At 59.6% G+C, this 46,103-nt stretch carries 45 protein-coding genes; 18 read left to right on the top strand and 27 right to left on the bottom strand.

Annotated features, from left to right (window positions below; all coding sequences use genetic code 11):
• From E3O56_RS26005 to E3O56_RS25935, 15 genes are all read right to left on the bottom strand, one after another.
• A partial coding sequence (locus E3O56_RS26005; protein ID WP_282446931.1) for a YbgF trimerization domain-containing protein occupies window positions 1-397 on the bottom strand: 397 nt, incomplete at its 3' end.
• Between the two features lie 6 nt (window positions 398-403).
• A complete protein-coding gene (gene pal / locus E3O56_RS26000) occupies window positions 404-904 on the bottom strand; it encodes a peptidoglycan-associated lipoprotein Pal (RefSeq protein WP_003193861.1) in 501 nt (166 codons plus the stop codon).
• Window positions 905-959: 55 nt separating this feature from the next.
• A complete protein-coding gene (tolB, locus tag E3O56_RS25995) occupies window positions 960-2,240 on the bottom strand; it encodes a Tol-Pal system beta propeller repeat protein TolB (RefSeq protein ID WP_248129175.1) in 1,281 nt (426 codons plus the stop codon).
• 17 nt (window positions 2,241-2,257) lie between these two features.
• Window positions 2,258-3,331: a cell envelope integrity protein TolA gene (gene tolA / locus E3O56_RS25990; protein WP_005790902.1), complete on the bottom strand. Its 1,074-nt coding sequence runs from the start codon at window positions 3,329-3,331 to the stop codon at window positions 2,258-2,260.
• Window positions 3,331-3,783 (bottom strand): protein TolR, encoded by a 453-nt coding sequence (gene tolR, locus E3O56_RS25985; RefSeq protein WP_161793227.1) that lies wholly within the window; start codon window positions 3,781-3,783, stop codon window positions 3,331-3,333. The genes tolA and tolR overlap by 1 nt, the downstream gene beginning before the upstream one ends.
• 23 nt (window positions 3,784-3,806) lie before the next feature.
• On the bottom strand, window positions 3,807-4,502 hold the full coding sequence (gene tolQ, locus E3O56_RS25980; protein ID WP_003193865.1) for a protein TolQ: 696 nt from the start codon (window positions 4,500-4,502) through the stop codon (window positions 3,807-3,809).
• Window position 4,503: 1 nt separating this feature from the next.
• Entirely contained in the window at window positions 4,504-4,959 is a 456-nt protein-coding gene (ybgC, locus tag E3O56_RS25975; RefSeq protein ID WP_003175800.1) for a tol-pal system-associated acyl-CoA thioesterase, read from the bottom strand.
• A 140-nt stretch (window positions 4,960-5,099) separates the two neighbouring features.
• Window positions 5,100-6,158, bottom strand: coding sequence for a Holliday junction branch migration DNA helicase RuvB (gene ruvB, locus E3O56_RS25970; RefSeq protein ID WP_005790907.1), 1,059 nt, complete (start codon window positions 6,156-6,158; stop codon window positions 5,100-5,102).
• Window positions 6,159-6,770, bottom strand: coding sequence for a Holliday junction branch migration protein RuvA (gene ruvA / locus E3O56_RS25965; protein ID WP_003193868.1), 612 nt, complete (start codon window positions 6,768-6,770; stop codon window positions 6,159-6,161).
• Window positions 6,771-6,838: 68 nt separating this feature from the next.
• Window positions 6,839-7,363 carry a crossover junction endodeoxyribonuclease RuvC gene (gene ruvC / locus E3O56_RS25960; RefSeq protein ID WP_005790910.1) on the bottom strand — a complete coding sequence of 175 codons (525 nt, stop codon included), beginning with the start codon at window positions 7,361-7,363 and terminating at the stop codon, window positions 6,839-6,841.
• A gap of 171 nt (window positions 7,364-7,534) precedes the next feature.
• On the bottom strand, window positions 7,535-8,281 hold the full coding sequence (locus E3O56_RS25955) for a YebC/PmpR family DNA-binding transcriptional regulator (protein WP_032879699.1): 747 nt from the start codon (window positions 8,279-8,281) through the stop codon (window positions 7,535-7,537).
• Between the two features lie 136 nt (window positions 8,282-8,417).
• A complete protein-coding gene (aspS, locus tag E3O56_RS25950; RefSeq protein WP_005790914.1) occupies window positions 8,418-10,193 on the bottom strand; it encodes an aspartate--tRNA ligase in 1,776 nt (591 codons plus the stop codon).
• A gap of 108 nt (window positions 10,194-10,301) precedes the next feature.
• Window positions 10,302-10,523 (bottom strand): zinc ribbon domain-containing protein, encoded by a 222-nt coding sequence (locus E3O56_RS25945; protein ID WP_003193872.1) that lies wholly within the window; start codon window positions 10,521-10,523, stop codon window positions 10,302-10,304.
• Between the two features lie 170 nt (window positions 10,524-10,693).
• The gene (locus E3O56_RS25940; RefSeq protein ID WP_032803701.1) at window positions 10,694-11,047 is read right to left on the bottom strand and encodes a ribbon-helix-helix domain-containing protein; all 354 of its coding nucleotides are present in this window, start codon (window positions 11,045-11,047) and stop codon (window positions 10,694-10,696) included.
• A gap of 181 nt (window positions 11,048-11,228) precedes the next feature.
• The gene (locus tag E3O56_RS25935) at window positions 11,229-11,702 is read right to left on the bottom strand and encodes a Dps family protein (protein ID WP_003193874.1); all 474 of its coding nucleotides are present in this window, start codon (window positions 11,700-11,702) and stop codon (window positions 11,229-11,231) included.
• Between the two features lie 428 nt (window positions 11,703-12,130).
• On the opposite strand from E3O56_RS25935, the gene E3O56_RS26840 reads away from it, so the two are divergent.
• Window positions 12,131-12,733, top strand: coding sequence for a cold-shock protein (locus E3O56_RS26840; RefSeq protein WP_005790922.1), 603 nt, complete (start codon window positions 12,131-12,133; stop codon window positions 12,731-12,733).
• A 73-nt stretch (window positions 12,734-12,806) separates the two neighbouring features.
• Here the strand turns inward: E3O56_RS26840 and E3O56_RS25925 are convergent, their stop codons facing one another.
• A complete protein-coding gene (locus E3O56_RS25925) occupies window positions 12,807-13,013 on the bottom strand; it encodes a SlyX family protein (RefSeq protein WP_005790924.1) in 207 nt (68 codons plus the stop codon).
• Between the two features lie 3 nt (window positions 13,014-13,016).
• The gene (locus E3O56_RS25920; RefSeq protein ID WP_032879698.1) at window positions 13,017-13,442 is read right to left on the bottom strand and encodes an HIT domain-containing protein; all 426 of its coding nucleotides are present in this window, start codon (window positions 13,440-13,442) and stop codon (window positions 13,017-13,019) included.
• Between the two features lie 741 nt (window positions 13,443-14,183).
• On the opposite strand from E3O56_RS25920, the gene E3O56_RS25915 reads away from it, so the two are divergent.
• The gene (locus E3O56_RS25915) at window positions 14,184-15,479 is read left to right on the top strand and encodes an OprD family porin (RefSeq protein WP_032879697.1); all 1,296 of its coding nucleotides are present in this window, start codon (window positions 14,184-14,186) and stop codon (window positions 15,477-15,479) included.
• A gap of 181 nt (window positions 15,480-15,660) precedes the next feature.
• Here E3O56_RS25915 and E3O56_RS25910 read toward each other — a convergent pair whose 3' ends face one another.
• Window positions 15,661-16,503 carry a mechanosensitive ion channel family protein gene (locus tag E3O56_RS25910; protein ID WP_032879695.1) on the bottom strand — a complete coding sequence of 281 codons (843 nt, stop codon included), beginning with the start codon at window positions 16,501-16,503 and terminating at the stop codon, window positions 15,661-15,663.
• A 136-nt stretch (window positions 16,504-16,639) separates the two neighbouring features.
• Window positions 16,640-17,125, bottom strand: coding sequence for a YajQ family cyclic di-GMP-binding protein (locus E3O56_RS25905; protein ID WP_003193880.1), 486 nt, complete (start codon window positions 17,123-17,125; stop codon window positions 16,640-16,642).
• Window positions 17,126-17,248: 123 nt separating this feature from the next.
• Between E3O56_RS25905 and E3O56_RS25900 the strand changes: the two genes are divergently transcribed.
• Genes E3O56_RS25900 through E3O56_RS25890 form a run of 3 tightly spaced genes read left to right on the top strand, consistent with a single transcriptional unit; the run spans window position 17,249 to window position 20,830 of the window.
• Complete coding sequence (locus tag E3O56_RS25900; protein ID WP_248092601.1) at window positions 17,249-18,166, top strand: putative 2-dehydropantoate 2-reductase; 918 nt, start codon at window positions 17,249-17,251, stop codon at window positions 18,164-18,166.
• 46 nt (window positions 18,167-18,212) lie between these two features.
• Window positions 18,213-20,249, top strand: coding sequence for an ATP-binding protein (locus tag E3O56_RS25895; RefSeq protein ID WP_148852627.1), 2,037 nt, complete (start codon window positions 18,213-18,215; stop codon window positions 20,247-20,249).
• A 2-nt stretch (window positions 20,250-20,251) separates the two neighbouring features.
• Window positions 20,252-20,830, top strand: coding sequence for a cob(I)yrinic acid a,c-diamide adenosyltransferase (locus E3O56_RS25890; RefSeq protein WP_005790941.1), 579 nt, complete (start codon window positions 20,252-20,254; stop codon window positions 20,828-20,830).
• Window positions 20,831-20,948: 118 nt separating this feature from the next.
• On the opposite strand, the gene E3O56_RS25885 is transcribed toward E3O56_RS25890, so the two are convergent.
• From E3O56_RS25885 to secA, 3 genes are all read right to left on the bottom strand, one after another.
• Entirely contained in the window at window positions 20,949-21,893 is a 945-nt protein-coding gene (locus E3O56_RS25885) for a Nudix family hydrolase (protein WP_248129174.1), read from the bottom strand.
• Window positions 21,894-21,912: 19 nt separating this feature from the next.
• The gene (gene argJ, locus E3O56_RS25880) at window positions 21,913-23,130 is read right to left on the bottom strand and encodes a bifunctional glutamate N-acetyltransferase/amino-acid acetyltransferase ArgJ (RefSeq protein ID WP_005790945.1); all 1,218 of its coding nucleotides are present in this window, start codon (window positions 23,128-23,130) and stop codon (window positions 21,913-21,915) included.
• Window positions 23,131-23,254: 124 nt separating this feature from the next.
• Window positions 23,255-25,990 (bottom strand): preprotein translocase subunit SecA, encoded by a 2,736-nt coding sequence (secA, locus tag E3O56_RS25875; protein WP_005790947.1) that lies wholly within the window; start codon window positions 25,988-25,990, stop codon window positions 23,255-23,257.
• Window positions 25,991-26,296: 306 nt separating this feature from the next.
• On the opposite strand from secA, the gene E3O56_RS25870 reads away from it, so the two are divergent.
• Entirely contained in the window at window positions 26,297-26,752 is a 456-nt protein-coding gene (locus tag E3O56_RS25870) for a DciA family protein (protein WP_005790949.1), read from the top strand.
• 3 nt (window positions 26,753-26,755) lie between these two features.
• On the opposite strand, the gene E3O56_RS25865 is transcribed toward E3O56_RS25870, so the two are convergent.
• Window positions 26,756-28,234: a helicase HerA-like domain-containing protein gene (locus tag E3O56_RS25865; RefSeq protein ID WP_103734709.1), complete on the bottom strand. Its 1,479-nt coding sequence runs from the start codon at window positions 28,232-28,234 to the stop codon at window positions 26,756-26,758.
• Between the two features lie 205 nt (window positions 28,235-28,439).
• Between E3O56_RS25865 and E3O56_RS25860 the strand changes: the two genes are divergently transcribed.
• The 4 genes from E3O56_RS25860 (at window position 28,440) to E3O56_RS25845 (ending at window position 33,441) form a co-directional block, all read left to right on the top strand.
• Window positions 28,440-30,329 (top strand): methyl-accepting chemotaxis protein, encoded by a 1,890-nt coding sequence (locus E3O56_RS25860; protein ID WP_103734708.1) that lies wholly within the window; start codon window positions 28,440-28,442, stop codon window positions 30,327-30,329.
• Window positions 30,330-30,477: 148 nt separating this feature from the next.
• Window positions 30,478-31,599 (top strand): glycosyltransferase family 1 protein, encoded by a 1,122-nt coding sequence (locus E3O56_RS25855; protein ID WP_248129173.1) that lies wholly within the window; start codon window positions 30,478-30,480, stop codon window positions 31,597-31,599.
• Window positions 31,592-32,335 carry a polysaccharide deacetylase family protein gene (locus E3O56_RS25850; RefSeq protein ID WP_103734706.1) on the top strand — a complete coding sequence of 248 codons (744 nt, stop codon included), beginning with the start codon at window positions 31,592-31,594 and terminating at the stop codon, window positions 32,333-32,335. The genes E3O56_RS25855 and E3O56_RS25850 overlap by 8 nt, the downstream gene beginning before the upstream one ends.
• Window positions 32,332-33,441: a lysylphosphatidylglycerol synthase transmembrane domain-containing protein gene (locus E3O56_RS25845; protein ID WP_248129172.1), complete on the top strand. Its 1,110-nt coding sequence runs from the start codon at window positions 32,332-32,334 to the stop codon at window positions 33,439-33,441. The genes E3O56_RS25850 and E3O56_RS25845 overlap by 4 nt, the downstream gene beginning before the upstream one ends.
• 124 nt (window positions 33,442-33,565) lie before the next feature.
• Here the strand turns inward: E3O56_RS25845 and purU are convergent, their stop codons facing one another.
• Window positions 33,566-34,414: a formyltetrahydrofolate deformylase gene (gene purU / locus E3O56_RS25840; RefSeq protein WP_005790961.1), complete on the bottom strand. Its 849-nt coding sequence runs from the start codon at window positions 34,412-34,414 to the stop codon at window positions 33,566-33,568.
• A 350-nt stretch (window positions 34,415-34,764) separates the two neighbouring features.
• Between purU and mvaT the strand changes: the two genes are divergently transcribed.
• Complete coding sequence (mvaT, locus tag E3O56_RS25835) at window positions 34,765-35,139, top strand: histone-like nucleoid-structuring protein MvaT (RefSeq protein ID WP_005790963.1); 375 nt, start codon at window positions 34,765-34,767, stop codon at window positions 35,137-35,139.
• A gap of 90 nt (window positions 35,140-35,229) precedes the next feature.
• Here mvaT and sbcB read toward each other — a convergent pair whose 3' ends face one another.
• Window positions 35,230-36,657, bottom strand: coding sequence for an exodeoxyribonuclease I (gene sbcB, locus E3O56_RS25830; protein WP_103734703.1), 1,428 nt, complete (start codon window positions 36,655-36,657; stop codon window positions 35,230-35,232).
• Window positions 36,658-36,824: 167 nt separating this feature from the next.
• Between sbcB and E3O56_RS25825 the strand changes: the two genes are divergently transcribed.
• The 6 genes from E3O56_RS25825 to E3O56_RS25800 are packed head-to-tail and all read left to right on the top strand — an operon-like array spanning window position 36,825 to window position 43,495.
• Window positions 36,825-37,517, top strand: a complete 693-nt coding sequence (locus tag E3O56_RS25825) for an RDD family protein (protein ID WP_032879683.1) — start codon at window positions 36,825-36,827, stop codon at window positions 37,515-37,517.
• Window positions 37,514-38,494 (top strand): stage II sporulation protein M, encoded by a 981-nt coding sequence (locus E3O56_RS25820; RefSeq protein WP_032879682.1) that lies wholly within the window; start codon window positions 37,514-37,516, stop codon window positions 38,492-38,494. The genes E3O56_RS25825 and E3O56_RS25820 overlap by 4 nt, the downstream gene beginning before the upstream one ends.
• Window positions 38,481-40,010 carry a DUF4129 domain-containing protein gene (locus E3O56_RS25815; RefSeq protein WP_248129171.1) on the top strand — a complete coding sequence of 510 codons (1,530 nt, stop codon included), beginning with the start codon at window positions 38,481-38,483 and terminating at the stop codon, window positions 40,008-40,010. The genes E3O56_RS25820 and E3O56_RS25815 overlap by 14 nt, the downstream gene beginning before the upstream one ends.
• Window positions 40,007-41,164 carry a DUF4350 domain-containing protein gene (locus E3O56_RS25810; RefSeq protein ID WP_248129170.1) on the top strand — a complete coding sequence of 386 codons (1,158 nt, stop codon included), beginning with the start codon at window positions 40,007-40,009 and terminating at the stop codon, window positions 41,162-41,164. The genes E3O56_RS25815 and E3O56_RS25810 overlap by 4 nt, the downstream gene beginning before the upstream one ends.
• A complete protein-coding gene (locus E3O56_RS25805; RefSeq protein WP_078822203.1) occupies window positions 41,161-42,156 on the top strand; it encodes a MoxR family ATPase in 996 nt (331 codons plus the stop codon). Before E3O56_RS25810 ends, E3O56_RS25805 begins: the two co-directional genes overlap by 4 nt.
• Before the next feature lie 7 nt (window positions 42,157-42,163).
• Window positions 42,164-43,495: a DUF58 domain-containing protein gene (locus E3O56_RS25800; RefSeq protein WP_248129169.1), complete on the top strand. Its 1,332-nt coding sequence runs from the start codon at window positions 42,164-42,166 to the stop codon at window positions 43,493-43,495.
• Window positions 43,496-43,504: 9 nt separating this feature from the next.
• Here the strand turns inward: E3O56_RS25800 and E3O56_RS25795 are convergent, their stop codons facing one another.
• Window positions 43,505-43,864: a PilZ domain-containing protein gene (locus E3O56_RS25795; protein WP_032881230.1), complete on the bottom strand. Its 360-nt coding sequence runs from the start codon at window positions 43,862-43,864 to the stop codon at window positions 43,505-43,507.
• Window positions 43,865-44,087: 223 nt separating this feature from the next.
• Window positions 44,088-44,462, bottom strand: a complete 375-nt coding sequence (locus tag E3O56_RS25790) for a hypothetical protein (RefSeq protein WP_103734699.1) — start codon at window positions 44,460-44,462, stop codon at window positions 44,088-44,090.
• A 176-nt stretch (window positions 44,463-44,638) separates the two neighbouring features.
• On the opposite strand from E3O56_RS25790, the gene pyk reads away from it, so the two are divergent.
• Window positions 44,639-46,090, top strand: coding sequence for a pyruvate kinase (gene pyk / locus E3O56_RS25785; protein WP_005790976.1), 1,452 nt, complete (start codon window positions 44,639-44,641; stop codon window positions 46,088-46,090).
• Window positions 46,091-46,103: the final 13 nt, after the last annotated feature.

The following is a 46,103-nucleotide window of genomic DNA, read 5'->3' as shown; positions in this document are numbered from 1 at the left end:
CGGCAGCAGCGCTTGGCGCGCCACCGGCAGCAGAATTATCAGGAGTAGCGGCAGGTGCAACGCCGGCTCCAATACGACGATCAAGATCCTGGTATCGCTCCAGGCCTTCTTGCTTGAGCTGGTTCACCTGGTTCTGCAGCACTTCAATGGCGCCTTGTTGCTGCGACAATTGATCCTGCATGCGTTGCAGTTGGTTGAACAGCTCGCCCTGTGCCGAGGGAGCGGACGTAGCCGCTCCCCCCGCATAGGCGCCGTTCGTGCCATAACCCGCTGGCGGATAACTGCTCCCGCTATTGTTATAGCCTGAGTTGCTATCCGTTACAGGAACCGCAGCCCACACCGCAAGCGGTGCGAGGCTGAGAGCCAATACAGTCAGAGCACGACGGCACGTTCGCATGACGAATTACTTACGCAGTTCGACGCGACGGTTCTGAGCCCACGACTGCTCGTCGTTGCCAGTTGCAACTGGACGCTCTTTACCGTAGGAAACCAGTTCCAGTTGGCCTGGAGCAACACCTTGCAGTACCAGGTAGCGCTGAACGGCTTTCGCACGACGCTCGCCCAGTGCCATGTTGTACTCACGAGTACCACGGGCGTCAGTGTTACCTTCCAGAACAACGCGAGCGCCGTTAGCTTTCAGGTCCTTGGCGTGAACGTCCAGAGCGCGCATGGCTTCTGGCTTCAGGTCCGAACTGTCGTATTCGAAGTAGAAAGTGGTGATAGCGCGCAGAGCAGCTTCTTCGCTCAGGGAGCCGTCGACCGCACCAGTGTTAGCGCCGTAACCAGCGTTTGGATCAACAGCTGCGCCTTCACCGGCATTGTCGCCGCCTTTAGAGGAGCAACCAACGGCTACGGACAGAGCCAGAGCCAGAGCAGCAAACTTACCAAACTTCAGCATTTCCATCGTGAAACTCCTAATGAACCCCAGTGTGTTAAGTACTTCTTTTTGTAGCGCCGCGTCAGTTCAGGTAAGGGGACCAGGATGGTTCTCTGACTTCGCCTTGTGCGGTAGGAAGTGGGAGCCTTACGCGTCCATTGATGGACACGAGCATCAAGACTCCCCGGCCCTGCTGGCGGGTGGCGTAGATTACCATGGTGCCGTTGGGCGCAACAGTGGCTGACTCATCAAGGTTGGTATCTGTAAGGATTTTAACGGTTCCGCGCTGCAAATCCTGGGCCGCAACCCGGAAATTAGTGAAACCATCCTGACGGTGAATCATCACCAACGTCTTTTCATCGGCCGAAAGCTTGGGGTTGGCGTTGTAGTTACCGATAAAGGTCACACGCTCAGCACCACCACCGTTCACGTTTGCCTTGTAGACCTGAGGCTTGCCGCCACGGTCGGAGGTGAAGTAGATGGTCGAACCATCCTTACCCCAGAACGGTTCGGTGTTGATACCCGGGCCGCTGGTCACGCGACTCAGTTGGCGCGAGGCCATGTTCATCACGTAGATATCCGGGTTGCCGTCCTTGGAGAGCACGAAAGCCAGGCGCGAACCATCCGGCGACCAGGCTGGCGCACCGTTGAGGCCTTCAAAGTTGGTGATCTGCTCGCGACGACCCGTATCAATGTGCTGCACGAAGATGCGCGGGCGACGCTGTTCGAACGATACGTAGGCAATACGCTTGCCGTCCGGCGCGAAGCGCGGCGACAGGATTGGCTCGCGGGACTGCAGCAAGGTCACTGCACGTGCGCCGTCGTAGTCCGAACGTTGCAGGGTGTAGCGGGTGTTGTCTACCGAGAAACGCTCAGCCGTGACATACAGCAGGCGCGTCGAGAACGCTCCTTTGATACCGGTGAGCTTTTCAAACGACTGGTCCGAGATGTAGTGGGCCATGTCGCGCAGTTGCTCGGCGGTACCCGATACGCTGCCGGTCAGGACCTGCTGCTCGGTGGCCACGTTGAACAACGTGTACTGGATCTGCAGGCGACCACCGGCCGGCGTGATGTTGCCGACCATCACGTACTGCGCGCCCACGGCTTTCCAGTCACGGAACACGACTTCGCTGACCTGGTTGGGCTGGCTGATCATGTTGCCTTTGGGAATCGGCGCGTAGTAACCGGAGTTACGCAGGTCGTCGCTGACGATCTGGGCCATGTCGTCCGGCAGCACGCTGCCGCCCTGCCAACCGAAGGGTACGACTGCAATCGGAGTAGCCCGATCGCTGCCGCTGGTTACCAGGATGTTCTTTTCATCCGCCGCCGCTATCCCTGCCATACAGCAAATAACGACAAGCATTCCTCGAAGAAGGTTTCTCACAAGGCTAGATCCTCAGGTGTGAATGTCATCTTGAATGAACGATAGGGAGCGAAGTCACTTGGTTTCATTCCCTGCATCTCGGTCAACCGGCCAATATTCTTGACCGCGGCAACCGCTGAACTGTCGAACGTACCGTCACCACTGGACTTGGCCACGCTGACCGAAGTCACCGTACCGTCCGGCAACATGCCGATCTGCAGCACTACTGTCATGCCTTTGCGTGCCGAAGGTGGACGCGTCCAACCTTCCGCTGCCCGCGCCCGAATCAGGTCGTCGAAACTGCCCGCGACTTCATCACCACGTTCATCGGCCAGGGCTTGCTGACGCTGCGGCGTGTCGGAAAGCAAATCTGCCAGGGCCTGGGCCTTTTTCTCTTCGGCGGATTTGCGTGCTGCTTCCTGGGCCTTTTTCTTGGAGGCGTCGGCGGCAGCTTTCTTCTTCGCTTCGTCGGCGACTTTCTTCTTCGCCTCGTCTGCTTCAGCTTTTTTCTTGGCGTCTTCGGCGGCTTTCTTCTTCGCGTCTTCGACTATCTTTTTCTTGGCTTCTTCAGCGGCCTTTTTCTTGGCCTCTTCCTCGGCAGCCTTCTTGGCTTCTTCTTCAGATTTCTTCTTGGCTATATCAGCCAATTGTTTCTCTTCAGCCTTTTTGGCTTCGGCAGCTTTCTCGGCTTTCTTGGCTTCATCAGCCTTTTTCGCCTCGTCGGCTTTCTTGGCTTCGTCGGCCTTTTTCGATTCCTCGGCCTTTTGAGCCGCCTCTTCTTTCTTTTGTTCCGCAGCAGCCTTCACCGCTTCCTGCTCGACCTTCTTCTGTTCCATCTGCTCGACTTCAGTCTGGCGCGCAGCCGACTTCTGGGCCTCACCTGCAATCTTCTGATTGGTCTGGGTGGTGGCCTGGCTTTTCGATTTCAGCTGATACAGGGTCGCCTGCACGATCGGCTTGGCTGGCGGCAGGTCCGGGGTCATGGCAAAGCTGACAAACAGCATGCCGAACACCAGGACGTGCAGGGCTATCGCCCACACGCCAGGCCAGAAGTAGCTTTCCGAGGCGGACGGCTCTCGCTGTTGCTGCATCAGGGCGCCTCGGTAATCAAGCCAACGTTACCGACGCCGGCTTTCTGCAGCCCGCCCATGGCACCCATGACGGAGCCGTAGTCGACCGATTTGTCGCCGCGGATAAATACCTGAGTGTGCTTGCCGCCTTCGTTGCCGGAGCGAATGATCTTGGTCACCGCATCGGTCATCGCCGGCAAAGTCAGGGCCTTGTCCTGCTGCTTCTGGGTGTCGACTTCGCTGCCAAGGTTCCAGTAATAGGTCTTGTCAGCCTTGATCGAAATGGTCAGGACCTGCGTGTTGTTGTCCTGCGGCAAGGCTTCACTGGAAACCTTGGGCAGATCAACCTTCACGCCCTGGTTGAGCATCGGCGCGGTCACCATGAAGATCACCAGCAGCACCAGCATCACGTCGATGTAGGGCACTACGTTCATCTCGGCGACCGGCTTGCGCTTTTTGCGAGCTCGAGCGATTAAAGCCATTGGGAATTACCTGCTTATTCTTCGCTGGTGTGCACTTTACGGTGCAGGATCGCCTGGAATTCATCGGCGAAGGTGTAGTAACGGCCGATCAAGGTTTCGCTGGTTGCGGCAAAACGGTTGTAGGCGATTACTGCGGGGATAGCGGCAAACAGGCCGATCGCGGTGGCGATCAGGGCTTCGGCAATACCCGGGGCCACGGTGGCCAGCGTGGCTTGCTGGGCCTGGGCCAGGCCGCGGAAGGAGTTCATGATCCCCCATACGGTACCGAACAGGCCGATGTACGGGCTGACGGAACCGACGGTGGCGAGGAACGGCAGGCCCTGCTCGAGTTTCTCTTCTTCGCGGGAGATGGCCACGCGCATGGCACGGGCCACGCCTTCCATCACCGCTTCAGGGTCGACACCCGGCTGCTGGCGCAGGCGCGAGAATTCCTTGAAACCGGCACGGAAGATCTGCTCGACGCCCGAATCCGGGTCCGGGTTGCTGCCGGCCTGGCGGTACAGTTTGGACAGGTCGATACCCGACCAGAAGCGCTCTTCGAAGCTCTCCAGGGCACGTCGACCGGCGCGCAGCATGTTGCTGCGCTGAAAAATCATGACCCAAGAGGTAACCGATGCGGCTACCAGGGTCAGCATGACCAGTTGAACCACGACACTGGCATTGCTGACCAGGCTCCACATGGAGGAATGGTCGACGACGGTAGGTTCCACGCTAAATCTCCTGCTTTGATTGTTTACCCGCGCCGCTCACGGCGGCAAAGGCCGCGCGTAGAGTTTCGGGAATGGCCCGAGGTTTCAAACTGTTGGTGCGTACACATGCCACCAGGAACTGCCCCTCACAGAGCAGCGTTGCATCCGTTGCCCGCCTGACCTGCTGTTTGAATCGCAGGCTGGCACGGTTCAATTCGATGACCTCAGCGCTGACCAGCAATTCATCGTCCAGTCGCGCCGGTGCGTGATAACGCGCCTCGCTGGAATGCACGACGAATAACAGGTCCTCCCCTGCCAGCGTGGATTGGGCAAAGCCCAGCTCCCGTAGCCGCTCGGTTCGAGCCCGCTCCATGAATTTCAGGTAGTTGACGTAATACACGATGCCGCCGGCATCGGTGTCCTCGTAATAAACGCGACAGCGATGTGCGAACGACTGATCCCCGTTTTGCGCGCGCATACTCTAGTGCTTACTCCTCAGGTTGCCAATCCGGCTGGACAACTGTTTTTTCATTCCTGAACGCTTTTGCAGTGACTCAAATGACGACGCCAGACACTGGGACAGCACAAAGCTCAGATAAATCGTCCGGCGTTAGCTTTTTAATCGTCCACTGCATCAAGGAATTCGTCTACCGCAGGCATCTCGCCCAATCGTGACGGAATGTTTAGCCCAAAGTGCAAATAGGCATGGCGCGTCACCACCCGGCCCCTCGGTGTACGCATGATATAGCCTTGCTGGATCAGGTACGGCTCCAGCACATCCTCAATGGTATGGCGCTCTTCACTGATAGCCGCCGCCAGGCTGTCCACGCCGACCGGGCCACCGTCGAACTTCTCGATCATGGTCAAGAGTAGACGTCGATCCTGGTGATCGAAGCCGTGCTCGTCCACGTCCAGCAGGTTCAAGGCCAGGTCCGCGACCGCCTTGGTGATGTGCCCTTTGGCACGCACTTCGGCAAAATCGCGCACGCGGCGCAGCAAACGGTTGGCGATACGTGGCGTGCCGCGCGCGCGCCGGGCGATTTCAAAGGCGCCTTCCGGGTCCAGGGGCAAGCCAAGGATGCTCGCCGAACGGCTGACGATGGTCGCCAGATCAGCGGTGCTATAGAACTCCAGACGTTGAACAATGCCGAAACGGTCTCGCAACGGGTTGGTCAGCATACCCGCACGCGTGGTCGCGCCCACCAGGGTGAAAGGTGGCAGGTCGAGCTTGATCGAACGGGCTGCCGGGCCTTCGCCGATCATGATGTCGAGCTGGAAGTCTTCCATCGCCGGGTACAGCACTTCTTCGACAATCGGTGATAACCGATGGATTTCGTCGATAAACAGCACGTCATGGGGTTCAAGATTGGTCAGCAGTGCCGCCAGGTCTCCAGGACGCTCCAGCACCGGGCCGGAGGTGGACTTGATCGACACGCCCATTTCCTGGGCGATGATATTGGCCAGGGTAGTCTTGCCCAAACCCGGCGGGCCGAAGATCAGGGTGTGGTCCAGGGACTCACTGCGCCCGCGTGCGGCCTGGATAAACAGCTCCATCTGCTCGCGCACGGTGGGCTGGCCGATGTATTCGGCCAGGCTCAGGGGGCGGATGGCCCGGTCCTGGACTTCTTCACGGTCACGCGGGCCGGTGGCCGCGATCAGACGATCGGCTTCAATCACTTAAATCATTCCCTTCAGGGCACGGCGAATCATGTCTTCAGCGCTCAGGTTCTTGTCCTTGATGGCCGATACGGCCTTGCTGGCTTCCTGGGGCTTGTAGCCCAGGGAGATCAGCGCATTGACGGCATCGCTCTCGGCACTGGCGACCTGGGCGGCCGGCATATCCGGCTGGTTCGGTACCAGGGCGAACATGCTCGGCACCACCTCCCAGGCTTTGAAGCGGTCCTTGAGCTCGACCAACAAGCGCTCGGCGGTCTTCTTGCCCACCCCCGGCACCTTGGTCAATGCCGAGGTGTCTTGGGCCGATACAGCACGCACCAATTCATCCACTTCCAGGCTCGACATCAAGGCCAGGGCCAATTTTGGCCCTACACCATTGAGACGAATCAGCTCGCGAAAGAAATCGCGGTCGCGCTTGCCGATGAAACCATAGAGCAGTTGCGCGTCTTCACGCACCACTAAATGCGTGTGCAAGGTTATCGGCTCGCCGACCGACGGCAGGCGATACAAGGTGGTCATGGGCACTTCCAGCTCATAACCCAATCCATTCACATCCAGAATCAGGTGCGGCGGCTGTTTCTCAGCCAGGGTGCCGCGCAAGCGTCCAATCACGGTTCAGATCCTTAAGGCTTGAGGGTCAGGTCAGGGCCTGACCGTAAATAACGATTGCGCTGATGCTATCAGAGACGCAGCCGCCCGCCACGACTACGTGCGGTGCCCAAGCCGTGAGGCAACAGGCTGGAGCGGGTGTGTGCATGGCAAATGGCGATGGCCAGGGCGTCGGAGGCGTCGATCTGCGGTTTTGAAGTGAGCTTGAGCATGTGCATGACCATCATCTGCACCTGCTCCTTGTTGGCTGCACCGGTGCCGACCACGGCCTGTTTGACCTGGGTCGCGGTGTATTCAGCGATCTCCATGCCCTCCTCGGCACCCGCCACGATGGCAGCGCCACGGGCCTGGCCGAGCTTGAGAGCCGAATCGGCGTTCTTGGCCATGAAGACCTTTTCGATGCCCATGGTGACCGGGCCGTAGGTCTGGATGACTTCACGTACGCCGCGATAGACGATCTGCAGCCGCTCGGCCAATTCCCCTGCGCCGGTGCGGATGCAGCCCGAGGCAACATAGATGCAGCCACGCGGGGTCTGCTGCACCACGCCAAAACCGGTGATGCGCGAACCGGGGTCGATACCTAGGATTAAAGTCATAACGCCTGCGGGTTGGATAAACACATTTTTTGATACACAGAGACTCTAATGTGGGAGGGGGCTTGCTCCCGATGAGAGAGTGTCAGTAAGTACATTTGTGACTGACCCACCGCCATCGGGAGCAAGCCCCCTCCCACACAAGCCCCTCCCACATTGGGATATTCATCGTTCTTAAGTGAGCTGTTCGGCCACAGACTCAGGGATGTCGGCATTCGAATACACATTCTGCACATCATCCAGGTCTTCAAGCATATCCAGCATCTTCAACACCTTCTGCGCCCCCTCCAGGTCCAGCTCGGCACTGGTGGTCGGCAGCATCACGATTTCCGCGTCGGTGCCGCTGAAACCAGCAGCTTGCAGGGCATTACGCACGGCGTAGAAGCTGGCGAACGAGGTAAACACATCGATAGAGCCGTCTTCGTTGGTGACCACGTCGTCGGCGTCCGCTTCCATCGCGGCTTCCATCAGCGCGTCTTCATCGGTGCCAGGAGCGAAGGTGATCTGCCCTTTGCGTTCGAACAGGTAGGCCACCGAACCATCCGTGCCGAGGTTGCCACCGCATTTGCTGAACGCGTGGCGCACGGCTGCGGCGGTGCGGTTGCGGTTATCGGTCATGCACTCGACCATCACCGCCACGCCGCCCGGGCCGTAGCCTTCATAGGTCAGTTCGACCATATCGTCGGTGTCGGCCGCACCGGCACCACGAGCCACGGCGCGGTCAATGATGTCGCGGCTCATGTTGGCACCCAGCGCCTTGTCCAGCGCCAGGCGCAGACGCGGGTTAGAGCCCGGGTCACCGCCGCCCTGACGGGCTGCGACGGTCAGTTCGCGAATCCACTTGGTGAAGATCTTGCCCTTCTTGGCATCCTGACGCTCTTTGCGGTGCTTGATGTTCGCCCACTTGGAATGGCCAGCCATAACACAACTCCGAAATTCTCTAGAAACCTTATCAATCCCGCCCCCGGCGGGATTTCCCTCTTTTAAACGCAAAGGCGCATCCGAAGATGCGCCTTTTTGACTGCGTACAACCTTATCGCGCTTTCACGCTGCAGCCTTACTCAGCCTTCGGCGTCTCGCGCAGACGGATGTGCAGTTCGCGCAACGCCTTGGCATCCACCACACCCGGGGCCTGGGTCATGACGTCCGCAGCGCTCTGGGTTTTCGGGAAGGCGATCACTTCACGGATCGACTGGGCGCCGGTCATCAGCATCACCAGACGGTCCAGGCCGAACGCCAAACCACCGTGCGGTGGCGCGCCGTATTTCAGGGCGTCGAGCAGGAAGCCGAACTTCTCTTCCTGTTCCGCTTCGTTGATGCCCAGCAGGCGGAACACCGCTTGTTGCATCTCTTTGCGGTGGATACGGATCGAACCGCCACCCAGCTCAGTACCGTTGAGCACCATGTCGTAGGCACGGGACAGTGCGCCTGCCGGGTTGGCTTCCAACTCCTGCGGGGAGCACTTCGGCGCGGTGAACGGGTGGTGCAACGCGCTGAAGCTGCCGTCGTCGTTCTCTTCGAACATCGGGAAGTCGACGACCCACATCGGTGCCCATTCGCAGGTCAGCAGGTTCAGGTCGTGACCGAGCTTGATACGCAGCGCGCCCAGGGCTTCGCTGACGATCTTGGCCTTGTCGGCGCCGAAGAACACGATGTCGCCGTCAACGGCACCGACACGATCGAGGATCGTGTTCAGGTTGGCTTCAGGGATGTTTTTCACGATCGGCGATTGCAGGCCGTCAACGCCGTTGGCGCGCTCGTTGACCTTGATGTACGCCAGGCCCTTGGCACCATAGATGCCGACAAACTTGGTGTAGTCGTCGATCTGCTTGCGCGGCATGCTCGCGCCGCCAGGTACGCGCAGGGCAGCAATGCGGCATTTAGGGTCGTTGGCCGGGCCGCTGAACACCTTGAAGTCGACATCCTTGAGCTGGTCGGCCACGTCCACCAGTTCCAGCGGGTTACGCAGGTCTGGCTTGTCGGAACCGTAGCGGCGCATGGCTTCTTCGAAGGTCATGTGCGGGAATTCGCCGAACTCCAGGTCCAGCACTTCCTTGAACAGGTTGCGGATCATCTGCTCGGTCAGGCCCATGATCTCTTTTTCATCGAGGAAGCTGGTCTCGATGTCGATCTGGGTGAATTCCGGCTGGCGGTCAGCGCGCAGGTCTTCGTCACGGAAGCACTTGGCGATCTGGTAGTAACGGTCGAAGCCAGCCACCATCAGCAGTTGCTTGAACAGCTGCGGCGATTGCGGCAAGGCGAAGAAGCTGCCGGCGTGGGTACGGCTAGGCACCAGGTAGTCACGTGCGCCTTCCGGGGTAGCCCGGGTGAGGATCGGCGTCTCGACATCAAGGAAGCCGTTCTCATCCAGGAAACGGCGAATGCTGGTGGTCATGCGCGAACGCAGGCGCAGCTTCTCGGCCATTTCCGGACGACGCAGGTCCAGGAAGCGGTAGCGCAGGCGGGTTTCTTCGCCAACGTCGGAGTATTCGTTGAGTGGGAACGGCGGGGTTTCCGACTCGTTCAGCACTTCCAGCTCATAGCCCAGCACTTCAATGCCGCCGGACGCCATGTTCTTGTTCACGGCACCGGCCGGACGCAGGCGTACCTTGCCGGTGATCTTGACGACGTATTCGCTGCGCACGCGGTCGGCGGCGGCGAAGCTCTCGGCGCGGTCCGGGTCGAACACTACCTGGGCCAGACCATCGCGATCACGGATATCGAGGAAGATCACCCCGCCGTGGTCGCGGCGACGGTGAACCCATCCGCAAAGGGTGATTTCCTGACCTTCCAGGGTCTCGTTCAGTTGGCCGCAATAGTGGCTGCGCATCATGGTCGTGGTTTCACTTCTCGTAATTCGAAATTCGGTGGCAGGCCCGCCTCGTCACCGTACATTAAAGCAGGGGACGGATAATGCAGGAGCCTGCGCGTAGAGTTCAACTCAGTCTGCTTTGTCGCCGCCGGCCAGGTTCTTCTTGGCACCGGTCTTGAAATCAGTCTCGTACCAGCCGCTGCCGCTCAGGCGGAAGCCCGGCATGGACAACATCTTCTTCAACTCAGGTGCCTGGCAGGCAGGGCAATCGACCAGCGGCGCTGCGCTGATCTTCTGAATGGCTTCCAACTGGTGACCACAGGAAGCGCATTGATAGTCGTACATGGGCATGGAGATGTCTCGGCGATCAGATCGTTACAGCGCCACGCCCTGCCCTGTGCATAAAGCCCCGGCATGCGCAGCAAAGCGCGGGATTATATCTGGTAAATCGACACAGCGCAGCCGGCTTTCTGCCCCGGGGCCGGCCCACAAGGATGAAGGCCGGGCCCAGGGCCGCCGGGCTACGACGCGAAGGTGCCCTCAGCGGCGGGAGCAACCCGGCCCTTGAGCACGTGAACCACGCACACCACCCTCACCAGCCCACTGAAGTTCTTCACGCCTCCGTAACGCAAATGCACTTCCCGATCGACATAGGACAACAAGGCACTGACCGAACAGGCATTGATCCTGGCGATCTCCGTCAGGATGTTCCAGTAGATCTGCTCAAGCCGCAGGCAGGTCGAAAACCCATTGAGCCTGACCGACCGCGACAACGGCTTGGCCAGTCCCATATCGAACCCTTTTGCAAAAGGGTCGACCTTTATCTTGTGAAAACCACAGGTTTCCATCACTCCTTTACCCATTCCACGTGACATACACCCGACACTCCATTGCCAAACAGCAGCCAATGGGCTTCTCCCATTGAACGATGGGCCTATAAAACAGCACCCAGCGTGCAGCAGCCAGAAGACGGGGAGTCGTTAGTCGTAGGACAACGCCAGGAAGCGCAGGGAAACAAGCAGGCAGCGCTGAAACAGCGCCGCCCGGGTTTGACGGTTACTGGTTTTCGAGCAGCGAACGCAGCATCCACGCGGTTTTCTCGTGTACCTGCATACGCTGGGTCAACAGGTCGGCCGTCGGCTCATCGCTGACCTTGTCCAGCAGCGGGAAGATGCCTCGGGCGGTACGCGTAACCGCTTCCTGACCGGCCACCAGTTGCTTGATCATCTCTTCGGCGCTCGGCACACCCTCCTCTTCCTTGATCGAAGACAGGCGGGCGTAGATTGAATAGGCGCCCGGCGCCGGGAAGCCCAGGGCACGGATGCGCTCGGCAATGGAGTCCACCGCCAGCGCCAATTCGTTGTACTGCTCCTCGAACATCAAGTGCAGCGTACGAAACATGGGGCCTGTGACGTTCCAATGGAAGTTGTGGGTCTTCAGATACAGAACATAGGTATCGGACAGCAGTCGTGAAAGTCCGTCGACGATGGACTTACGGTCTTCTTCACTGATACCAATATCGATTGCCATGTTTTTCCCCTTCAATTGACGAGTATTCATTGATCAGGTGCAGGACCACTCTAGCAAGAGAGCGAGCCGCATGCAGCCCGTCACACCCAGGCGACCTGCGGCAAATCGCCCCGCATCGCTTGCAACTCGCGAATTGGCAAGCCTTTTTAGCCGTAGGAACGGTCTCGCAACGCCCGCCAAAAAATCCTGCACCTGTCTAGGACAAGCGTTTGCTGCACAAATGCCGTTGCCGTCGCAACACCCCGAAATGCTTGATTTGAGTAGGCACAGCCTTTGCTGTTAAATAGACGCCGTGTGGCTGCCGTTTATTCCTGCGGCACTTCACATAGGCTGATACCCGCGCACGTGCTCAACGCCTCCCATTGTTCAGAAGCGAACCGTGCCAGTCAGCTCTTCCTTGTGATCCGTCTTAACGTGAGTTAATCAAAATGTTGAAAATCGTCCACCTGCTAACGGGCGTTGCAGCTTTGCTGCTGTCCTTTATCCCGAGCCTGCAGCCTGAAAGCCTGCCCTACCTGCAACAACATGACGCTCTGTACCTGGCCTTGTTCGGCCTTCTTAACCTGACGCTCGCACCGGTAATCCCTTACTGGAACAAAGGCACGCGTCATCAACTGCAAAACCTGGTCAGTGCGCTGCTGGTGCTGACTGTTGTTGTTCAAACCCTCACCCTTTTGGCGCCTATGCCTGAAGTGGGTGGCCATCCGGCTATCCTGCTCAGCCTGGTGATTGCTGTGGTTGCCATTGTTCTTCACCTGGCCATCAGCTTCTACCGTTCGTCTCCGGCGGCCGCGTCGCAAAACTACGACATGACCAACCGGGATACCGGTACCGTCAAGTGGTTCAACACCTCCAAAGGCTTCGGCTTCATTTCCCGCGATTCGGGCGACGATATCTTCGTCCACTTCCGGGCTATCCGTGGCGAAGGCCATCGCGTGCTGGTCGAAGGCCAGCGCGTGGAGTTCTCGGTGATGAACCGTGACAAGGGCCTGCAAGCCGAAGACGTCATAGCTGCCCTGCCGCGTCGCTGATCCCAAGCCTTCGCAGCAAAAAAAACCGCGATCCGGCGTTGGCTGGATCGCGGTTTTTTATGGCCTGTGCATTTCAATAGTGCGGCGGCGGCGCTTCTTCTTCAGATGACTCGAACTGGCCGCCCATTTCTTCCTGGCGCTTGAGCAATGCCGTCATTTGCAATTGCAGGCGTTCAACCGCCCGCTGCTGTGTGACCAGGATGTCGTTGAGGGTCTCGATGGTGTCGTCCTGGAAGGCCAGGCGGCTTTCCAGGTCGGTAACGCGCTCTTGCAGGTCCATGATTCAGTCCTGGGTAAAGATGAAGTCGGCAGGCAACAGCGCACGCAATCGAGCGCGAATCGCCGCCACTTGCTCTTGGGTATAGGGCCGGGCCGGATGCTTGCCCCACACCGGCGCCGGCCAGGCCGCGTCATCGCGTTTGCGCACGATCACATGCACATGCAATTGGCTGACGACGTTACCCAGCGCACCGATGTTCATCTTGTCAGCGGCCAGCCCCTCGTTAAGCAGTTGCGCCAGGGCCGTCGTTTCTTGCCACAAGGTTTGTTGATCTGCGACATCCAGTTGAAACACTTCGCTGATACCGTCGATGCGTGGCACCAGAATGAACCAGGGGTAATTGGCGTCATTGGACAGCAGCAGGCGACAGAGCGGGAAGTCCCCAATGGCCAAGGTATCTTGTTGCAGGCGTTGATCTAAGGCGAACACGTGGGCACTCCGTTCGGCAGGTCGGGACAGGCGCCCAGCATACCTTTGAACGCCTGAGGCTTCACGGCCAATCCTGGCACTGTTGAGGCAGGCGGGTAAAAAATGCACCTTTTGGAGGCAGAAAAACAGTTGATCTACGCTAGACCGGGCCTTTAGGGCACGCACCAAAATGACCCATTCGTGCGTCAAAGGGATCCGCCAATTACCCACTGATGGGGGTGAACCGGTAACGTTTTACCCAAGTGAAGGTTTTGCGGGGCACCCGACAGTGGTAACACCCTGGACGTCAAGCCCAAACCAAACGGCGTAAGAGGCCCGTGCTTATGCGGTTTTTACATTCCCATCACGTTTTTCACGAAAAAATGACATTCGGTCGCCCGTTTGAGCACGCTTGTTGCATTCACCCCCGTATCGTCGGCAACGGCACCCGTCTGGAAGCAGGTGTTTCGCGATAAAAGTAGCGGCGTTTCAGTGTGTATCAAGGAAGTGTTCAAACTTTGAAAGAAGTCTGAAAAACAGCATTGAAGTTGTCAGCCTGGATACATTTCTGGCTGTGAATTTGCGACATGGATCTAGCGATTTACGACAGCCTCGTAAAGAAGCTGAAAGGATAGTTGAGTAAGTATCGTCAATAGGGTCTGCGTGAGATAACTTTGCGCCGACACAAAAAGAAAGAGCCGCCCAGATAAAAATACAGGTGGGACGGCAGTACTCTTCCTAAAACCAAAGGAGCAAATCACGATGCGCGTGATGAAGTGGAGCATGATCGCCCTGGCTGTTTCAGCAGGCACCTCGCAGTTCGCAATGGCGTCCGCCCAGGACGATTCCAAGGGCTTTATTGAGGACAGTACGGCCAGCATTCTGACTCGTACCCTTTATTTCAGCCGTGACTTCCGTAACAACGATTCCGGCCAGAGCCGTCGTGAAGAGACCGGCCTAGGTTTCCACGGCCTATTCAGCTCGGGCTACACCCAAGGCACCATCGGTGTCGGTGTCGATGTCATCGGCTTGATGGGCATCAAACTGGACAGCGGCAAGGGCCGCGCGAACACTGGACTGTTCCCTAACGGCTCCGATGGCCGCGCGCAGGATGAATACTCTAAAGGTGGCGCCGCAGTAAAATTTCGCATTTCTAACACAGTGCTGAAAGTCGGCGATCAATACACTACCGCCCCCGTCTTTGCCTCGGATGACAGCCGCTTGCTGCCGGAACTGCCGCAAGGCATCTCCATCACCAGCAACGAAATCAAAGACCTGAAACTGGAAGCCGGTCACTTCACGTCGATTGTTGCTCAGGACCAAACCTACAGGGACAGTATCTCCAGCTCCGAGCCAGGCTCAAGCCGCGGCCTGCGAGACGCCAATTTCGTGGGTGGCGTTTACGCCTGGACTCCAGAGTTCACCACCAGCCTCTACTACTCGAAGGTCGAAGACTACTGGAAGAAGCTCTACGCCAACGTGAACTGGACTCATGCGCTTAGCGATGACCAGTCCGTGGCGGTCGATTTCAACATCTACGACACCAAGAGCGACGGCGCAGGCCTGGTACGTGCTGATAAAGACGGTACTACCAAACTCGACAACCGTGCGTTCAGCTTGCAAGGTGCGTACACCATTGGCGCTCACACCTTTACCCTCGCAGCCCAAAAGGTCAGCGGCGACGGCCAGTATGGCTACGGCGTAGACGGCGGCGGCACGGTTTTCCTGGCCAACTCCATCGCCCGTTCCGACTTCAACGCTGAAGGCGAGAAGTCGTTTCAAGCTCGCTACGACATCAACATGGCGACCTTTGGTATTCCTGGCCTGAGCTTCATGACTCGTTACGTAACAGGTAGCGGCGCCAACACCAACCTCACTAGCAACGGCAAAGAGTGGGAGCGCGATATCGAGGCTAAATATGTGATCCAAAGCGGTGCGGCCAAAGATCTGAGCCTACGTCTACGTCAAGCGACTTATCGCTCCTCGGATAACGTCTACGGATCGCCGTCTCTGGACGAACTGCGTCTGATCGCACAGTACCCGCTGAACATCTTGTAATTGCCGGTTTAATTACAACGATGACTTGAGGCCTCGGCCTTAAACAAAAAGCCGCTCCTCTGTTTAAACAGGGAGCGGCTTTTTTATTGCAGTTTTATTTCATCCCGAAAACAACTAGCAAGCTAAGTAACTAGCTTGTCAAAGCTGACCTTTCGGCCAACTTCGATAGCAGTACGCCAAGTTATTTCGGCGCACTTTCCTGCATCACGCGAATAACCCGTTGTGGAAACGGAATATCAATCCCTGCCGCTTTCAAACGGTCACGTGCCAGTTCATTAAACATAAACATCACGTCCCAATAATCCGGGGTATTGGTCCAGCAACGCAGGGAAACGGTGATGGAGCTATCACCCAGGGTCGAGACCACCGCTACAGGCGCAGGATCAGCCAGCACGCGTGGATCTTTGGCCAACTCCAGCAACACCTCACGGGCTTTTTGCAGGTCGGCTTCATAGTCCACGCCCACATCAAACACTACTTTGCGGGTCGGCTGGCGGTTGGTGTTGGTGATGATCCCATTGGACAGGATGCCGTTCGGCACGATCACTGTCTTGTTGTCACCGGTACGGATCACCGTGTGGAAGATCTGGATGCTGTCGACGGTACCCGAGGTGCCCTGCGCTTCGATCCAGTCACCGATGCGGAACGGACGAAACAGCAGAATCAGCACACCACCAGCGAAGTTCGCCAGGCTGCCCTGCAATGCCAGGCCGATCGCCAGGGTTGCCGCACCGATGGCGGCGACGAACGAGGTGGTTGCCACGCCGATCATCGAGGCCACGCTGACGATCAGCATGACTTTCAGCGCAATGTTCGCCAGGCTGGTGACGAAGTGCTGCAGCGCCAGGTCGGCGTTGCGCACGGCCAGCAAACGGCCTACACGATGGGTAAAGACATTGATCAGCCACCAGCCAATGGCCAGGGTGATCACTGCCAGTAATACCCGGCTGCCATATTCCATGATCATGGGGATCCAAGACTGAGAGGTCTTGATCAGGTGATCCATTTCAGCGTTCAAATCCATCTACTTTCTCCTGTGGTGCGGCGATAGGGCTCTATTGACTGCCTGAAAACGCAATTGAGCCCCGAAGGGCTCAATTGTAGGCACTGATTCTGGGGCGTGGGACGTCAAAAACACCCACAGGTTCCCCAAAGTGCCATCAGTCGCGGAAGTTATTGAACTGCAGCGGCATATCGAAAGTCTTGGCACGCAGGGCCGCAATAGCCTCTTGCAGATCATCGCGCTTCTTGCCGGTGACACGCACCTGCTCGCCCTGAATGGCGGCCTGGACTTTCAGCTTGGCATCCTTGATATGCGCGACGATCTTCTTCGCCAGCTCCTTGTCGATGCCTTCCTTGAGCACGGCTTCCTGCTTCATCAGCTTGCCGGAGGCGTAGGCGTCCTTGACTTCAAGGCACTGCACGTCGATCTTGCGCTTGACCAGGGCCAGCTTGAGGATCTCGATCATCGCTTCCAGCTGGAAATCGGCTTCAGCGGTCAGGTTGACGGTCAGTTCCTTTTCCTTGAATTCGAAGCTGCCCTTGCCTTTCAGGTCATAGCGACGGTCCAGTTCCTTGACGGCGTTCTCGACGGCGTTGGTGACTTCGTGTTTGTCCAGTTCAGATACCACGTCGAACGAAGGCATGTGATTTCTCCAATATAAGGGGCGGGCTCAGTAGAGATGGAGCGCGCCCGAGCTAAAATTCCGGGGCATTATAGCGGTTCTTTCGCGCCGTTCACCGCTGGCGACCTTATGGAGCACACACTGATGTCGACCCCCTGGCATATTCTTGGCGCCGGCAGCCTGGGCACCCTCTGGGCCACGCGACTGGCGCGCGCCGGCGTGCCCGTCAGGCTGATTCTTCGTAACCAGGCGCGCCTGGCCAGCTATCGCGCCGGCCAAGGGCTGACCCTGGTGGAACGCGGTGTGGAACACACTTATCCGGTCATCGGCGAAACGCCTGACAGCCCAGAGCCGATTCGGCGTCTGCTAGTAGCATGCAAAGCCTACGACGCTCAAAGCGCCATCGCCCAGTTGCAGCATCGACTGGCACCGGACGCCGAATTGATCCTGCTGCAAAACGGCCTCGGCAGCCAGGACGCGGTGGCTGCGCAATGGCCGTCGGCGCGCTGCATCTTTGCCTCCAGCACTGAAGGTGCATTTCGCGATGGCGATTGGCGCGTGGTATTCGCCGGCCATGGCTACACTTGGCTGGGTGACGCGAGCCATCCCGCCCCACCGCTGTGGCTGGATGATCTGCAAGCGGCGGGCATTCCCCATGAATGGGCCACTGATATCCTGACGCGCCTGTGGCGCAAGCTCGCGCTCAATTGCGCCATCAACCCACTGACCGTGCTGTACCACTGCCGCAACGGCGGTTTAAGCGCCCACCACTGCGAGGTCGCCACGCTCTGCGCCGAGCTGGCCGAACTGCTGGAGCGCTGCGGCCAGCCTGCGGCTGCACAGGACTTGCACAGCGAAGTCGAGCGAGTAATCCAGGCCACCGCCGCCAACTATTCCTCCATGTACCAGGACGTCGCCAACGCCCGACGTACCGAGATCAGCTACCTGCTGGGCTACGCTTGCCAGGCCGCGGCCCGCCATCAGTTGGCAGTGCCGCATCTGCAACAGGTGCACACGCGCCTGGTGACGCATTTGCTCGCACGCGGATTGGCCAGCGACTGAGGCACGCGCTACCCTGCCTACCTGTCTATCACCTGGGAAAACCCTGATGCCACTGCGCCAGCGTCTTGAAAATCTACCGGTAGGGCAGAAACTGCTGGCGGCCCTGCTAGTACTGTTGACCACCGTATTGCTGGTGGCCAACCTGACGTTTATCAGCGCTGCTTACTGGATCTCCCAGGAAAGCATGGCCCCCCAGGCCCTGCAGGCCATCGGTCGGCTGGTGTCCAACCCGTCGCTCGCCGCACAGGCGCTTGAATCCCCGGCCAAGGCCGAGGCACTGCTCAACGAACTGACCAGCTATTCACCGTTGCGCGCCGCCGCCCTGTATGACGGCGAAGGCAACCGCCTGGCGCAGATGCAACACGGCGACCGCCTGCACCTGCCGGACCACTACCGGCATATTGAAGCGTGGCGTGTTACCGAGTTTCGCAGCAACCAGGTCATCACCCTGCCCCGTGGCAACCAGCCTTCCGGGCATTTGTTGCTGGTGGCCACAAGTGAGCTGCCGGTGGCCTTCTATACCGGCACGCTGACCGCGAGCCTGGGCATCCTGATCTTCAGTGTGTTGCTGTGGCTGGTCATCGCCCGGCAGATCAAACGCCTGATTACCCGCCCCATCCATGAACTGGAAGAGCTTTCGCGCCAGGTCACCCGCGAAGAGAACTACGCCCTGCGCGCAGGGCCTGGCAACCATGATGAAATCGGCAGCCTGGCCGAAGCCTTCAACACCATGCTGTCGCGTATCGAAGCCCGCGAGCAGCAACTCAAGCGCGCCCGTGACGACTCCCAGGCCGCCTACGACCAGGCCCAGGGTTTGGCCGAAGAAACCCGGCATACCAACCGCAAGCTCGAACTGGAAGTTCAGGTGCGCAGCAAGATCGAGAAAAAACTCACCGGTTTCCAGAACTACCTCAACAGCATCATCGACTCGATGCCCTCGGCGCTGATCGCACTGGATGAACAGCTCTACGTCACTCAGTGGAACCAGGAAGCCACTGCTCTCTCCGGCACGCGCCTGGACGAAGCCCTGAACCAGCCGATCTTTCTGGCCTTCCAGCCGCTCAAGCCGTACCTGCCACAAATCAAGGCAACGGTGGAGCAACACTCGGTGGAGCGGATAGAACGGGTCACCTGGATCAAGGACGACGAGCCCAAGCATTACGCCCTGACGTTCTACCCATTGATGGGCGGTGCCGGGCGCGGCGTGGTGATCCGGATCGACGACATCACCCAGCGCCTGTCCCTGGAAGAAATGATGGTGCAATCTGAGAAGATGCTCTCGGTCGGCGGCCTCGCGGCCGGTATGGCCCATGAGATCAACAACCCTCTGGGCGCCATCCTGCATAACGTGCAGAACATTCGCCGCCGCCTGTCCCCCGACCTGCCCAAGAACCTGGAGCTCGCCGAACAAGTGGGGATTGAACTGGACACGGTCAATCGCTACCTGCAAGGCCGCGAAGTCCCGCAGTTGCTCGACGGCATCCAGCAAGCTGGCGCCCGCGCCGCGAAAATCGTCACCCACATGCTCAGCTTCAGCCGGCGCAGTAATCGCCAGATGGCCCCCTGCGACTTGCCGGCCTTGATCGACCAGGCCGTGGAAATTGCCGGCAACGATTTCGACCTCACCATCGGCTTCGACTTCAAGGGCCAAGCGATCATCCGCCAGTTCGACCCGCAACTGGGCCCCGTGCCCGGCACCGCCAACGAGCTGGAACAAGTGCTGCTCAATTTGCTGAAGAACGCCGCCCAGGCCATTCACCTGCGTGAAGACGACAGCGAACCGGGGCGCATTATCCTGCGCACCCGCCTCAACCCGCCGTGGGCAGAAATCCAGGTGGAAGACAACGGCATCGGCATGAGCGAAAACGTGCGCAAACGCACGTTCGAGCCGTTCTTCACCACCAAGGAAATCGGCCAGGGCACCGGGCTTGGGCTGTCGGTGTCGTATTTCATCATTACCAACAACCACAAGGGCCAGATGGAAGTGCATTCCACCCTGGGCCAGGGCACGTGCTTTACCTTGCGCCTGCCGCTTGCCGGCAGCCAATTGCCCCCCACTGAACTTACCCAACTGGAGCACTGACCATGGGCTTTCGCCTGTCGAAGATCTACACCCGTACCGGCGACAAGGGCGAGACCGGCCTCGGCGACGGCCGCCGCGTGCCCAAGGACCACCCACGCGTGGAGGCGATTGGCGAGGTGGATACGCTGAACAGCCAGTTGGGCTTGCTGCTGGCCAACCTTGAAGAGCAAAGCGGCAAGCATCCGGCGCTAATGGATGTGATTGAGGTGCTCACACCTTGCCAACATCGCCTTTTCGACCTGGGCGGCGAGCTGGCGATGCCGGTGTACAAGGCATTGAATGCGGCGGAAGTGGATCGGCTGGAAGCGGCGATTGATCGCTGGAATGAGGAGGTTGGGCCGCTGGAGAACTTCATCCTGCCTGGCGGCTCGGCGTTGATCGCCCAAGCCCATGTGTGTCGTAGCCTGGCGCGCAGTGCGGAGCGGCGGTGTCAGCACCTGAATGCGCTGGAGCCGCTGGAGGGGGTGGGATTGGCGTATATCAATCGGTTGTCGGACTTGCTGTTTGTGGCGGCCAGGGTGATTGCCCGGCGCCAAGGTGTTGCTGAAGTGTTGTGGCAGGCGGCTGCCAAGCCACACTGAGATTTATCGGGTGACTGGCAAGACCTCATCGGGAGCAAGCCCCCTCCCACATTTTGAATTGTGAATACATTCAAGTGTGGGAGGGGGCTTGCTCCCGATAGGGCCCGTCAGCGCAACATCAAACCTGCGGCCAGAAGGCCCGAATCCCAGCCACGCCTTGCGCCCCGGCTTCCCAGGCCTGCTCCCGCTGCGCAGGCCCAACCCCGCCCAGCAGAAACACCGGCTTACTGAACCCGGCGATCAACTGCGCCGCCTGCTCCCAACCTAAAGGCTGCGCATCCGGATGCGTCTGGGTCGGCTGTACCGGCGACAGGGTGACAAAGTCCACGTCCATCATCTCTGCCAGTGCCAGCTCTTCGGCGTTGTGGCAAGAAGCCGCCAACCAGCGATCCTTCGGCAGCGGTCGGCCTTTGCTCGCATACTTACGCAGTTGCGCCGAGGTCATGTGCCAGCCGGCGGCAGGGAAATCCCCCAGCCATTCGAACGGCCCTTTAAGCATCAGTTGTGCCTTGCCGGCACACAAGCCAACCGCATCCACCGCCAGATCGCGGTATTTGGGGTCATAGCCGTTGGGCGCACGCAGTTGAACCAGCTTGATGCCACCAGCGATGGCCTTCTGGATACCACGCAACAACATCGGGGTTTCCAGCTCACCGGGGGTGACCAGGTACTCGGCGGGCAGGCGCGCAGCAGCAACAATCGGCGCATTCGCCGCCGGGAACTCATAGTTGAGCAAGTCCCGCGGCGACACCCATTCCAACGGCTGCCCTTCGGCCCCATGAGGCTCGCCGGTAAAAGCCGAGACTTCCCAGACATCCAGCAATACCTGCTTGTCCGGGTAGTCGTGCTGCACCTTGATCAGCGGCCGCGCCGTGGTGACCTGGATACCCAGTTCTTCCTGCAATTCACGGGACAAGGCCGTGGCGACCGACTCATCGGCCTCCACCTTGCCGCCGGGAAATTCCCAGAGGCCGCCTTGATGCTGTGTATCGGCACGGCGCGCCAACAGGATCCTGCCGTCGACACCGCGGATCACCGCTGCTGCTACATGCACTCGTTTCACCACCAGTTTCCTCTTGGTATCAGGTACGGTATTCCGCGTTGATCTTCACGTACTCGTGGGACAGGTCGGTAGTCCAGATGGTTTCGCTGCACTCGCCGCGGCCCAGTTCGATGCGGATGGTGATTTCTTCCTGCTGCATCACCGCCGAGCCCTGGGCTTCGGTGTAGGTTTCGGCACGGGCACCGCGGCTGGCGATGCATACGTCGCCCAAGAACACGTCGATCTTGCTCACGTCCAGGTCCGGCACGCCGGCACGGCCAACGGCGGCCAGGATACGCCCCCAGTTAGGGTCCGATGCAAACAGTGCGGTCTTGATCAGCGGCGAGTGAGCCACGGTGTAACCCACATCCAGGCATTCCTGATGGTTGCCGCCGCCATTGACTTCAACCGTAACGAACTTGGTCGCGCCCTCGCCGTCGCGCACGATGGCCTGGGCCACCTCCATGCACACTTCAAACACGGCCTGCTTCAACGCCGCGAACAGCGGGCCTTCGGTGGACGTGATTTCCGGCAAGTTGGCCTGGCCAGTGGCGATCAGCATGCAGCAGTCGTTGGTGGAAGTGTCGCCGTCGATGGTGATGCGGTTGAACGACTTGTTGGCGCCATCGAGCATCAGGCGCTGCAGCACATCGCGGGAGACTTTGGCGTCGGTGGCGATATAACCGAGCATGGTGGCCATGTTCGGACGGATCATGCCTGCGCCCTTGCTGATACCGGTCACGGTGACGGTCACGCCGTCATGCACGAACTGGCGGCTCGCGCCTTTTGGCAAGGTGTCCGTGGTCATGATGCCGGTGGCCGCAGCCGCCCAGTTATCCACAGACAGGTCATCCAGCGCAGCCTGAAGGGCGCCTTCGATTTTTTCCACTGGCAGCGGCTCACCGATCACGCCGGTGGAGTACGGCAGCACTTGGCTGGCGTCCACGCCGGCCAGTTGCGCCAGCTTGGCGCAGGTGCGCGCAGCCGCCACCAGGCCAGGCTCGCCGGTGCCGGCGTTGGCGTTGCCGGTATTGGTCAGCAGGTAGCGAATCGACCCGGCCACCCGCTGCTTGGCCAGGATCACTGGCGCGGCGCAAAAAGCGTTGAGGGTGAATACACCTGCCACGGTCGAGCCTTCGGCACAGCGCATCACTACCACATCCTTGCGCCCCGGGCGCTTGATGCCGGCCGAAGCGATACCGAGTTCAAAACCGGCGACCGGGTGCAATGTGGGCAAAGGACCAAGACCAACAGCCATGTATGCGCTCCTTGAAATAGATGATGTCTGTGCCGTCGCTATCGACGGTGGGAATTAATGGCAAAACGCCGCGACGGCTGGTGCCGGTCGCGGCGCGGGGGTGTTGCAGCGTCAGGCGAAAATCTTATTCGATCTGGCCGTGGCAGTGTTTGTATTTCTTGCCCGAACCGCAGAAGCACAGCTCGTTGCGGCCCAGTTTCTGATCATTGCGAACCGGGCTTTGAGCCAGGGCCACGTCGACCTCTTCACCCAACGCTTCAGGCGCTTCCAGGCCCGGAGCCTCGTCATGCTGGAACTGCATGCGCGCAGCCAGCGCCTCGGCTTCCTGACGCAGGCGTGCCTCTTCCTCGATCGGGTCTTCGCGACGCACCTGAACGTGGGACAGCACGCGAATCGAATCGCGCTTGATCGAATCCAGCAGCTCGGAGAACAGCGTGAACGACTCGCGCTTGTACTCCTGCTTCGGGTTCTTCTGGGCGTAACCGCGCAGGTGGATGCCGTGACGCAGGTGGTCCATGGTCGACAGGTGGTCTTTCCACAGGTCGTCCAGCACGCGCAGCACGATTTGCTTCTCGAAGGTGCGCAGTGCTTCGGCACTCGCCTGCTCTTCTTTCTCGTTGTACGCGGCCAGCAGTTCGGCCATCAGTTTTTCGCGCAGGGTTTCTTCGTACAGGTGGTCGTCTTCGTCCAGCCATTGCTGAACCGGCAAGTCGACACCGAAGTCGCTCTTCAACGCGGCTTCCAGGCCGGCAACATCCCACTGTTCAGGCAGGGACTGTGGCGGGATATGGGCGCTGACGGTAGCGTTGAGCACGTCCTGACGGAAGTCAGCGATGGTCTCGCCAATATTGTCGGCGGCCAGCAACGTGTTACGCATGTGATAGATCACTTTACGCTGTTCGTTGTTGACGTCATCGAACTCGAGCAGTTGCTTGCGAATGTCGAAGTTGCGGCCTTCGACCTTGCGCTGGGCTTTCTCGATGGCGTTGGTCACCATGCGGTGCTCGATCGCTTCACCGGACTGCATGCCCAGGGCCTTCATGAAGTTCTTCACCCGATCAGAGGCGAAGATGCGCATCAGGCTGTCTTCCAGCGACAGGTAGAAACGGCTGGAACCGGCGTCCCCCTGACGGCCGGCACGGCCACGCAGCTGATTGTCGATACGGCGCGATTCGTGACGCTCGGAGGCGATCACCTGCAAGCCACCGGATTCCAGCACGGCCTGGTGGCGCTTCTGCCAGTCAGCCTTGATCTGGGCGATCTGCTCAGGGGTCGGGTTGTCGAGCGAGGCCACTTCCACTTCCCAGTTGCCGCCCAACAGGATGTCGGTACCACGACCGGCCATGTTGGTAGCGATGGTCAGCGCGCCAGGGCGACCGGCCTGGGCAATGATCTCGGCTTCCTTTTCGTGGAACTTGGCGTTGAGTACCTTGTGCTCGATGCCTTCCTTGTTAAGCAGGTTGGACACGTGCTCGGAAGTTTCGATAGTGGCGGTACCCACCAGGATCGGGCGGCCCTTGGCCATGCCGTCCTTGATATCGTTGATGATCGCCGCGTATTTCTCTTCGGCAGTCAGGAACACCAGGTCGTTGTAGTCTTTACGCGCCAACGGTTTGTTCGGCGGAATGACCATCACGGCCAGGTTGTAGATCTGGTGGAACTCGAACGCTTCAGTGTCGGCCGTACCGGTCATGCCGGACAGTTTGTTGTACAGACGGAAGTAGTTCTGGAAGGTGGTGGACGCCAACGTCTGGCTTTCGGCCTGGATGTTGAGGTGTTCCTTCGCTTCGATGGCCTGGTGCAGGCCTTCGGACAGACGGCGACCGGGCATGGTACGACCGGTGTGTTCGTCAACCAGCACGACCTGGCCGTCCTGCACGATGTATTCGACGTTGCGATGGAACAGCTTGTGGGCGCGCAGGCCGGCATACACGTGGGTCAACAGGCCCAGATTGTGCGCCGAGTACAGGCTTTCACCCTCGGCCAGTTCGCCGATCTGGGTCAGCATCTCTTCGACGAACTGGTGACCGGCTTCGTTGAGTTCGACCTGGCGGGTCTTCTCGTCGATGGTGAAGTGACCTTCTTTGGTCACCACGCCTTCGACTTCCTCGATGTGCTGCTCCAGGCGCGGGATCAACTTGTTGATCTCGGTGTACAGGCGCGAGCTGTCTTCGGCCTGACCGGAGATGATCAGCGGCGTACGGGCTTCGTCGATGAGGATGGAGTCGACTTCGTCGATCACGGCAAAGTTGAGTTCACGCTGGAATTTTTCTTCCATGCTGAACGCCATGTTGTCGCGCAGGTAGTCGAAACCGAATTCGTTGTTGGTGCCGTAGGTGATATCGGCGGCGTAGGCAGCGCGCTTCTCTTCCGGCGGCTGGAACGGCGTTACCACGCCGACGGTCAGGCCGAGGAATTCATACAGCGGGCGCATCCAGTTGGCGTCCCGGCGGGCCAGGTAGTCGTTCACCGTCACAACGTGCACGCCCTTGCCGGACAGTGCGTTGAGGTAAACGCCCAGGGTTGCCACCAGGGTCTTGCCTTCACCGGTACGCATTTCGGCAATCATGCCTTCATGCAAGGTCATGCCGCCGATCAACTGGACGTCGAAGTGGCGCATGCCCATAACGCGCTTACCGGCTTCGCGGGCGACCGCGAAGGCTTCGGGCAGCAGCTTGTCGAGGGTTTCACCTTTGGCTATGCGGGCCTTGAACTCTTGGGTCTTGGCGCGCAATTGCTCGTCCGACAGAGCAACCATCTGCTCCTCGAAGGCATTGACCAGCTGCACCGTCTTGAGCATGCGTTTGACTTCGCGCTCATTCTTGCTTCCAAAAAGTTTCTTTAACAAAGGCGCAAACATATCGGCAGGTTCTTCCACACATAGGGATGGAGGGCGCACCGTGAGTGGCCCGAGCAGCCCTCACGGCCGCATTGCGAACGCGCATTCTACCCGGAATCGTGGGTGAGGAAAGTAACGTTGTTTCCCGATGCAGGCGCGGCGCTATGAGAGGGCTTGTTTAAAATAAGGGCTTTTGCGCGAACTTCAACCCATAGAGCGCAGAAGTTACTTATTGATTTCATGGGTAAAGCCCAGCCAAGGCATGGCTGCGGGGCATACCGGCGCTTTCTGGTAAGATAACCGCTCTGTTACCTAAGGTGTCTAAACATGGCATTTCGCCCTCTTACAGCCCGCGCTCCCGGCGTGTTGCTTCGCGAAGCCAAGCCGTTGAAAGCCATCTTTGGCCATGCGCAACGCTTGGGCCGTTTGCAGCGCCTGCTTGAAAGCCAGTTGCAACCGGCCGCACGTGAGCATTGTCATGTGGCGTCCTGGCGAGAAGGCAATCTGCTATTAATTGTCACTGATGGCCATTGGGCCACACGCTTGCGCTATCAGCAAAAACGCTTGCAGCGCCAGTTGATGGTCTTTGACGAGTTCGCCGGTTTGACGCGCATTCAGTTCAAGGTACAGCCGCCCACCGTGCCGCAAGGCGCAGTGGGGCATACAATGGACCTGTCGGAAAATGCGGCCGAAACCCTCCAGGCAACCGCCGAAGGGATCAGCGACCCAGGCTTGCGCGCAGCCCTGGAACGGCTGGCCGCTCATGCCCGGCCCAAAGCCTGAACACTACTTGCGTTTGCTGCCGCCCAGCAACGAGCCCAACAGGCCACGTACCAACTGGCGCCCCATTTGATTGGCCGCCTGCTGCATGGCTGACTTCAGCGCCTTGCCGGCAGTAGTCCCCAGGAATGCACCGGCCTTGTCGGTAAAGCTCGGTTCTTCGGCGGTCGGTGCGGTTTCCTCGGTGGGCCCAAGTTCCTTGCGAGCCATCAGCACTTCATAGGCCGACTCCCGGTCAACCGGCTTGTCATAGCGGCCCAACAGCGGCGAACTGGCGACCAACGCCGCACGCTCTGCTGCGCTGAGCGGCCCGATCCGCGATTGCGGGGGAGCAACCAGTACGCGCTGGACGACTTCCGGGGTGCCCTTTTCCTGCAAGGTTCCCACCAACGCCTCACCCGTCCCCAACTCTGTGAGCACCGACAAGGTATCGAAGGTCGGGTTGGGCCGGAAACCGTCGGCCACCGCCCGCAGGGATTTCTGCTCTTTGGCGGTGAACGCACGCAAACCATGCTGAATGCGCAAACCCAGTTGCGCCAGCACCGTATCCGGCAAGTCGCCCGGCGATTGGGTGACAAAGTACACGCCGACGCCTTTGGAGCGGATCAAGCGTACGACTTGCTCCAGACGTTCCTGCAAGGCTTTTGGCGTATCCGCGAACAGCAAATGCGCCTCGTCGAAAAACAGCGCCAGCAGCGGTTTGTCGGCATCGCCACGCTCCGGCAATTGCTCGAACAACTCTGCCAGCAGCCACAACAGGAAGGTCGCGTAGACCTTCGGCGCTTCATGCACCAGCCGGCTGGCATCGAGCAGATGAATGCGCCCGCGGCCATCGCTGGCCGGTTGCAGAATATCTTCAAGTTGCAGGGCCGGCTCGCCAAACAAGGCTTCGGCGCCCTGCTGCTCCAGCACAGCCAGGCGTCGCAACAGCGCCTGGCTGGAACCGGTGGTCATCAACGCCGCGTCTTCACCCAGCAGCTCCGGGTGATAGCGCAGGTGATTGAGCAGTGCCTTGAGATCCTTGAGGTCCAGCAGCAACAGACCTTCGCGGTCGGCCACCTTGAAGGTCGCATAGAGCGCCGATTGCTGGCTGTCAGTCAGCTCCAACAAGCTGCCGAGCAACAACGGGCCCATTTCGCTGATGGTGGTGCGCAGCGGATGACCGGACTGCCCGTGGATATCCCACAGGGTGACCGGATACGCCTGGGCCGTGTAATCCAGGAACGGCATACCGGCAATGCGCTCGGCCACTTTGCCCTGAGGGTTGGCGGCGGCGCCCAGGCCACAGAGGTCGCCCTTGATGTCAGCGGCGAACACCGCCACGCCCGCATCACTGAAGGCTTCGGCCAGGCGCTGCAAGGTGACGGTCTTGCCGGTGCCGGTGGCGCCGGCGATCAACCCGTGACGGTTGGCCAGGCGCATGGACTGGGCGATGGGCTGGCCGTCAAGGCCGGCACCGATAAGCAGTTGTGTGGAGTCAGGCATTTCGTCACCTATGGTTAATCTTTAGTGCCGCGAGGTCGATATAGACGGATGTAAGCCCGACAAAGACTAAAAAATGGTCAGATAATTCCGATATGGACCAACGGAGCTATCACCAGAAATACCACACCTTTTTTAACGCTGCCATTTTGCGCCTCCCCTATAGGACGCGCCTCGGATATTAAGACCTTAGCGGACCCTACAAGCCATGAATAAAAATCTGCGCTTCAGCCACAAGATCCTGCTTGCAGCCTCCCTTATCGTCATCGCCGCCTTCGCGTTGTTTACCCTTTACAACGACTACCTGCAGCGCAATGCGATTCGTGACGACCTCAATAACTACCTGCACGAAATGGGCGACGTTACCGCCAGCAATATCCAGACCTGGCTCACCGGGCGTATCGCCCTGGTGGAAAACGCTGCGCAAAACATTGCCATCAATCCTGAACCGTCCGTGGTTGCCAGCCTGCTGGAACAGAAAGCGCTGACGTCTTCGTTCATGGCGACCTACGTGGGTGACAGCCAGGGCACCTTCACCATTCGCCCTGACACCAAGATGCCCGACGGCTTCGACCCGCGTGTTCGCCCCTGGTACAAGGGCGCCCAGGCCAGCAATGGCTCAACCCTGACCGAACCTTATATAGACGCGGCCACCGGGCAACTGATCATCTCCGTGGCCACCCCCAGCGCCAAGGGGGGCCAAAGTATCGGTGTGGTAGGCGGCGACCTGAGCCTGCAAACCCTGGTGGATAACATTGGCGCGCTGGATTTCGGCGGCATGGGTTATGCCTTCCTGGTCAGTGCCGACGGCAAGGTGCTGGTGCACCCGGACAAAACCCTGGTGATGAAGACCCTGGCTGACGTGTATCCAAAGGACACGCCGAAGATCAGCAGCGACTTCAGCGAAGTACAAGCCAACGGCAAAACCAACATCGTGACCTTCACCCCGATCAAGGGCCTGCCATCGGTGAACTGGTACCTGGGTGTGTCGGTGGATAAAGCCAAATCGTTCGCCATGCTCAGTGAGTTCCGTACATCAGCCGTGATCGCCACGATCATCGCGGTGGTGATCATCATCGCCTTGCTGGGCATGTTGATCCGCGTGCTGCTGCAACCGCTGCACCTGATGACCCGGGCCATGCAGGACATCGCCGACGGCGAGGGTGACCTGACACGGCGCCTGATCATCCAGAACAACGATGAGTTCGGCACCCTGGGTACGGCCTTCAACCGCTTCGTCGAGCGCATCCACACCTCGATTCGCGAAGTGTCGTCAGCCACCGAGCAGGTCAATGAAGTGGCGCTGCGCGTGGTTAGCGCCTCCAATTCGTCGATGGTCAACTCCGACGAACAGGCCAACCGCACCAACAGCGTCGCCGCCGCCATCAACCAACTGGGTGCCGCCGCCCAAGAGATCGCGCGCAACGCTGCGCAAGCCTCCAATCAGGCCAGCGACGCCCGGCATTTGGCTGAAGACGGCCAGCAAGTGGTTGAGCGCAATATCAAGGCAATGACGCAGTTATCGAGCATGATCAGCGCCTCCAGCAGCAATATCGAAGCACTTAACAACAAAACAGTGAATATCGGCCAGATCCTGGAAGTGATCACCAGCATTTCCCAGCAAACCAACCTGCTGGCGCTCAACGCCGCCATCGAAGCGGCGCGCGCCGGGGAAGCCGGGCGTGGCTTTGCGGTGGTGGCCGATGAAGTGCGCAACCTGGCCCATCGCACTCAGGAATCGGCGCAACAGGTGCAAACGATGATCGAGGAGCTACAAGTGGGCGCGCGCGATTCGGTCAGTACCATGAGTGAAAGCCAGCGTCACAGCCTGGACAGCGTTGAAATCGCCAACCTGGCCGGTGAGCGCTTGAACAGCGTGACCCAGCGCATTGGCGAGATCGACGGCATGAACCAGTCGGTCGCCACCGCCACTGAAGAACAGACCTCGGTAGTGGAGTCGATCAACATGGACATCACCGAGATCAACACCCTCAATCAGGAAGGGGTGGAAAACCTGCAATCGACGCTGCGCGCCTGCTCGGACCTGGAACAACAGGCCTCGCGTCTGAAGCAATTGGTGGGTAGCTTCCGGATCTGAGGTCCCCCACCTTAATCCACCTGTAGGAGCGAGCAAGCTCGCTCCTACACAGTGCATTTGTCCGCTCCCGCCACCTTCATCCTGCGAATCTAAACCGAACATCTATCCTTACCTCAGGTCCATCTAGGGAGAGCAATGGATCGGAGGGATGTTCATCGTGCATATCGCTGACATAACCATGTTCTACGCCCCGGCAAGCGGTGGCGTACGCACTTACCTCGATGCCAAGCATCGACGTCTGGCGCTCAAGCCCGGGATTCGCCATAGCCTGTTGATCCCCGGCGCGCACTTGAGCGAACAGGACGGGGTCTTCAAAGTGCCGGCCCCTGCCCTGCCCTTTGGCAAGGGTTACCGCTTCCCCCTTCGCCTGGCGCCCTGGCGAAATGTCCTGCACGATTTACAGCCCGATCTGATCGAAGTCGGCGATCCATACCTGACTGCCTGGGCAGCGCTGGATGCCCGGCGTCAGTTGGATGTGCCGGTCATCGGCTTCTACCACTCCGACCTGCCGCTGCTGGTGAGCAACCGCATGGGTCCCTGGTTTACTCCCAACGTTGAAGCCTATGTCAGCAAACTCTATGGGAATTTTGACCGGGTGCTCGCCCCCAGCCAGGTAATGGCCGACAAACTCAGTGGACTCGGGGTAAAAAACGTCTTCGTCCAACCCCTGGGGGTTGACCTGCACACCTTCACCCCGGATGTGCGCGACCCCGGCCTGCGCGCCGAACTGGGGATTGGCGAGGATACGCGGCTGTTGATCTTCGCCGGACGCGGTTCCAAGGAGAAGAACCTGCCGGTACTGCTCAACTGCATGAAGCGCCTGGGCGAGGGCTACCACTTGTTGCTGGTGGGCTCCGGTATGCCAGCCAGCGTGCCGGACAATGTCACTGTGATAGATGGTTTCCGCCCCGCTCACCATGTCGCCCGGCTGATGGCCAGCGCCGACGCCTTGTTGCATGGCGGCGACCAGGAAACCTTCGGCCTGGTGATTCTGGAAGCCATGGCCAGTGGCATCCCGGTCGTCGCCGTCGCGGCCGGGGCCTTTACCGAGATTGTCGATGAGCGCTGTGGCCTGCTGTGTGCCCCCAACGACCCCAAGGCGATGGCCGATTCGGTGCGCGAACTGTTCAGCACCGACAGCCGGCGTTTGGGCGCCCAGGCTCGGCGCCATGTCGAGCAGCATTACGCGTGGGACACGGTGGTCGACAGCCTGCTGGGGCATTACCACTCGGTGCTGGGCAGTCACAAGCCGATGCTCGCCCATGGCTGAACCTGCGCTGATGCTGGTGCTGCACGACGTGGCACCGAGCACCTGGGCCGACTACCGGCCCTTTGTCGAGGCCGTCGATGCCTTGGGCAACGTGCCCATCACCTGGCTGGTGGTGCCGGACTTCCATCACCATGATGCCCTGGCAGCCCACCGCGATTTTCGCCAGCTGCTCGACAGCCGCATCGCCAAGGGCGACGAATTGGCCTTGCACGGCTATTACCACTGCGACGACCAACCTGCGCCGCGTTCGCTGAAAGAGTGGTTCATGCGGCGCATCTACACCCATGAAGGCGAGTTTTACCAGTTGTCCGAGGCCGAGGCGTTACGGCGTCTTACTGCCGGCATCGAAATATTCCAGCGCAATGACTGGCCGTTGCACGGCTTTGTCGCCCCGGCCTGGTTGATGAGCGAAGGCACCCGCCAGGCGTTGCGCCAGTTACCGCTTTGCTACACCAGCGACCCGCAGCATCTTTATCGCCTGCCTGACTTCACTCCTATCGATGCCCCGGGTCTGGTCTGGAGCGCCCGCAGCGCCTGGCGCCGCGGGCTGTCCAAAGTGCTCAGCGACCGGCGCGAACAGCGCTGGCGCGAGGCCCCGCTGATCCGATTGGGATTGCACCCGGTGGACATGCGCCACGAGTTTTCCCGTCGTTATTGGCTGCAAACCCTGCAACGCCTGCTCAACGCGGGTCGTCGCCCCCACACCAAGGCCGCCTGGCTGAAGACGCTGTCATGAGCCGACTGATCTGGCTGCTGTTGGCCCTCTTGGTCGCGCTGTTGATACCCGTATGGCTGGGCGGCGGCGAAACGGTTGCGCGCCTGCGGCAGTTTCCCTTGCCCCAACTAGTGGGGATGTTTGCCATGATTATCGGCTGCTGGCTGATCAACAGCCTGCGTCTGCGCCTGTTGCTGGGCGAGCAAGGCAGCCAACTGGGACGGCTCAAAAGCCTGGGGGCAGTGATATCGACCGAGTTCGCCATGTGCGCCACGCCCGGCGGCAGCGGCGGACCGCTGACCCTGATGGCGTTGTTGGCGCGCAATGGCATACGCCCTGCCCGTGCGAGCGCGGTATTCGCCATGGACCAGTTGAGCGATTTGCTGTTTTTTCTGTGCGCCTTGGCGGGAATCGTTTTGTATGCGCTGTTCCATAGCCTCAACCCGCGCCTGGAATGGTTGCTGGGGCTCAGTGTCATATCGATGATCGGCGGGATCATCAGTGGCCTGGCGGTGGTGCGTTTTCATCGTCGGCTGATTCGCCTGGCCGGCGCGATGCTCAAGGCCATTAGGGTAAGGGCCCCCACCCGTCGGCGCTGGGCTCGCAGGTTGCTGCGTTTTCTCGCGGCGTTCACTGCCACACTGAAATTACCCTGGCCCTTGTTGCTCGGAGTGTTCGCGCTGACCAGCCTGCATTGGTTGTTGCGCTACAGCGTGTTGTACCTGGCGCTGCGCGGTTTGGGCGGGGATGTGCAGTGGGCCTTGAGCTTCCTGATCCAGATGCTGTCCCTGACGGCGGGGCAGTTCAGTCTGTTGCCGGGCGGGGCGGGAGCAGCAGAGCTGACATCAGCGGCCTTACTGGCCCCCATGGTCGGCAAGTCCACTGCGGCAGCGGCAATCCTGATCTGGCGGGCGGTCACCTATTACTTCTATCTGCTGGCCGGCGCCCCAGTCTTTGTGCTGCTGGTCGGCAAACCGCTGTTCAAGCGTCTTTTACAGGGTCGACAGGCGGCTCGTCCTGCGCCTGCAGCTGTTCCCACAAACGGGCCGCATCGGGAAACTCAGTACCATCCTCGGCGCCCAGTGCCTGCGGGTCGTAGCGACTCAGACAACCCTCGCCCACCGTAGCGGGCGCCCTGGAGGTGGCTTTATCGAGTGGATCGGTCATAGAGGCCTCCTTGATAGCAGGAATAAAAAAGGGCCTGAGGAGTTTTACTCCCAGGCCCCTGCTTATTCAACCAAACCCGAACGATCAGAACACCACGGTCTTGTTGCCGTGTACCAATACCCGATCTTCCAGGTGGTAACGCAGGCCACGGGCCAGCACCATCTTCTCGACGTCCCGGCCAAACCGCACCATGTCTTCGATGCTGTCACTGTGGCTGACACGCACCACGTCCTGTTCGATGATCGGGCCGGCGTCCAGCTCTTCGGTGACGTAGTGGCACGTCGCGCCAATCAATTTCACGCCGCGCAGGGAAGCCTGGTGATACGGCTTGGCCCCAACAAACGATGGCAAGAAACTGTGATGGATATTGATCACCTTGCCGGCGTATTCGCGGCACAGTTCAGGTGGCAGGATCTGCATATAGCGCGCCAGCACCACCACATCCGCTTCGTGCTGCTTGACCAGGCGCGACACCTCGGCGAATGCCGGCTCCTTGTCTTGCGGGTTGACCGGTACGTGGTAATACGGGATGCCATGCCACTCGACCATGCTGCGCAGGTCGTCATGGTTGGAGATCACGCAGGCGATCTCGCAGTCCAGCTCGTCGCTGTGCCAACGGTGCAGTAGATCTGCCAGGCAGTGGGATTCGCGGCTGGCCATCAGCACCACGCGTTTTTTCTGTTCCGTGTCGGTGATGTGCCAGGTCATCGAAAACTCTTCAGCGATGGGCGCAAACGCCTCGCGGAAAGCTTCCAGGCCAAAGGGCAGCGTATCGGCACGAATTTCGTGACGCATGAAAAACCAACCGCTGAGATCGTCCGAGTGATGGCTCGCCTCGGTGATCCAACCATTGTGGGAAGCCAGAAAGTTACTGACCTTGGCAACGATGCCAACCCGGTCCGGGCAAGCAATCACCAGCCGAAAAGTGCGCATTAGGGGGAAACTCCAGAACTTCGCAAAGGCCGCTATTCTAGCGATTGCGCAGAAAAACTGCAGTATTCCTTGCGCCTTATTCTGCAGCCGCCTGGTGGCAACAGCCCTTAATAGCGTAAGGCTTTACCATCGCTATATGACCGTACAACGGTACGCCCAGACAGTTAGCGAAAAATTAAGGTATTTATCTTTCGGCGTAACGGCTGCCAATTAACACTTTTGCATCGCTTTGCCACAAACATTCAATCTGCTTCACATAAATATCTTCTTAAATGTTTACTTGGTGAAATTGCCTGACTATTATTAGGCCACTCACCCTGTCAATCAGCGTTCTACATAAGGTAGTCCACATGTCCCTGATCAACGAATACCGCGCCACCGAAGAAGCAATCAAAGAGCTGCAAGCCCGTTTGAAGAACCTGTCCCAAGACGACAAGCTGCAAACCGAGCTGGAATTCGAAGGCAAACTGCGCACCCTGATGGGTGAATACTCCAAATCCCTGCGTGACATCATCGCGCTGCTGGATCCAGAGTCGAAAGTTAAAGCGCCGCGCGGCGCTGTAAAAACTACCGGCACCAAGCGTGCTCGCAAAGTCAAGCAATACAAAAACCCGCACAACGGCGAAGTGATTGAAACCAAAGGTGGCAACCACAAAACTCTGAAAGAGTGGAAAGCCAAGTGGGGCGGCGACGTAGTTGAAGGTTGGGCGACTCTGCTGGGCTAAGCCTGGTCGGACGTTCACCCGATACGCTACACATTAAAAACGCCAGCTTGCTGGCGTTTTTTATTGTCTGAATACTCAGCAATTACCGGCCTACAGGCTCAGGCGGGCTGCTAAAGAATCGGCATAGTCCTGCCATTGATCCAGCACCTGGCACTGAAATGAGGTGGCACTAAGCGCCAACTCCTCGCGCGCCTGCTTAAATGCCATCAGGGTATTCGGTGCTCCCCACTGCGGATCTGACAAACGTTGCCGACAGAAAAGTCTCCAGCGTTGTTGCTCCTCTGTATTCAAGGTTTCAGGGAAGTTACGTGCGCGATAGCGAAATAATAATTCCGGCAAACGATGATCATCGAACGGCCACGATTGATGTGCTAATTGGGCGGGCTCTGCCATGCGAACTTGTTCACATAACCGGCGATCCCGATCGCCAATAAAACCATCGTAGAGCTGCTGCTCCGGGTCTGCATTCGAGGCAAAGTCTTCCTCGGCGTAAATGGCCGCCAACTTGTCGCGCCAAACTTCCTGTGCGTCAGTTAGCCGCAGCGCCCGCGCCTGATAGGTGCTCATATCCAATTGCAGACGCTCGCGGTCTTGCGCACGCAACACCTTCAACGGTGCTACCACCGGGCAGCGGTTGATATGCAACAACTTGAGGGGCACTGGCAGTTCACCGTCCGCCAACTCATCACGGCGTGTATAGAGGCGCTCGCGCAAGGTCTGTGCATCCAGGTCCAGCAACCCCTGTGGGTCGAGCCCAAGGTCGCAGACGATCAACGCATTGCGGTTGCGCGGGTGCCAGGCCAGGGGCAAGACCACGCCCAGGTAATGGCGCTCGGCGGAAAAACGCCCGGAGATATGCACCATTGGTTGCAACAACCGCACCTCATCCATAACTCGCTGCTTGCTGCGCAGTTGAAATAACCACTCGTACAGCCTGGGCTGCTTTTGCCGAACCAATCGCGCCAGGGCGATGGTTGCACGCACATCAGATAACGCATCGTGTGCCTGACCATGGTCGATACCATTGGCGTGGGTCAGCCGCTCCAGCTTGAGCGTCACGCGCCCGTCCTGCTCAGGCCAGATAATGCCCTCCGGCCGCAGCGCATAGGCAGTGCGCATCACGTCGATCAAATCCCAACGGCTGTTACCGCCCTGCCACTCGCGCGCGTAAGGGTCGAAAAAATTGCGGTACAGGCTGTAGCGCGTCATTTCATCGTCAAACCGCAGCGTGTTGTAACCGGCGCCGCAGGTGCCTGGCGCGGCCAACTCGGCGTGCACCCGGGTCATGAAGTCGGCTTCGGCAAGGCCCTTCTGTGCCAGGACGCCTGGCGTGATACCGGTGATCGCGCACGCAGCCGGATGGGGCAGAATATCGTCGCCGGGCTGACAATAAAGATTGATCGGCGCACCGACCTCGTTGAGTTCGAGATCGGTGCGAATACCGGCTACCTGGAGCGGGCGATCGTTGCGCGGGTTGATACCGGTGGTTTCATAGTCGTACCAGAAAATCGAGGTCACGGGCTATTCCTGTGCTGAAGACCGACAAAGTCTAGGCGCTGCAAGGTGCCTGGGGCCAGCGATACCTTTACTGTATAAATATCCAGCAAAACCTTGAGTGGTTGCTTCCAGCGTCGACACTGCTAGCATCCGTGTCTCCTAACCACTTTGCACTGCCAGGGATCGCAATGCCGCCAGCTCCTTTGGATACCCATTACCAAATCGAGACCCCGGAGGGGATCGACCTGCCCTTGCGCCCTGCCGGCCTGCCATCCCGGGCATTGGCTTTTGCATTCGACCTGGGTGTGCGTGGCATCATCATGGGCATCCTGCTGGTGCCCCTGGCGCTGCTGGGCAATATTGGCATCGGGCTGGGGTCGCTGCTGCTGTTCCTGGTGAGCTGGTGGTACATGGTGCTGTTTGAAGTGCTCAACCAGGGCTGCTCGCCGGGCAAGCAGGTCATGGGCCTGCGGGTGGTGCAGGATGACGGCACCCCGATTGGCTGGTCGGCGTCGCTGATCCGCAACCTGCTGCGCTTTGTCGACATGCTGCCTTTTGGTTATTTCCTCGGTGCGATCAGTTGCCTGCAACACCCGCACTTCAAGCGTCTGGGCGATCTGGCCGCCGGTACACTGGTGGTCTACCGCGAACTACCGCTGGTGCGCCCGCGTATCCCTCAAGCCGCCGCGCTGCGCCTGCCCTTTGCACTGGAGTTGAGCGAACAGCGGGCCATCCTCGGTTTTGCCGAGCGCCAGGCCGAGCTGTCTGCCGAACGCGTGCATGAACTGGCGGCGATCCTCGCCACGCCCCTGCAAGTGCCTCCGGCGCGCGCCGTGGAGCAACTCAACGGTGTGGCCCGTGGCTTATTGGGGCCGACATGAAGCAGAGTCTTTTTGAAAGCCGCCACCAGCAGCAATGGCAAACCTACGCGCAGCAACTTGAGCAGTTGGAGCAAGGCAAAGCCAAGGCTGGCGGAGTGGCTGACTTCCCTCACCAGTATCGACGCCTGTGCCAACACCTGGCCCTGGCCCAACAGCGTGGCTACAGCAGCTACCTGGTAGACCGGCTGCAGCAACTGGCGCTGCGCGGCCATCAACAGTTGTATCGCCATCGCAGCCAACTGGCGGCCAAGATGCTGGCGTTCCTGCTCGCCGATTTCCCATGCCTGGTACGTGAACAGTGGCGCTTCGTACTGATCGCCGGTCTGCTGTTCTTCGGCAGCCTGGTGGGCATTGCACTGCTGGTCTACCTGTTCCCCGACCTGATCTACAGCATCGTCAGCGCCCAACAGGTGGCCGAGATGCAGGGCATGTACGACCCCGCCGCCAGTCGTCTGGGGCGCGCTGCCGAGCGTGCAGCCAGCGAGGACTGGATGATGTTTGGCTATTACGTGATGCACAACATCGGCATCGCCTTCCAGACGTTTGCCGCCGGCCTGTTGTTTGGCCTGGGCAGCGTGTTCTTTCTGATTTTCAACGGTTTGGTCATCGGCGCGGTCTCAGGGCACCTGACCGACATTGGCTATGGTCAAACCTTCTGGTCATTCGTCATCGGTCATGGCGCATTCGAATTGAGCGCCATTGCGCTGGCCGGTGCCGCGGGTTTGCAATTGGGTTGGTCACTGATCGCTCCCGGGCGGCTGGCACGCAGCGAGGCCTTGCGCCTGGCAGCCCACAAAAGTGTGCGGATACTCTGCGGCGTCATGGTGTTTCTGCTGATCGCGGCGTTCATCGAAGCCTATTGGTCCTCCACCACCCACATCGAGCCCTGGCTCAAATACCTGGTAGGCACCGCGCTCTGGCTGCTGGTGGCCGTTTATCTGATCTTCGCCGGACGGACTCGCCATGCGCCTGACTGACGCCAGCGTGGTGATTCGCCCGCGTACTTCCTGGGAAGCCATGGACCTGGGCGTACTGATGGCCAGGGAACATCGTTTGCTGCTGATGGGCAGTTGGGCAATGGTGAGCCTGCCGGTGTTTATCTCGCTGACCGTGCTGCTGTGGAATTACCCGTCGCTGGCCATGTTTCTGTTCTGGTGGCTCAAGCCGGCCTTTGACCGCTTGCCGCTGTACATTCTTTCCAAAGCCCTGTTTGGCGAGCCCCCCAGTCTCAAACAGGCCGTTCGCCAGTGGCCGCAACTGCTCAAGGGGCAACTGTTCGCCAGCCTGACCTGGCGACGCCTGAGCATGAGCCGCAGCTTTACGTTGCCGGTAAGTCAACTTGAAGGCCTCGAGGGTCAGGCGCGGCAACAGCGCCTGGGGATATTGCTGCAACGTAACGCTGGTGCCGCCCGCTGGCTGACCATTATCGGCGTACACCTGGAAATCGGCCTGTGGTTCGGCGCCATGGCGCTGTTCTATTTATTCATCCCGCAGCAGCTGGAAATGGATTGGGACTGGCAACGCCTGGCACTGGCAACCAGCCCGAACGTGCTGTGGCTGGAGCACCTGGGCAATGCCTTTTACGCGCTGATCCTGGTGTTCTGGGAACCCATCTACGTTGCCTGTGGTTTCAGCCTGTACCTCAATCGTCGTACGGCTCTGGAAGCCTGGGACCTGGAGTTGGTATTCCGCCGTTTGCGTCAGCGCCTGAGCAGTGCTGCGTCGCTGTTGTTGCTGGTCGTCGGGCTGACGCTCATACCGTTCAGCCCACCCGCCATGGCCGATGAATCAACGGGCCATAAGCCACTCAATACCCAGGCTGCCAGTCAGTCCATCAAGGCACTGCTGGACAAGCCGCCCTTCAAGAATCCGGAAACCGTCACCCGTTATCGGTTTGGTGAAGAAAAAACACCGGTTAAAAGCACAGCCCGTGGCGACGGTAAATTACCTGGTTGGCTCCAGGCGTTACTCGACAACCTCAACAGCGATACCTTCAAGCCCCTCGCCAAAACCCTGGAAATACTATTGTGGAGCCTGGTGATTGGTGGGCTGGCCCTGGTGGTGTGGCGTTACCGTGAGTGGCTACGCACCTTTGTCAGCCGCAGCCGGCGCGCCCGCCCTGCGACCGCCACACCTACCCCCGCTCAGTTGTTCGGGCTTGAGCTGGGGCTCGATACATTGCCGCAAGACATCGCCAGCGCCGCCGAACAACTATGGCCCACTCAGCCAAGGCAAGCCCTTGGCCTGCTGTATCGCGGCCTGCTCAGCCGGCTGCTGCATGAATTCGACCTGCCGCTCAAAAGCGCCGACACCGAAGGCCAGGTGCTGGAGCGCGTTCGACACTTGCAACAACCGCAGTTGCTGGCGTTCAGTGACGAACTGACGCGTCACTGGCAAAACCTCGCCTATGGTCATCGCCTGCCGCCCTCCTCGACCCAACAAAAGCTGTGCAGCGATTGGCGCGCTCTGTTCAATGACGGAGCCAGCCAATGAACCGGCCATTATCGTGGGTGGCGCTGCTGCTGGTGTGCCTGCTGGGCATGGGTGGCTTGTACGCCTGGCACAAGGCAATCCCCTATGACGAAATGGTGGATCGCGGCCCATCGCCGGATGCACTCGCCAATCCTTATCTGGCCGCCGAGCATTTCCTGCACCAGCAAGGCCTGGTGGTGGAACGCGCCAACGGCCTTGAACGGCTCGCGGACCTACCCGCCAAAGGTCATAGCCTGTTGCTGCTGGGGGAACGCAGCAACATGACCCCGCGCCAGGTCGAGCAACTGCTGGGTTGGACAAACGCCGGCGGGCACTTGCTGCTGGTCGCCGAGGCATTGTGGGACGAGGAGACCAGCAAGAGCGGCGACCTGCTGCTTGATCGCCTTGATATCCACCAGGCTTTGAGCGAAACCTTCGACGAACCGGCGCCTGCCCGTAAACAGCCTGCGGCAGACCTGACCAGGCTTTATGTCGACAACGAAACCGCCCCGGCGTATTTCAGTTTTGACACCGACTTCAACCTCATCGACCCCAAACACCTGGCGCAGTTTTCCGCCAACAGCGCCCATTCAAGCCACCTGATGCAACTCAACCTGGGGCACGGCCGCGTCACTGTGATTACCGATAGCGACCTGTGGAAAACCCCAAGCATCGGCCAACACGATAACGCCTGGTTGCTGTGGTACCTGACCCAGGAGACTGACGTAACCTTGCTGTTCAACAGTGAAACGGACGATCTGTTTACCCTGTTGATTCGATATTTCCCACAGGCCCTCGTCGCCCTTGCGGCACTGGTTGCCCTGGCGCTATGGCAGGCCGCCTTGCGCCAGGGCCCGATCCAGGCACCGGCGCCCAAGGCACGTCGGCAGCTCCAGGAACATTTGAAGGCCAGCGCCGATTTCCTGCTGCGCCGCAGCGGCCAGGGCACCTTGCTGCAAGCCTTGCAGCACGACATCCTGCGCGCCGCCCGGCGACGCCATCCAGGCTTTGAGCATCTCGATACAGCAGAGCAGTGGCAGGTGCTGGAACACCTGACGCGACAACCCCCTCACATCATCAGCCAGGCACTCGAACCACTGACGCAGAAACGGCTCTCCAGCGCCGACTTCAGCCGACAGGTTGCGTGCCTGCAAACCCTCAGGAATGCCTTATGAGCGACTCTCCAATGGCCACCGCCCTGACCGCCGAGAACCTGCAACGTGCCAGCCAGCAAGCCCAGGCCCTGCGTGTGGAATTGCGCAAGGCAGTGATTGGCCAGGATCAGGTGATTGACGATGTGCTCACCGCCTTGATCGCAGGCGGCCATGTACTGCTCGAAGGCGTACCCGGGCTCGGCAAGACCTTGCTGGTACGTGCCCTGTCCCGATGCTTTGGCGGTGATTTCGCCCGTATCCAGTTCACCCCGGACCTGATGCCCAGCGATGTCACCGGCCACGCCGTGTACGACCTGCAGACCGAACAGTTCAAACTGCGCAAGGGGCCATTGTTTACCCACCTGTTGCTGGCCGACGAAATCAATCGCGCCCCGGCCAAGACCCAGGCAGCGTTGCTCGAAGCCATGCAGGAACGCCAAGTCACCCTTGAGGGCGAGGCATTGCCCATCGGCGAGCCCTTCATGGTGCTGGCGACCCAGAACCCCATCGAGCAGGAAGGCACCTACCCGTTGCCCGAGGCCGAGTTGGACCGGTTCATGCTCAAGGTCCGCATGGACTACCCCGACGCCCAACAAGAACTGGACATGGTCCGCGAAGTGACGCGCTCATCCAGGGCAGACATGCTGGATGTGCAGCCGTTGCGCACTGTGCTGCAGGCCGAGGATGTGGTGCTGATGCAGCAGATCGCCAGTGACGTGCCCCTGGATGAACAGGTGCTCGATTACGCTGTGCGCCTGGCGCGCGCCACACGCAGTTGGCCAGGACTGACCATCGGTGCCGGGCCCAGGGCCTCTATCGCCCTGGTACGCGGCGGCCGGGCTCGGGCGCTGTTGCGTGGTGCAGAATTCGTGACACCCGATGACATCAAGGGCTGTGCCCTGGCAGTGCTGCGGCATAGGGTACGCATCGCGCCGGAACTGGACATCGACGGCCTGGAGGTGGATCAGGTGCTCAAGCAGTTGCTGGATCAAGTAGCGGCGCCAAGGCAATGACACGCCCATGAAACCGACCCGTCTGCTCCTGATCTGGCTGGGTGTGCTGCTTGGCCTGAACACCTTGTTGGGCGCTTCCGTCGCGTTGCAGCTCAAGGTACCTGAAACCTTGCATTCAGTGGCCTGGGGCCTGCTGCTGGCTTTGCTGCTGCTGGCGCTGCTGGATGCCGTACGCTTGCACCGTCGCCCCACGGCGCGCGTCCACAGGAAACTGCCCGGCAGCCTGGCGCTGGGGCGCTGGGAAGAAGTGCGCCTGTGCCTGGAGCACGACTTTCCTCAGCCACTGACCGTGCAGGTATTCGATCACGTGCCCGATGGCCTGAGTGTGGATAACCTGCCTCAATCCATTGAATTGCGCCCCGGCGAGCGCGGCGAGTTGGGCTATCGCGTTCGTCCCTTGCGACGCGGGCATTTCAGCTTCAGTCGCTGCGAACTTTGGCTGCCCAGCCCATTGGGGCTGTGGTCGGCACGGCGATGCATCGAAACCCACGACGCCACCCGGGTCTACCCGGATTTCGCCCGCTTGTATGGCGCGCAGTTGCTGGGTGTGGATAACTGGCTGAGCCAGTTGGGCGTGCGCCAACATCAACGCCGGGGATTAGGCCTGGAATTTCATCAACTGCGCGAGTTTCGTGAAGGCGACAGCCTGCGCCAGATCGACTGGAAAGCCACCGCCCGTCAACGCACACCGATCGCCCGGGAATACCAGGACGAGCGCGACCAGCAAATCGTATTCATGCTCGATTGCGGCCAGCGCATGCGCAGCCAGGATGCCGAGCTATCTCATTTCGACCACGCCCTCAACGCCTGCCTGCTCTTGAGCTACGTCGCCCTGAGACAGGGCGACGCCGTGGGGTTGTGCACCTTTGCCAGCGACCAACCGCGCTACCTGAAGCCGGTCAAGGGCAGTGGCCAGTTGAACACTTTGCTCAATGCTGTCTACGATCTGGAGGCCACCCGAAACACCGCCGACTATGAGGCTGCCGCCCATCAATTGCTGGCACGCCAAAAACGCCGGGCACTGGTGATCATCATTACCAACCTGCGGGACGAGGATGATGAAGCGCTGATGAGCGCCGTCAAACGAATCGGTAGGCAACACCGCGTACTGGTAGCCAGCCTGCGAGAGGAAATCCTCGATCAACTGCGCCAGGCCCCTGTGCAAACATTGCCCGAAGCACTGGCCTACAGTGGCACCGTCGATTACCTCAACAGCCGAAACCAACTCCATGATCGCTTGAGCGCTCATGGGCTTTCAGTATTGGACACGTTGCCTTCAGAAATGGGCGCCACGCTGGTGACGCGCTACCTGGGATGGAAAAAAGCCGGGGTTTTCTAACTGCTGTGTTCAGACGGAAGCCTGTTGAGGATCAAAGCTGAAGTACTGCAACAGGGCATCAATCAATTGCCTGTACTCTTCGGATGCATTCTGCACCCGGAACCCGGAGTCATAGTGCTGAGGATTGACATCCTCATGACTCCATAAACAGGTCGCTGTGAGATCAATCGTCTGAAATTCGCCTTGTGCCGTTGGTACTTTCAGGCACAGCTCAAAATCCACATTGATCATCATGGGTAATTGGCTGATCAACATCAGCCCGTTTTCAGACACATTGCCCAAAAAACCGATTGGTTTGTCGGTGATACGGTTGAACACCTGCAAAAAGTAAGGCAATTGATGCCGTTCGATCCGTCGCGCAGTAAACATGATGAAAGTCGCCATCCAATAGCCAAGAGTCTGACTGTGCCAGTGATTCGGAGCGAGCAACCGCTCGCTCTCCCTGGATCCCGGTTTGACAACAGGTACCGCTCGTCACCAGACAGCTGCCAAATCCGGGCCTTGCATCCATTCGAATGAAAACTTATACAAACAGACCTTCAAAGAATAGCCCAAGACTGGCAACGGGCCAGCCATGAAATGACAAATTTCATTACAACGACGCTGGCCGTGGTTTTGCGACGCCACCGCCCTGGTAATGCCCCAGCTGCTGCAAGGTATCGAGCCGGGCGCGAGCGCGGTAGGCATACTCGCTCGACGGGTATTGGCTGATGATGAACTGATAGGTTTGTGCGGCATCGACAAACAGTTTCTGCCGCTCCAGGCACTGCCCGCGCAACATCGAAACCTCCGGTTGCACATAGCGACGGGTACGGCTTTCGCGATCGACCTGGGACAACTCCAGGGTGACACGTGCGCAGTCGCCCACCCCATAGGCACGGTAGGCGTTGTTCAAGTGGTGGTCCATCGACCAGCGGGTACAGCCGACAACACTGACGGCCAGGGCAGCAACAAGCAAAATTCGCATGGGGGTTCTCCTGTCTTGTGCAGTGTATCGACCCCCGGGCGAAAATCTTCAAGGCTGTTTGCCCATCCAACTGCAGCAAAAACAAAGGCAATCGTCGATAAGTAGTGCAAACGAACAATGACTACAACGAAAGAGCATAGTAGCCTTCCCCAGCGCTTGAACTCAGGAGTCTGTGCATGTCCGTCCGTCGTACCAAAATCGTCGCCACCCTTGGCCCGGCCAGCAACTCGCCGGAAGTCCTCGAACAGCTGATTCTGGCTGGTTTGGACGTCGCCCGTCTGAACTTCTCCCACGGCACCCCGGACGAGCACAAGGCTCGCGCCAAGCTGGTGCGTGACCTTGCCGCCAAGCATGGCCGCTTCGTCGCATTGCTGGGTGACCTGCAAGGCCCGAAAATCCGTATCGCCAAATTCGCCAACAAGCGGATCGAGCTGAAGATCGGTGACAAGTTCACCTTCTCCACCAGCCACCCGCTGACCGAAGGCACCCAGGACGTTGTCGGTATCGACTACCCCGACCTGGTCAAGGATTGCGGCGTCGGTGACGAACTGCTGCTGGACGACGGTCGCGTGGTGATGCGCGTCGACACTGCGACCCCGACCGAGCTGCACTGCACCGTGATCATCGGCGGCCCGCTGTCCGACCATAAAGGCATCAACCGCCGCGGTGGCGGCCTGACAGCGCCGGCCCTGACTGAAAAAGACAAGGCCGACATCAAGCTCGCCGCCGAAATGGAAGTCGACTACCTCGCGGTGTCCTTCCCTCGCGACGCCGCCGACATGGAATACGCCCGTAAACTGCGCGACGAAGCCGGCGGTACCGCCTGGCTGGTAGCGAAGATCGAACGTGCCGAAGCCGTGGCCGACGACGAAACCCTCGACGGTCTGATCAAGGCTTCCGACGCCGTGATGGTTGCCCGTGGCGACCTGGGTGTGGAAATCGGTGACGCCGAGCTGATCGGTATCCAGAAGAAGATCATCCTGCACGCACGCCGCCACAACAAGGCCGTGATCGTCGCGACCCAGATGATGGAGTCGATGATCCAGAACCCGATGCCGACCCGCGCCGAAGTGTCCGACGTGGCCAACGCCGTGCTCGACTACACCGACGCCGTGATGCTCTCGGCTGAAAGTGCCGCCGGCCCGTACCCGCTGGAAGCCGTCCAGGCCATGGCACGCATCTGCGTCGGCGCCGAAAAGCACCCGACCAGCAAGACCTCCAGCCACCGCATTGGCAAGGTCTTCGAAAGCTGCGACCAGAGCATCGCCCTGGCAGCCATGTACACCGCCAACCACTTCCCGGGCGTTAAAGCGATCATCGCCTTGACCGAAAGTGGCTACACGCCGTTGATCATGTCGCGCATTCGCTCCTCGGTGCCAATCTACGCGTTCACCCCGCACCGCGAAGCCCAGGCCCGCGCAGCCATGTTCCGTGGCGTATACACCATCCCGTTCGACCCGGCGTCGCTGGCACCGAACGAAGTCAGCCAGAAGGCTATCGACGAATTGGTCAAGCGCGGCGTCGTGGAGAAAGGCGACTGGGTCATCCTGACCAAGGGCGACAGCTACCACACCACCGGTGGCACCAATGGCATGAAGATCCTGCATGTGGGCGACCCACAGGTCTGAGTGACAGGCTGAA

This window comes from Pseudomonas sp. W2Aug9, assembly GCF_023127755.1.
GTDB lineage: Bacteria > Pseudomonadota > Gammaproteobacteria > Pseudomonadales > Pseudomonadaceae > Aquipseudomonas > Aquipseudomonas synxantha_A.
The sequence above is the reverse complement of the archived record's forward strand: the minus strand, read 5'-3'. Positions and strand labels throughout refer to the sequence as shown.

Bases quoted from the DNA above. Each gene is read 5' to 3' on its own strand.
- E3O56_RS25895 (WP_148852627.1), top strand. From the start codon at position 18,213: ATGCCACTGCGCCAGCGTCTTGAAAATCTACCGGTAGGGCAGAAACTG.
- E3O56_RS25860 (WP_103734708.1), top strand. From the start codon at position 28,440: ATGAATAAAAATCTGCGCTTCAGCCACAAGATCCTGCTTGCAGCCTCC.
- E3O56_RS25795 (WP_032881230.1), bottom strand. From the start codon at position 43,864: ATGTTTACTGCGCGACGGATCGAACGGCATCAATTGCCTTACTTTTTG.
- purU (WP_005790961.1), bottom strand. From the start codon at position 34,414: ATGCGCACTTTTCGGCTGGTGATTGCTTGCCCGGACCGGGTTGGCATC.
- tolB (WP_248129175.1), bottom strand. From the start codon at position 2,240: ATGCTTGTCGTTATTTGCTGTATGGCAGGGATAGCGGCGGCGGATGAA.
- pyk (WP_005790976.1), top strand. From the start codon at position 44,639: ATGTCCGTCCGTCGTACCAAAATCGTCGCCACCCTTGGCCCGGCCAGC.
- E3O56_RS25810 (WP_248129170.1), top strand. From the start codon at position 40,007: ATGAACCGGCCATTATCGTGGGTGGCGCTGCTGCTGGTGTGCCTGCTG.
- E3O56_RS25865 (WP_103734709.1), bottom strand. From the start codon at position 28,234: ATGCCTGACTCCACACAACTGCTTATCGGTGCCGGCCTTGACGGCCAG.
- mvaT (WP_005790963.1), top strand. From the start codon at position 34,765: ATGTCCCTGATCAACGAATACCGCGCCACCGAAGAAGCAATCAAAGAG.
- E3O56_RS25955 (WP_032879699.1), bottom strand. From the start codon at position 8,281: ATGGCTGGCCATTCCAAGTGGGCGAACATCAAGCACCGCAAAGAGCGT.
- E3O56_RS25815 (WP_248129171.1), top strand. From the start codon at position 38,481: ATGCGCCTGACTGACGCCAGCGTGGTGATTCGCCCGCGTACTTCCTGG.
- E3O56_RS25790 (WP_103734699.1), bottom strand. From the start codon at position 44,462: ATGCGAATTTTGCTTGTTGCTGCCCTGGCCGTCAGTGTTGTCGGCTGT.
- tolA (WP_005790902.1), bottom strand. From the start codon at position 3,331: ATGCAGCAACAGCGAGAGCCGTCCGCCTCGGAAAGCTACTTCTGGCCT.
- E3O56_RS25935 (WP_003193874.1), bottom strand. From the start codon at position 11,702: ATGGCAATCGATATTGGTATCAGTGAAGAAGACCGTAAGTCCATCGTC.
- E3O56_RS25915 (WP_032879697.1), top strand. From the start codon at position 14,184: ATGCGCGTGATGAAGTGGAGCATGATCGCCCTGGCTGTTTCAGCAGGC.
- E3O56_RS25945 (WP_003193872.1), bottom strand. From the start codon at position 10,523: ATGCCCATGTACGACTATCAATGCGCTTCCTGTGGTCACCAGTTGGAA.
- aspS (WP_005790914.1), bottom strand. From the start codon at position 10,193: ATGATGCGCAGCCACTATTGCGGCCAACTGAACGAGACCCTGGAAGGT.
- E3O56_RS25805 (WP_078822203.1), top strand. From the start codon at position 41,161: ATGAGCGACTCTCCAATGGCCACCGCCCTGACCGCCGAGAACCTGCAA.
- E3O56_RS25905 (WP_003193880.1), bottom strand. From the start codon at position 17,125: ATGCCTTCGTTCGACGTGGTATCTGAACTGGACAAACACGAAGTCACC.
- E3O56_RS25845 (WP_248129172.1), top strand. From the start codon at position 32,332: ATGAGCCGACTGATCTGGCTGCTGTTGGCCCTCTTGGTCGCGCTGTTG.
- E3O56_RS25890 (WP_005790941.1), top strand. From the start codon at position 20,252: ATGGGCTTTCGCCTGTCGAAGATCTACACCCGTACCGGCGACAAGGGC.
- E3O56_RS25940 (WP_032803701.1), bottom strand. From the start codon at position 11,047: ATGTCACGTGGAATGGGTAAAGGAGTGATGGAAACCTGTGGTTTTCAC.
- E3O56_RS25855 (WP_248129173.1), top strand. From the start codon at position 30,478: ATGTTCATCGTGCATATCGCTGACATAACCATGTTCTACGCCCCGGCA.
- E3O56_RS25925 (WP_005790924.1), bottom strand. From the start codon at position 13,013: ATGGACCTGCAAGAGCGCGTTACCGACCTGGAAAGCCGCCTGGCCTTC.
- E3O56_RS25850 (WP_103734706.1), top strand. From the start codon at position 31,592: ATGGCTGAACCTGCGCTGATGCTGGTGCTGCACGACGTGGCACCGAGC.
- ybgC (WP_003175800.1), bottom strand. From the start codon at position 4,959: ATGCGCGCGCAAAACGGGGATCAGTCGTTCGCACATCGCTGTCGCGTT.
- argJ (WP_005790945.1), bottom strand. From the start codon at position 23,130: ATGGCTGTTGGTCTTGGTCCTTTGCCCACATTGCACCCGGTCGCCGGT.
- ruvC (WP_005790910.1), bottom strand. From the start codon at position 7,363: ATGACTTTAATCCTAGGTATCGACCCCGGTTCGCGCATCACCGGTTTT.
- E3O56_RS26840 (WP_005790922.1), top strand. From the start codon at position 12,131: ATGTTGAAAATCGTCCACCTGCTAACGGGCGTTGCAGCTTTGCTGCTG.
- E3O56_RS25825 (WP_032879683.1), top strand. From the start codon at position 36,825: ATGCCGCCAGCTCCTTTGGATACCCATTACCAAATCGAGACCCCGGAG.
- E3O56_RS25800 (WP_248129169.1), top strand. From the start codon at position 42,164: ATGAAACCGACCCGTCTGCTCCTGATCTGGCTGGGTGTGCTGCTTGGC.
- E3O56_RS25910 (WP_032879695.1), bottom strand. From the start codon at position 16,503: ATGGATTTGAACGCTGAAATGGATCACCTGATCAAGACCTCTCAGTCT.
- pal (WP_003193861.1), bottom strand. From the start codon at position 904: ATGGAAATGCTGAAGTTTGGTAAGTTTGCTGCTCTGGCTCTGGCTCTG.
- E3O56_RS25900 (WP_248092601.1), top strand. From the start codon at position 17,249: ATGTCGACCCCCTGGCATATTCTTGGCGCCGGCAGCCTGGGCACCCTC.
- secA (WP_005790947.1), bottom strand. From the start codon at position 25,990: ATGTTTGCGCCTTTGTTAAAGAAACTTTTTGGAAGCAAGAATGAGCGC.
- E3O56_RS25820 (WP_032879682.1), top strand. From the start codon at position 37,514: ATGAAGCAGAGTCTTTTTGAAAGCCGCCACCAGCAGCAATGGCAAACC.
- E3O56_RS25870 (WP_005790949.1), top strand. From the start codon at position 26,297: ATGGCATTTCGCCCTCTTACAGCCCGCGCTCCCGGCGTGTTGCTTCGC.